We start from the raw sequence: 48,926 nt of genomic DNA on the forward strand, positions 1-48,926 counted from the left end.
AATAATAAAAATGAACTTTCGAATGAAAGTCCATTAAAATAAAAATGTAAGAGTTGCAGTTATTAGAACACTCTAGGAACCTAAAAAATTTTTTGGTTTAATTTTGATTTTTTTCATATGTAATCCTTTTACACTTGTTTGTATTTAAGGTAATCATGTTCACATATAAGAAATGGTTTAAGAAATAAATTGAACACCAAATTTCTTTGCTAACTCGCTTTCATTCGTAAGTCTACTTTATCAGCGAAAATAGTCGATGAATTTATAAAATATTTTTTTAACTTTCATTAAATGAATATTAGTAGTAAAATTAAAACCTAATTTTTTTCTAACATAATAAAGGGTTCTTTAATACAAAAAAATAAAAACCCTTAGTAAAATCTAAGGGTTAATTGATAAATAAGTTTTTAGTTATTCACTAAGTTTTAAACCTATTTACATAGTAAACTTGAGCTGCTGAAACTAATAAGTCACTTGAAGGATGCATAAAGGCAGGAACTTTTATACCATCAAAATCTACTATACCCATTTCTGAGGCGATATTGACAAATTTAGCAAAGTCACTATTATCATAATTTCCAGTTGGTTTTTCATATCCGTAATCTGATTGCTCTAATTGTCAAGCAATATAATTATCTTTATAAAGATCACTTTTATTTGCTAGTTGCTCTTTACTAGGATCTGCTACTTGATTATAAAAAACAATGTTGTTAGCGATCTTAGTAGGTGGTGTATAGTTGACAAAGAAGAAATTTTCAAAACCTGGTTTTGAAAATGATTCTTCATCTTCATCATACATCGCAACTTCTTCAGTTGAATTATTGTTTTGATAAGTACCTAGTAAACCAGTAGGTAAACCACTACTTCCGTTATAGTCTTCAGCATATCAGCCATCATAGATGTCTTGATGTGCTAATCTGGCAACTTCGTTAGCTTCTTGATCTGTTAGATAAGAAGGAATTATGTAACCATCTGTTAAAGTAATGCGACTTTTTAAATTAACAATTCTAATAGGGGTTCGATCATAACCTGATGAATTTCTTAAATCATCGTCATTATCAACTGCAAAGAAAGCATCTAGAGCATCCCCATTATAAATTACACCGACTGAAGTGTTTAGAGTTTGATCGACTAGTGAGTTTAAAATAATACTACTATCATTATTAAATATGATACGTGCAGTATTTTTTAAAGTTGTGTTTAGACCACTTTGCACGTTATTGATGAAGTCATTAACGTATGTTTGATAGGTAGAAAGTCCTAGTTTACCATCAAAATTTTCTTGATTTTGAGTAACCACATCTTCTGAACCATAAGCAATATTATCGCGCATTTCATCGTGAATTTGTACTAGTGAATCTTGGGGGATCAAATCTCTTAAAATGGTAAAAAGATTTCTAAAATCTCTTCCATTTGCTTTTTCTTGTGCAGTTAGGGTTGTTGAATTAGCAATTCTTGTGTCAAAATCAATTTCAAAATTTGCTTTTTCTTGATCGGTCAATTTTGATTTATCAATGTCACGATAATCATAAGCCAAGATTTTATCCTGCGTAAAATAAGGAACCATGAAGTTTCACATATGGAGCGGTTGATCACTTCCATAACGCGCTTCCAAAGTCTTTTTCAAATTTTCTTCTTGGAAGAATTGGTCAAAAAAACTTAGTTGTTGAAAGACTGCGTCGGTATAAGTTGCACGCGCTCAATCAGCATTATAAAAGGCTTTACCTCTAGCTGTATCACCTTCTAAATTAAAGAAAGCATCATAGTTAATTGGTCTTACTAAACCTAGTTCAATAAAGGTAAAAATCTGGTAAGAACTAGTAATACCTGCAGCTATTTTTTGGCTTAATAATTGATCTCTAAAGTCATTAATGTCTGCATAAGTACGATATGTGAAATTTTCAGAAATTTTTGCAATGTTACTTTCTGCCGCATAGTTAGCAAAGTTTAAAAAAACTTTTTTTGGTGGGTGAACTGCTTTAAAACCAATTGCACCAGCAACACCCAAAGCAGTCAAACCGACCGTCGATAATGGAAGGATAATTTTTAAAAGTCAAGTCTTACGATTCAACATTGTTGACTTCCTTTTTATTTTTTCTAACTAGATTTGTAAGCTGTTTGACAGTAATTTTAGAAATTCTAGAAGCACGTTTTTCATTGTCTTGAACTTCTTTTCTGATAGCAATATTTTTCTTGATTTTTAATAAGATATAAACAATATTTCCGATTAAAGTTGCGACTAATAAGAAGGTTCCTAGAGCAAGTGCTCAAGGTCTAAAAGTACCCCCATAAAGCTGAACTCCTAAGGTCTCAACATTTGATGTAATACGAGCCAAAATGAAGTCATCAAAACTAAGCACAACAGTGACAACAGTTGCTAGAAAAATAGGTAATGCCATGTATTTTAAATAGGTATTAAATCAGGTTCTAATTTTTCCATAACCTAGATCTTGACTAGCTTTAAATAGGCTAGGATTGAACTTTTCACTACGTGGAAAAAGCATTAAAATAACAAAAGGTAAGATCACAACTACGTGTGAAATTACTGCTCTAATTAACCCTTCATCTGTTAAAGAAAACGCGCCAAAAAAGCTGGTCATTAAAATCCCTAAACCTAGTGCTGTAATAATGTCGGGATTAACTAAAGCGATATTGGCAAGCCCTTCAACAACGACACGATGTGCTTTTTGTCTTTGTCTTCATAGACCAAAGACAATTAATAAAGAAAGTGGAATAATAATAATAACTGTTAAAAACGCAATAATTGTTGAATTAGCGATTGCATTTAACACTGAATCAGAAAATAATTCTGAATATGCACCTGTGTAAACTGAACCATCACTTGCATAGTTAAAACTTGTAAAGCTTAAAAAACCTCTTTGTGAAGGTGATGAAAAAGAAAAGACAACTGCAAAGAAAATAGGAATATAAGTTAATAAAACTATTAACGAAATAAAGATTAATTTTCAAATATTTTGGATCTTAAACATTTTTAAATCCTTTCAGTTTCATGATTAAACGGGGAATAAAATAGATCAGTAAATAAGCGAGCGTCATCAATGCTAAAGTAATGATAACAACGTTTGAAACTGAAGCAACTTTAAAGATATTTGCAGGCACTGCAAAAGTATCTATCAAGTTACCAACTAACTGAGTTTGGCTAGCATTAGGTAATAATTTATGGCTAATTCCAACGCTGGTTGCGCTTAGTAAAAACACTAGAACAAACCCTGATAAAATGGCCTTAATTGAGTAAGGTAAAACCACTTTTATGAAGGTCATAAATAGGTTGTAACCTAAGTCCTCACTTGAGTTAATAATGTTTTTAGGCATATCACGAAAGACTGTATAAAGGGGAATAATCATGAATGGTAAATAGACATAAATCATTCCGATAATTAGAAAAATTTCATTGTTCAATAATGCTTCATTACCACTGATTGCAGTCGAAACACCACGTAGTGCAAGCACACGCACCAATGTTAAAATAAACATTGGTGAAATGATTAATGATAAGCCTGCAACCCTGAAAATTGAGTTATTGCTGCGTGCGATAAAGTATGAATAAGGTAGTGCCACCATTAAAGATAAAATTGCTGCAACTAAACCTGTTCAAACTGAGCGACCTATAATATTTCACAGATTTTCATTGATTAAGTTGTAGTTATCATTAACGACAACTTCGCCATCTACGACCTCAGAAATAGGTGTAAAAGCTTTTACAAAAATAAAAATTAAAGGGATTACAATAAAGATAATTGCAAAGATTAAAAAGGGTATAACTAGTGATAGACGAATATTTAAATCTAGTTTTTCAATTAAAAACTTCTTAGTTTTTAATAACATAAGTTAAACGCTAGCAGGTGAAAATTCACTGGTTTTGCTAGTTCCTTCTTCAATTGCCATTAAGTGCATATCATCAATATCTCAAGTTAAATAAACATCTTGATCAACATCAAAAAAGTCTGTTGATTCAGTTTGTAAAACACGGTCATTGATCTCTACATCAGTAATATAGTAACTTCCTTTATAAGTTCAGTTAACTACTTTTCCTTTAAATAAACCTTGTTTCTTATTCAAATGAATATCTTCAGGTCTGATTAAAACATCGACTTTGTCGCCTTTATTGAACTCTTTATCAGTATGAATAGTTTTAAAAGTTTTGTCTAAGAAACTAACAAAACCATCACCTTGATAGACACCATCAAAAAAGTTTGATTCACCAATAAAATTAGCAACTCACTTATTAACAGGAAAATCGTAGATTTTTTCAGGATGGTCAAATTGTTCAATTCTTCCATCTCTTACAACGATTACTCTAGAAGATAGTTCTAGCGCTTCACGTTGATCGTGAGTGACAAAAATAAAAGTTAAACCTAGTTCCTCTTGCAGAGAAACTAATAATTTTTGCATTTGTGATCTAATTTTTGCATCTAGAGCTGATAATGGCTCATCTAGTAACAAGATTTTAGGACTAATTGCTAAAGAACGAGCTAGCGCCACACGCTGTTTCATTCCCCCTGAAAGTGCCAAGATATTTGAATCAGCACTATCTTGCAAACCAACTAATGAAAGCATTAGTTGGACTCTTTCATCGATTTCTTTTCTAGTTAAGGCACGGCTCGTTTTACTTTTTGTAAACTGTTCAGTTTTTAAGTTTACATAGTTTTCTCAGTAAGAATATTTAAAATCACTATCATCTAGTCATTTTTGCATTTTCTTACGTTTGCTAGGACTCATTGAAGTTCTTAAATCTTTTTCTTTTTCTTTAAAAACTCGCTTGATTTCTTTTTTTTCTGCTTCAGATGTTGCAGCCTTGATTTGGCTTTGATATTCTGCTTGCAGAGTTTTTTTCTCTTCACTAGTTAAAGCACGACCACTAAGTTGGGCGCGATACTCTGCTTGAGTTTTATCTAGTTTATCCATTTCTAGATCTGCTTTTTGTGATCAAACTTTTTGATTTTGCTTTAACACATCTTTATATTTTTCAACTAATTCTGCAACTGGCTTACGAATTAGTTTAAGACCATATTTAACATTACCTTTCACATCCAAGTGTGGAAATAACGCATAATCTTGAAAAATAGTTGATGTAGGTCTTTTATATGAAGATAGGTCTTTAACATCATGACCTTGGAAAATAATTTCACCACGGGTTGGATATTCAAAACCCCCTAGTAAGGATAGGATTGTACTTTTACCTGACCCAGAAGGACCTAGAATTGTAATAAATTCACCTTCATAGATTTTGGCATTTACAGATTTTAAAACTTTTTTGCTACCAAAGTTTTTCTCTAAATTCTTTAGTTCAATAATTGGTAGCTTTTTAGCTTTTTCGGCAAGAATTTGCTCTTTTTTTTCGAGCTTTTCTTTAATGTTTTTATAAGTTGTTTCGTTTGTAACTTCATCAGGAGACGGATCTTCTGAAAAAAATGCTTGCTGGCTCATTCACCCCTCTTTTTTAATATTGATATATAAAATAAAATGTTGTTTTTTATTAAGATATTTCTTTCAATGCTCGCACTAAAAACTGTCCGTAAAGATAAGTTTTACTTAATTGAAAAATTCTATAAAAAAAATTAACTTTTGCGTAAAAAAAGTTAATTTTTTCATGTTTGGTTGATTTATTTTCACATGTGTTTTAGGAAAATCTTTTGATAAGCCACAAACTGAAAAAATAAGTAGATTTTCAGTTTTATTTTTTAAATTTACTTAGTTCTTAAATAAATTTATTTGAAACGCCAAAAGCATATTTCATAATTTCATTTTGGTCTAATTTATCGTAAGTATCATGCATAATTTTTCCTTCACGCATAACTATTAAGCGATCATATAAACCAATAACTTCAGGTAAGTCTGATGAGATTACAACAACTGCTTTTCCTGATTTTTTAAGCTCATGCATTAATTTATAAATTTCTTTTCTAGCACCTACATCAACACCTCTAGTTGGCTCATCAAAAAAGATAATTTCAGGCTTAGTTAATAAGGCTTTTCCAATAGCAATTTTTTGCTGATTACCACCTGATAAACTATCCACATTATTTAAAGTACTTGACATTCTAACTTTTAATTTATCGGTAATTGATTTATTTTCAATTTTCTCTTTTGCTAAATTAATTAGTGAAGTATATTTATTTGAAAAACTTTTTAGTGAAGCTAAAGTTAAATTAAAGGCAATGCTTTTTTCTAAATGTAAGCCTTCCTCTTTTCTATTTTCTGACAAATAATAAACACCGTTATCAATTGCATTTTTAGGATGATTAAAATAAATATTTTTGTTTTTATATTCAATTGATCCATAGTCAAAAGAATAATAACCTGCAATTGTTTTTGCTAGTTCACTTCTTCCTGATCCGACTAAACCGCTGATAACTAATATTTCATTTGCTTTGATTTCAAATGAAATATTTGAGACAAATTTATTTCCTAAATTATTTACTTTCATCAAAGTAAATAATTCATCATTTTTAAATTTAAGAGGAAATTGTTGCTCTAATTTTCGACCAACCATTTGTTCAATTATTTTGTCTTCACTAGTGTCTTCTATTTTTGATTCACTAACAAAATTCCCGTCTCTAAAAACAGTAATATAGTCACCTATTTTTTCTAATTCATTCATCCTGTGAGTGATATATAAAATTGCTACACCACTTTCTTTTAATTTATGAATTATTTTAAATAGTTGTTCACTTTCTTCGGGACCAATTGATGAAGTGGGCTCATCTAGAATTAAGACTTTTGATTTTTGAGAAATGCCTTTTGCAATTTCAATCATTTGCTTTTGTGCAATTGAAAGATCTTTAACCAGAGTTTTTGGATTAAGATCCATATCAATTGATTTCAAAATTTCTTTTGTAATTGCATACATCTTTTTGTAATCAATTGTTTTGAAAATAGTTAAGGGTTCACGAGTTAATAAAATATTTTCAGCAATACTAAGATCATCAACTAATTTTAATTCTTGATGAACAATTGTAATTCCTAATTTTTTGAATTTATTAATTGAAAAATCTTCAATTCTATTTCCTTCAAAATAAACGCTCCCACTATCAGGTGCAAACATACCAGAAATAATATTTAAAATAGTTGATTTACCAGCTCCATTTTCACCCATTAAGATATTAACTTTTGAACGAAAAGCCCTGATTTCACCGTTGTTTAAGGCTTTTACACCTGAAAAAGTTTTGACTATATTTTTAGCTTCTAAAATTATTTCATCCACTAAAAGTTAACTCCACATTCGATGATAGCATTTGCATAAGGACTTGTTTCAGACGTTCTAATTATTAACATTGTTTTAGTTAATAATTCTTTTAACTCATCATGATTAGAAACAAATGTAATTTCTCTATTTGCATTATCTAAAATAGTTTTATAAATAACTGGATTTATTTCTTCAGTTTCAGGAGCTACATAAATTCTTTGATATTCTAACTCTTCTAAAACTTTTTTAAATACATCACTAAAAGATGGAACTCCTGGATAAAAAGATAAATCAATGATTTCTATATTTTTCTTTTTATAAGGAAGTGGCATTCCTGCATCCACAACTGCAATTAAATCAAAGTGACCCAATTTAGCAATTGATGCTACCAATTTTGGATTTAATATTCTATTTCTGTCTTTAAACATTTTTAAACCTTTCTTCAACTTCTTCTAGAGTTGGAATCGATTCACTTGAACCATTTTTTGTGACACTTATACTTGCAACTTTATTAGCAAAAATAATTGCTTCCTCGAGACTTTTATACTCACTTATTTTTTTAATAAAACCAGCAATAAAACTGTCTCCTGCAGCAGTTGTATCAACTACTTTTATACCTTTAATTACACCTATATTTTTTAATTCATCTTTCTCTAAATAGAAGACACCTTTTTCTCCATAGGTTACAACTATTATAGTATTTTTAAACTTATGTTTTAATTCAATTAATTTATTTTTTAATGTCTTGATCGTTGTGTTTAGAACAGAAAATAATAAATTAAATTCTGTTTCATTAGGAATTAAGTAGTCACATAAATTAATTATTTCATCACTTAATTTAATTGCAGGTGCAGGATTTAAGATGGTAATTTTGTTATGGTTTTTTGCAAGTTTTAAAACATCAAAAACAAAATTAAGATCAATTTCTAATTGCAATAAAATAATGTCTGAATTTAAAATTTGCTTTTCATATTTAATTGCTTTTTCATTTGCAAAATTTGCGTTTGCTCCCGAATTTAAAATAATATAGTTATTTCCTTTTTCATTAACAGGAATAAATGCTCTACCTGTGAAACTGTTTTTTACAATTTCAATTTCATCTAAATTCAAATTGTTTTTAATTAGATTCGGTAGCAAAATATCTTGATCTTTTTCGCCTATTTTGGCAATGAATTTACTATTAACTTTTAGCTTATTTAAAGCAATAGCTTGGTTTAAACCTTTACCACCTAAACTCTCGCTATATGATTTTGAATTAATGGTTTCTCCTATTTTGGGAAACCTTTCTAAATTTATGAAATGATCTCAATTTATAGAACCAATTGTGAGAACTTTTAAAGGATTTTTTTTATAAGTATTCATCAACATTTTCCTTACTTACAATAACTGTATCTGCTGCTTTAATTTCATCAATGGTTTCGCCATTTAAAAGTGAAACCATTGAATTGAAGGCGATTTCACCCATCAGTTTTGGTTGTTGAGCAACGGTTGCCACCATCTTGTCTTCCTTGATAGCGTTTAAAGCATCCGCATCACCATCAAAACCTAAGACATAATAATTATTTCCGATAACTCTTTCAAATGGTTTTTTAGTTGAAACAGTTTTATTTGAAGTAGTAATTGCATTAATAGCTCCAAGTGCCATTTGGTCATTATCTGCAAAAATTAAACTAAAGTTATTACCTTGTGAAGGTAAAGTATTTTGCGTTACTTGCTGAGCAGTCGCACGATTAAAATCACCACGTTGTTCAACTGCATATGGACCACCTAGACCTTCTAAAAAGCCTTTAGAACGATCATTTGCAGCTTGAGCACCTGCAACACCTTGAAGGTGAAAAACACCTTCATTGTAGCTAAAATTATAATTAGATATAAATCACTGTGCTAGTGATTTTGAAGCTGCCACGTTATCTGAAGCAATTGTTTGTTTAACTGCACCAGCAGTTGCATTATTAACACCACGGTCGACAGCAATAATAGGAATATTATTGCGATAAGCAGCAGCTAGAGAACTATTTCAGGCAGTTTCTGAATTAACAACATTAATGATAATACCTTTTACACCTTGAGAAATAGCGTTATTGACATTTTCAATTTCTTTTTGTTGATCATCTTGAGAATCAAGAATTTGCACTTTATATTTTTTATTATTAACAGCAACGCTATTAACACCGTTTGCTACTGCTGCAAAATAAGGGTTATTACGAGTTGATAAAATTAAAGCAATTGTTTCTAACTTTTCACTGTGACTAGATACGCCTGCTGCAATTCCTGCACCGATACCAGTAGCAGCACCAACTGCTACTAACAAAGTAAGCCCACTAGTTTTCAGAAATTTTTTAGTTATAAGTAATTTAAACATTTTGATTCCTTTCTAAACCCTTGACAGTTTCATAACAACTCTTTTGGCTTTAGTTCTAAAGTCAAAATTTTTGTCTAGTAAAACTGCTACTAAGATAATTATTCCTCTGAAAACTAGTTGCAAGTTTGAATCTACATTTAAGAAAACTAAAGCATTATTTAAAACACTGATTAATAATCAACCAATAATAGTTTTAGTAATAGTTCCTTTACCACCTGTTAAACTTGTACCACCAAGCACAACTGCAGCAATTGCTGATAATTCAAAACCATTACCTGTTTGTGGTTCAACTGATTGTACATTACCAATATAAGCCACACTAGCTAAACCTACTAAAATTCCACCAATTACAAATGCTGAAGTAACAATTCATTTAGTTTTAATACCACTTGCTTTAGCAGAGTTTTTATTAGATCCTGTTGCATAAATATATCTTCCAAATCTTGTGAACTTTAAAATAAATATTAAGAATATAGTTATGAAGATGAAGATAAATAAGGCTGAAGGTAAAACTCCGATTGTCCCTGTATTCAAGAAACTAATAGTATCATTATTTGAAATTGAAACAGGATACCACCTAACACAACATTTAGTAAACCACGGAAAACTAGTAAGCCAACTAAAGTTACAATAAAGGATTGTAACTTTCCATAGGAACTTAAAAACCCATTAAATAAACCAATGCTAATTGCTAGTAAAAAACCTATAACTATAGAGCCACCTAAATTAATACCAACTACTTGATTTAAGTATAGAATTAATCCTGCTGAAAAGCCGATTGCACTACCAACTGATAAATCTATGCCACCAGTTAGAATGATAAATGTCATTCCAATTGCTAAAAGTCCCACTGCAATATTTTGATTTAAAATATTATTTAATCAGTTTTGTGAGCTGAAAAATAAAGGATGAATTGCACCAACTATAATAGCAAAAATGATGATTACAAAAATTAATTTGTTATTTAAAATTCAGGTTTTAATTTTCTTATCAAAATTAATTAAATTATTTATGCTAAATAAATTTGCAAAATAACTACTAATTCTTTTCTTAAAAATTAAGACTTCATTTTTAATGTTGTAAACAGTATTTAATTTTTTAATTTGTTTCTCTTTTTTATTTTGTAATTCTAAAATTTTCATTTTTTTATTTTCATCAGAGACAACATTTTTACTAATCGAATTAATATAATTAATTTCTTTTTGATAGTCATTATTTATTTGATTTTCTTTAGAAGTTAATTCAGTGGCTAACTTATTAAAACTAGTTTTTAATTTGTTAAGTTGATTTTGATTTTGTTTTTTAATTTGATGAATTTGTTTTTTTAGATCATTAGATTTTTTAAAATTATGATCTTCTAATTCCTTTTTAAGAACTTCAACTTTTAATCTTTGTTTTTTAGTAAATTCTAGAAGTTGTTCATCAAATAATTTGCTTTTAGAGATATATAAATTTTTATAATAAGTTTTGGTTTCTTTTATCTTATGTAAAAATTCTTGTTTACGTTTTTTGAATTCCTCATTAGAAATTTTTTGATTTAAATAAGCAACATCCGATTTGTTTATTTGCTTATTTAATTTATTAATTTTATTTTGAGCTTTACTAACAATGTTTTCTTTTTTATTATTCACTTTCATTGCTAACTTATGAACTTTGTCTTGCTCTTCTAAAACTAAATTTTCATATTTTAATTTGTTTAATTCAAATTCTTTTTCAAGATTATTAATACGATCTTGATCAATATTTTCGAATTTTTTAATGAACTGATTTTCCATAAAAAAATTATACATGTTACATAAATTAGACTTAAATAATGAACCTAAAAATACCTAAAATAGGGGATAATTGTCATTATTTAATAAATTTGTGAAAATCTTTTCACAATTTCAAAAAATTAAAATAAATGCTTTAACATTTTATTTTTTAGGTTAATATTAGCAGTTATATATGTTCAAAATTATACAAATAAAATTGATATAAAATACCCGAAAATAATTTCGGGTAAGGATTTAAAAATAATATTATTCATATTCTAATTCTTCACCGTTATGGTTATAAGCTAGGTTATCATAATATTCCTGAGTTACTCTATCATTTTTTACATAAGTTGATCTAGGTTCCATAGGTGTATATCTTAAATAGGTTACAAAATATTCATCGAATAAATATCCGTATTTGTGGTAATCCAAATTATGGTTGAATCTTCATTCTTCGTATCTAGCTTCAGAAAGCAAGAATTTTATTGCGTATAAAATATTCCATAATAATTTAATTATTAATCAAACTATTTTCAAAGCATATTTAAATACCAAAAATATAAAAGTAAAATAAACAACTATAACTTTTAAAACTACACCAAGCATAACACTCTTTTTATTTATTTAACAGAACATAATCTTGACTTGCTTTATCTACTAATAAATTAGATCTAACAATCAATTTTTTTTAACACTTTTCATGAAAGTAAAAGGTATCATCGATTTATCAGATTTAGTAAGTGTATTAATATAAGCAACTTTGAAAACACCAATAATTTTTTATGAATTGTAATATTTAACTCAACGTTTATAATGATATTATAATTCAAGGAAAAAACTGAAAAATCAACTTAATAGTTATTTTCTTTAGTTATAATTAAATTAATATGAGCAATAAAGATTCAAAAATAGTAGTTAACAGACCGTGTGCAGAAGTGAAAAAGTTAACAAAGACACATGATATGAAAGAAACAGTTAATTCAGTTGAAATTCACCCATTCACAAATAAAGCCAGATACAAATATGAAGCAGAAGGTGACCCATTACCCCCTATATTACCTCCACCGCTAGGTCCTACTGATGATGAAGATTTTAACAAAGAATGAGTGCTGAAGCAAATAAGATTAGCTGCAAGTGAATTAAGATCTGAAATGAAAGATGGTAATGAACAGATTCGTTCTGAAATGAATCAAAAATTTGATGAAGCAAAGTCTGAAAACCTACAAATAGAAAAAAGAATAGAGAAAAAGTTTGATGCTAAATTGAAAAAAGCAACAAACGAAATTCGTTCTGAAATGAAAGAAGGTTTTTCAAGAGCAGAAAAACAAAATAAAGAAACTAATGAAAAGCTTGAAGAAATTTTAGATTTTCTAAAAAAGAAGGATAAATAAAAAACTACGAATCTTATTTAAATGTATTAACTTTCAACCAAATCAAAATCTACATTTTTGCAGAAATGCAGTAAAAATTTTAAAACATTGTATAATTTACACAGCATAGGTTATTCTAAACAAAACTTATTTCTTAACTATATGCAAAAAAATTGATCCCCCTCATTAGTTTTAAAACTATCACCTAGTACGCCCCATTGCTGTGATAGAAGTTGCTAAAGGCATGAGATATGAGAAAGAGTTAAATTTAATTAACTGTCTAACTAGCGTGTCCTCAAGTGTTGGATTGGGCTGTCATGCAAGTGGCAGATAAAAGAGCCTTTTTTGGCTCTTTTTTATTAAAACTCAAATTAACTACTTATTTTTATTAAAAATAAACACCAATTAATAATGATCGGTGTCTATTTGAATAAGTTTTAGATAATTAATTTTTCTTCTTTTTAGGTTCTAGAACAGATATTCTATCTTCCAATTCAAAAACCATCTTTTCTAGATCTCAATATCTATCAGCAAGCATTTTCATAGTATCTTCAAAAGTTTTTTGAATATCATCCTGTGTATCAACCATATTGTTATAAGTCTTAGTTAATTTAAGAAAAGTTGCTTTTAGCCTTGTACTATAACCACCTTGTCTTTTAAGGTCTTCTATTAATTTATTTGCTAACTTTTCCAATTGTTTAATACCTAAAGTAGTTTTTCCTAATTTTCTTGATCTTTCCATATTATGCAAATAATACAGTAAAAAAACGAGTTTTTCAATAATTTTCAAGAAGAACAACTATAAAATCGGCTTATTTAGATTTACATAAGTGTGAGAATTCAACTATTTCACTAAAAATAATTCTAGATCTTTTACTCTTGTTATCAGCACAGAAATATAATCAAGTGAATCATTAACATTAGCAAAAACTTCTCTTACTATGTCCATTCTTTCTCTTGAACGAGTGTCTAAAAATTGGCGATATTCATCAATTCTATCTAAAAAAACATTAATATTTTCTGCAACAAAGAATATATCACCTTGAATTTTCTCAACTTCTCGAGCGATAATTCTTAATTGAATTTCATGTCTTTTTAATCTGTTTGCTAGTTTAACTGGTTTCTTTCTTCTTTTAAATCTCATAGTGCTTAAAATGTTACAACAAAATTTACAAATTTTACTGATTTCATTTGAAGATGAAATCAGTAATAAAAATGGAATCAATTTTGATTCCATTAATTTAGATTAATTTAATTTGATTAGCTAGTTCACAGACTTCGTGAAAAATATCTATAGTTTTTTGATAGTGCGCATCAGTTTCTTCGATAGATGTTGTGATTGGAATTTCATTTACTAGTTTAGTTATTTGATCCATTTTAGTTTTGATTGATGAAGGGTAAGTGATCTTACCTTCATATGTCTCAAAAAATTTGTTTAGATTATCTAAAATATAACCATACGAACCAAGTAAGGCTGATTTTAAAGATTGGCTCATACCATCAGGATGTTTTTCTATTTTTAATTTAGCAACTTCAAAACCATAATCTTGAACAGCAAATCCCATGTAGCCTAAAATGTAAGTGTTTATGTCTTTATCAAAATTTACTTCTAAAGTTCATCTTTTAATTTGTTCATCAGCTTTAGGATTAGTGCAAGCCGCTGCAATTGCTGATATTGCCAAAGTTTCAATAGTGGCGAAAGATAAATTTAAATATAGTTTCTTTTTCATAAATTCTTTTAACTTCTATAAGCAATTATGCTTAAGATTTTAGCGAATTCAAAGACATCATAAAAGCATTAATTTCAATATTTTATTTAAAAAATATTTATAAAAAATTGTTTTATTTAAAAATGGAATCAAAATTGATTCCATTAATTTAAATTAATTTAATCTGATTAGCTAGTTCACGCACTTCTTGAAACATAGCATAAGTATTTTTATAATAAGATTCAACTTCCTTGACTACATTAGTTAAGGGAATATCATTTACTACTTTTGTTATTTCTTTAATCTTATTTTTAATAGATACAGGATAAGTAATTTTACCTTCGTATTCCTCAAAGAAATTATTGATGTTTTTTAAAATTGAATTATATGATTTAAGTAGTGATGACTTGACTGATTGAGTCATTCCATCTTTATTTTCCCCAACTTGAATTGCTAAAACATCTACATTGTAATTTACTCCTGCTCAGCCTAGATAACCCGTTACATCTGTATTAATGTCATTTTTAAAGTTAGTTTCTAGAGTTCAACGTTCAATTTGTTTGTCAGCAGTTTGATTATTACAAGCAACTGCAATTACTCCTATTGACAATGTCGAAATAACTGTTATTGATAATTTTAAATATAATCGCTTCATTTTTATTTCTTTCTAAAAGGGACTCTGTTGCCTCAGTTGAAATTGAATAATTCTACTTCTCGATCTCCATCTTTTTGTGTTCTAATGAATAACCTTGGTAAAGCAAACCAACCATCCACAACTTTCCATTCCATTCCTTCATAATAGTCTTCTGATCATTCTACCTGTAGTTTGATCATAGTTTCTAGGTTATTAGACATTTGGCTTTTAAAATCATTTAAACCATGATCATGCATATTTTCAACTCATGAATAGCTATTTCCTGCTGGAATATTTTTTATCTTTAATTGTAATATTTAATTAAATGTTTATAATGATATTATAATCAATTTTATTCTTAAAATAAAACATTCATCAATTTTCAAATAAAAATTTTTTAAATTCATTTTTAGTGCTTATTTAAACAGATTATTTCAAATTTTGCATTATGAATTGTAATAAGATTTGAAAAAATTGAAAATATAAAATTTGTAATAAGGGAGCCAATCTTCTTAAGATAAAAAATAGATACAAAAACAAAAAAATCGCTAAACTAGCGACTTAAATGTTATTTTCTTCTGTTTTTACTTTTAGCTTTTTTACGTTTTGAAGTATCTAGAATTTCAGCTTGATTTTTTTGAACTTCTTCAATTTGTAAATCAGCAATTTCTTGAAGTTGAGTGGTTTGAGATACCTCTGGAAAAACAGGATTTTCCATTTCTTCAATTGGGTCTAAAAATTTTGTTGCTTTTTTATTTTTTCTTGTTCATGAAGAAATCTTTGCATCGAATTTATAAGCAACAACTAATAAGACAAATGAAATAAGTAAAACAACTACGAAAGGTACAATTAAAATTCATTGTTGTTCTGTTTGTGCATATTGATAAGTCAAAATAATAATTGATAGTAATAAGTAGGCAGAAAAAGAAATTACAATTCCTTGAATCTTAATCAAGCGATATCAAAACATGACAAAGTTAGCAACCATTACAACAACTGAGACAGCAGTTAATAAACCAAAATTGATACCTAAATAACTATCTTCTGGAAAAGGATCATTTGCTCTTGAAGCAGCTAAAATAACTAATCCTGAAATACCTATAATAACTGTAGAAATTACGATAATTGCATTCATTATAAATGAATGATTTTTGTAAAAAGCAATTTTATTTTTACTCATAATTTTCTACTTTCTTCTTAAATATTTCAATCAGTTCATCAACTTTATAAGTAGTTGAAGTTTGCTCTCCATATGCTCTAATTGTTAGTGTTTGATTTTCAATTTCTGAATCACCAATTACGACTTGATATTTAGCTTTAGACATTTGTCAATGTCTAATTTTTTTAGCAACACTTTCATTTCTACTATCTAATTTTACATCATAATTTAAATTAAATAATTTTTCATAAATAGCCTTTGCATATTCTTGATGTTTTTCTCCAAGAGGAATTATAACTGCTTGAATAGGAGCTAATCAAAAGGGTAAATTACCTTTACTTTGTTCTAATAAAATTGAAATAAATCTTTCATAAGTTCCAATTAAACCACGATGAATTAAGACAGGATGAATTTTAGTTTCATCATTTGAAATATAAGTTAAATTAAATTTTTGTGGAAGAGAAAAATCAAGTTGTAAAGTTGAAACTGTAATTTCATGATTTAAAACTGTTTTAACTTGGAAGTCAATTTTAGGTCCATAAAAAGCTGCTTCTCCGTATTTGATTTCATATTTTAAACCTGCTTCATCAAGCACTGCTTTTAATGCTTTTTCGGATTCGACTCACATCTGTTCATCATCAATAAATTTAGATTTATCTTTATCACGAAGAGAAAGAGAAATGTAATCTAAATCTAATTTTAGAATTTTTTGAATCTCTAAAATTAATTTTAATTGATGCATCATTTCTTCATGAATTTTGTCACGAGCAACAAAAATATGACCTTCAGTTAACTCCATTGCACGCACTCTTTCAAGTCCTGTTAAGGCACCAGATTTTTCATATCTATAAAGTCTAGATTGCTCATTTAAACGAAGAGGTAAATCACGATATGAACGTCTTGTTGCAGAATAAATTAAGGTATGATGTGGACATGTCATAGGTCGTGGAATTAAGCGTTCATTTTCAACAATTAAAGGAGTAAACATGTCTGCACGATAATGGTCTAAATGACCTGAAGTTTTATATAAACTTTCTTCTCCAAAAGGAGGTGTATAAACTTCATGATAACCGTATTTACGATCTAATTTTAAAACTAAAGATTGTAATTTATTTTTAATAATCATTCCGTTAGGAAGTCAAATAGGAAAGCCTTGACCTGACATTGGATGGAACATAAAAATCTCCATATCAGCCCCTATTTTACGGTGATCTCGTTCTTTTCTCTCTTTTAAAATTTCTAAATAATTTGCTAATTCTTCTTCAGTATCTCAGGCTGTTCCATAAATTCTAGTTAGCTGTTTATTATTGCTATCTCCCCTTCAATATGCACCTGCAATTGAAAGCAATTTAAAGTTTTTTACGTCCTTAGTTTGGTCAATATGACCTCCTGCACAAAGGTCGACAAAAATGTCTTTTTGATCTTTATTTTGAAGGGAATAAAAAGTAATATTACGACCGTCTTTTACATACTCATCATATAGCTCTTTTTTATAAGGTTGATGATCAAAAGAATAGTGTTCAATTCCTACTTTTTTCATTGCTAAATTTTGTTTAGCAATGTTTCTCATTTCCTTTTCAATTTTTAAAAGATCACGATCATTAATAGGTTGTGCAAAATCAAAATCATAATAAAAACCTTCATCAATTGTTGGACCAAATCCTAGCTTAGTATTTGGAAATAGTTTTAAAACAGCAGTTGCTAATAAGTGCGATGCTGTATGATTTAATTCTTTATTTAATTTAAATTTTCAATTTAAGTAGTTTGCCATTTTATTTATCTTTCAAGCCAATTTTTATCATTAATTGATTAAGATAAAAACTTGCTCTTTCCTTTGCTTGTTTTGCTCCATTCTCTAAAATACGATCAACATCTTTTAAAGATTCGTGATATTTAGTTTGGATAATTGTTAAAAAGTTTACAACAATTTCTGCAGTCTCATCTTTTAAATTTTTATAGTTTTTATTTTCAAAATGTTTTTCTAATTCTTCAATTGTACGATTAGATAAAACAGCATTAATTGTTAGTAAATTACTTACTCCTGGTTTATCTTTTGAAAAGTAAATTTTATTTTCACTATCAGTTAAAGCAGATAAGATTTTTTTTCTTGCTTCTTCAGGTTTATCTAATAGAAAAATAGTTTCTTTTTTATTTAAAGATGACTTTGACATTTTCTTATCAGGGCTAAGAAGAGACATAATTTTTTGCCCTTCTTTAACTAAAGAAATTTCAGGAATTGTAAATTTAGTTTTATATTTATTATTAATTTTTTTAGCTAAATTTTGCGTAAGTTCTAGGTGTTGTTTTTGATCAATTCCTACTGGCACAAAATCAGGATTATAAAGTAAAATGTCACCTGCCATTAAGACTGGATAAATCAATAAACCAGTTGGAATACTGCTTGTGCCATTAGCAATTTTTACCCCTTGACTTTTATCTTTAAATTGTGTCATTCGAGATAGTTCGCCGATTGTTGTTTGGTTTAAAAGTAATCACTGCATTAAAGCATGTTCAGAAACATCGCTTTGTTTAAAGATTACAACTTTTTCAGGATCAAGTCCACAAGCTAAATATAAGGCAGTGATGTTGCGGATATTGTTTCTTAATTCTTCAGGTTTAACTTCTCCAGTTAAGGCATGTAGATCAGCGACAAAGATATACATTTTTGAATTATCCTGATAATTCAAAAAGTTCTTAATAGCGCCAATATAATTTCCTAAAGTCAAGTTACCAGTAGCAGTAATTCCACTTACTGCAATCTTTTTCTTAATCGCTTCGTTCATAAATTAAATTATATAAGATTTTTACCGTTCTTTCTTAGTGTTTTTAAATTGATGTTTATCAATTTAAAAAGGTATTTTTTGCTTTTAAATTAGTTATTAAAATTAAATAAAGTTAATAAGTATTGAGCCATGATAATAACCATTAATTTGGAATTTTTAAGACTTCTAGGAGTAATATTTAAAAAGTATTAATTTTGTTTAAAGAGGTGTTTAAACAAAATTGAGTACAAAAACTAAAACAAGAAAGAGAACAAAATGAAATTATATTTTAAGAAAAAACTGCTATTAGTTACAACTACAGCAGTTACTGCTATTTCAACAGCTGCAATTGCTTGTACAGCAATTACTCCAAAAGAAAAAACTCCAGATGTTGATAAACCTTCTAAACCTGTAGAAAAACCAAAAGATGTAGGTGATAAACCTAAACAGGTCGATGGTAAAGAAGTTGATAAACCATCTGATACCAAAAAGGTAGATCAACCTAAAGATAAACCTAGCGAAGTCAAAGATACTCAAAAGTCTAAGCAGGGTGATGCTACAACTAAATCTGAAAAACCTAAACAAGGTGATGGTACAACTAAATTTGAAAAGCCTAGAACTAATCCAGATAAACCTGTATCAAGAACTATCTCAATTGACACTAAGAAATTAGAAGAAATTGCTGCTAAATTAAGGGTAGGAAATTATCAAAGTACTTACCCAGGTCAAGGCGATAATCCTAAATTAGGTAATGCTGAACAGTCAATTGAAGGTGTTACAAGAATTTATTCTAGACCCAATCACCGTTTTTCAGTTGCTGATCGTTTAACTAAAAATTTTACTGAAGATTTAGGACAAGCCAAAATCACTAAAATCAAGTTGAGTCTAAATAAGAACAAAAGTTCAATTGATGTTGTTGCGACATTAAAACTTAATGAAGCAATTAAAGAAAATGTTACTTGAACAATGCACAACTTAGCAAGAGTGGCTACTCAAGCAGAACTTACTCAACTTGCAGAAGTGCTTGGTAAGTTGGAAATTAATGCCCAATACGCAATAAGAGATATAAAAGCAAAAAAACATCTTAACCTTGGTGTTTACTCTGTATTTAAAAAATGGGTCGAAGAAAATAATAAAGATAATTACTTAATTTTTCTACATAAATTATTTGATGCAGAAAAAGAAAGAAAAACTCCTAAAGAAGTTCAAGATATTGCTAATCAATATCTTGATAATTATCAAAATAAGATGACTTTCAGTAACTGAAAACCTGATGAAACTGAAGAAAATTTCACTGTGGATGTCACTTTAAGTAATGCTAGTGATCCCACAATAAAAGCTACAACTACTCTGCGTTTTGTTAAGTTTGATGGTAAGGAAAGTTATAAAAAAATTCTAGATTTAGAAAAAGAGTTAAACGCTGAACCATCTTATTCACCTAATCCAGCATGGAATGAATATCAAACAACCTTGTCAGCTTTTTACAAGTTATATAAGGATAATGTTGCTAAAATCAGAAATAGTACTCCACAAGGCACTTATAGTAAATTTAAACCACTTATAGAATTAATGTTTGAGCCCAAATTAATTGAAAAATTAAAAGATTTTGAAGTTCTTAACACTTATATAACTCCATCTAAAGATGGAACAGAATTGCGTTTTGCATTGTTGATAGTTATACCAGAACCTAAAAAAACTGCATTCATTCAGGTTGACTTAAAAGTGGCTAATCTTAAACCAAATCTTGAATCTAACAAAGAAAATTTAGATTTTCTTGCAAGCGATATTAATGATAAAACTTATAAGTGAGCAAGAAAAGAAAAATCACTTGCAGATCTTAAAAAGAATTTTGATAAAATTTACAAAAAAGATAAAAATGGGCTCGTACCATTAGATAGACTATTTGATAATTTAATAATTACAGGTCTTGATAGTAGATCATTCGCTCTAGTTTCAAAACTATCTCATGCTGTCCAAGATTTAACATCAAAAGTGAATGAAACTGAGAATTATTTAGAAGTTACTTTCAAAATTGGTGGCAAAGATAACTCAAAAACAGAGGTTTTTAGCACTCCAGTCACTCTAAAAATTACACTTTAATTCAATAAAAAATTAAAAATTTTCCTTGTTCACAAATAAATGAACAAGGTTTTTAATACAAAAAAACTGGTTTTCACCAGTTTTCTTAATCAAATTTTTTAAAACCAAAAAGAAGAATTTCTACAGATGTAGAAAATTTTAATTTGCTAATTGATTTTTTAGGAAGTTTGAAAAATAAGGTGCTTCCTCTATATGCAAAATTATTATGGTTATTAAATTTAGTTATATCTTTTTCATAAGTGACAAGATCATAAGTTTGTGGAACAACTATATCAGGTACTTTTACAGCAGATTTATAAACTTTAAAGTTTGCATTATTAAAATCTAAACTAGTATAAAAAGAGTTTTCAATAAACTCATCAAAAAGTTGAAATTGGTTTTGATATTTATCAGCAACTAATAAAAGCAAGTCATTATCTTTGAAAAATTCCTCGCTATATTCTTCGAGTAGTTGTTTCTTAACTGTTTCAGAAAAATCTTTTTGATAGTCTTTTTTGTAGCCTTCAATAAAACTATTTAATAGTGTTTCAAATTCAGATTTTTCTTTAATATGTGTTGCTGTAAAGTAACTTTTTGTTTCAGGACCATCTTCAGTTTTAAACCATTTTAAGGCCGAAGTTTCTGTATTCAGGTGCAAGTTTTGTGAAAGTGCTGAATTAATTTTTAAGTTTCTTTTTTCTATAGGAGTTGGTTCTGAATAATTATAAAGTTGTTTTTTGACTTGATAGCCATCACCATTAATATTAAAATCTTTTTTGTTTAACGAATAAACAATTCCGTAATTTTCTACATGTTGATGTTCTTGAAGTGATTTATAATATCGAAAATTTTTATAAGAATATGTAAGGGTTATATCTTTACCTTTAACTTCAAGATTGTTTAAATTAACAATCTCACCAGCTTTTTCTCTAAAGTCTTCTTCATCGACAATAACTCTTGCACTAGCATTATTTCCATAGTCAAAAATTATGATTTTTTCAGCGAAAAAATCATCTGTGAATTTATCTTTCATGAAAGAAATATATTTGTCTAGTTGTTGAATTATATCTATTAAAGGATAGCCTGGAGAACCTGTTTTTGTTCTTTCTTCGTAGTATTTAACAATAGATTTTCTTCAGTTTTGTAAGATTCCAACATCTGATTCGAGTTATAAATAATAACAGGTTTAATTCTATCGAGACTTTTATTATAGATAGCAGGATAACCACTACTTTTGAATTCAAAATATTCCACAGTTTTTGAATCAGGTAATGTATATGTATTAAATTTATCGAAAAGCTCAATATTTACACCAGGTTCATCACCATAAACAACTTTATCACCACAAGCAATCGCAGTACCAGAAACTGCTAATAAAGATACAGTTGACAGCGTAAAGATTATTTTTTTCTTAGTAATTTTCATATAACACCTTTAAAAAATTTTGAATCAAGTCTCATGTTTCTTTGAACAAGTTGGTTAGTTTTAATTAACTAAAAACTACATGAGATAAAAATGAAGCAAGGTTTTTAACACCTATTATGATTATACTTTCTGGTAAAAGTTTTCTCAATTTATAAAAAACTTATGATCTTTCAAAAAGTAGTGCTTTAAAATATCTAGTTAAAACATCAATTGAAAAAAGTTAGCACTCAATGCTAACTTATTTGAAATAAAATTACCCAGTTTTTTATAATGGTTGAGTCTTAATTTTGATTCATGCTCTCGGAAAACCAATTGGTTCTGTTCTAGTTTTTCGATATTTAACTAGGTTAATTGTATGATCGCTTTTATTTTCGATGTGCTCAACTTCAGGTGTTAAACCAAAAAAATTAGCTGTGTTTTTTGCTTCACGAATTTCTTTTTCAACATTTAAACCTTTTAAAAATAAATATTCAGCATTATTTTTTCCAATGTGAATAGTTGCTTCCATCAGTTGTTGCAATGACATCACGGCTCTTGCTGTAATCAGGTCAAAATAATTAGTTTTAGTTGTATAAGATTCAATTCTTTCCTGCACAATTTCAAAGGGAATATCTATTAAACGTTTAACCTTACTCAAAAAAATCGCACGCTTTTTTTGAGGTTCAAAAACAGTTAATTTAATAGTGCTATTGGCAATTAAAACAGGAATAATAGGAAAACCTGCACCAGTACCAATATCTGCTACAAGGATGTTTTCAGAGATTTTATTGCGATAAGCAATTAAAGATTGATAAATACCATGCTCTCAAAGTTCATCACCTTTAAAGCCTGTTAAATTATAGTGAGCATTATCTTGCTCAATCAGTTTTACATATTCATTCAGTTTTGAAAACTGCTCATTTGTTACCAAATACCGACACTGTTCCTTAAATGTCATTTATAACTCCATCTCGTAGTTTTTTATAAATATCTGAAATACTTCTGTTTTCAGTCATTGCCACAATTACTTGTGAAATAAAGTCTGCTAGACTAATAATTGTTAATTTTTTGAATTGCTTAAACATTTTTTCTTGTCTGATTGAGTCAGTAATAATTACTTCATCAACTACTTCTGAATTTTCAAAAATTTCAAAACCTTTTGTAAAAATTCCGTGACTAGCAGCAACAATTATTTTCTTAGCGCCATATTTTTTAAGTGTTTCAGCAGCTTTTATAATAGTTCCGCCAGTATCAATAATGTCATCAACGATGACAACATTTTTACCACGTACATCACCAATTAAACCTAGCACTTCAGTTTTATTAATACCTGTACGGCGCTTATCAACGATTGCGATTTGAATATCGTTACTAATTAATTCAGCAGTTAATCTTGCTCTAACTGTACCACCATAATCAGGTGAAACAATAGTAAAACGTTCATTTCTACTTGCTAACTCAGTTGATAAAACATAGTGAGCTCTTAAGTCATCAACTGGTACATCAAAGAATCCTTGGATGCTAGGATTATGTAAATCCACCGCAACTACTTTTGTCACGCCAGCACTTTCTAAAAGATTAGCCACTAACTTTGCAGTAATAGGTTCTCTCCCTTTTGACTTACGATCTTGTCTTGCATATCCAAAGTAAGTAAAAATAACCGTAATTGATTTTGCAGAAGCTCTTTTTAATGAGTCGACAAAAATTAATAATTCCATCAAACGATCATTAACGCTTAGTGAAGTTGAAACAACAATATAAACATCTAGATTTCTAACGGTGGTTTTTGATTTTATCAAAACTTCACCATCTGCAAATCTGGTGTATTCAGTTTCTGCTAAATTTGTGTTTAGACAACTACATATTTTATTGGCTAAATGTTCAGTTCCTGGTAGGGCAAATAATAAGAAATTTTTATTAGGCATGTTAGTTTCCTTGGGTTTTTGTATAAGTGTCTTCGATCTCGTTTAATTCAGGCATTGCTTCTGCTGCACCATCTCTAGTAGTGGTAATTGCTGCAGCAATATTTGCCTTCTTAACAATCTCTTTAATTGATTCAACTTTGATCTTTTTTAGCTTATCTAAGTTAGGATATTTTTTTAATAATTGAGCAGTCACATTTGCAATAAATGCATCTCCTGCACCAGTTGTATCTACTTGATTAATTTTAATTGATTCAATTAAATGAACACCGTTATCTTTGTCAACTATCATGCATCCATCTTTACCTAAAGTAATAAAAATAAGGATGCTATTTTCAAATGCTAAATTTTTAAATTCATGTTTTTTAGATAAGATATTTGCTTCTTCCTCTGATAGTTTTATAATGTGTGCTTTATTTAAATATGGTAATGCAATTTCTTTAAATTTTTCAGGATCATCATTAAATAAAAAGGCACGATAATTAGGATCATAAATTATTATCTTTTTTTGTTCTGTTGCTTTATCTAAATATTGTTTGTAAACTTTAGCACTCTTTTCTGTTGCAACAGAAGTTGCTGAAGATAAAAATAGGACATCGAAATTTTCGTTAACAAATTCTAAATCTTCATCCGCTCCTCTTTCAAATAAAAATGATCTTTCACCATTATCTGCAAGAGTTTTAATTGCAATAGTTGTTGGTTTTTCAATAGTCTTTAAATATGTTTTTTTAATATTATTTTTGTCAGCAAAATCATTTATTAATTTTCCATATTTATCATTACCGACTGAGCCTATAAAAAAAGTTTCTAGATAATCATATCTACTTAAAGCATGAGCAACATTAAAGGTTGCACCACCAATGCTATTAATTTCACGATCTGATTTTCTAATCTGATCAATTAAGGCTTCACCTGGTAAAAAAATTTTAATCATTATTTGACCTCTATCTTTGGTATTTCAAAAACTAAATTTGTTTTTATATTTTTAGTTTTTATATATAAATCTCCACTTATAAAATATTTACTGCTAAATGAATATTCACCATCATTTATAAATATTTCAATCAATGAATTATCTAAAAAAATTTCTAATTTATCTATACGCAAATTACGTATTTTTCGAGTGTTTGAGAAGTTTTCCCCGTGTAAATAAGACATCTTTGATTTATCAATTTCAAAATCATTATTTTGATATTTAATTTCAAATTTTTCATCTTTTTCATTACATAAAATAATTTCAAAATTATTTTTTATTTCAAATTCTAGGAACATATTTCTGAAAGGTAATTCAGTTTTTATATTTTCGTCTAAAATCAAATTTAATTTTTTCAAATTATCATAATAAGGTTTTGCCACTTTTGAATAAACATAATTATCTTTTAAGGAAAGTACTCTTGGTAAGGATAAATTATGTGCTCACATATGTTCAAAGGTTGCGTACTGTTCAGTATCAGGCATTCCTAATCAAGCAAAAAGCATTTTTGTTTTTTCATTAGGAGCAACAATTTGTGAAGCATAAAAATCAAAACCATAATCTATAATTTGATAGTTATTTACCTCAAAAATATTATTTTCAAAATCATATTTTCCATTTAAAAAGACATTTACATGTGGAGATAAATTAATGTCATGATTTTCTCTAAAATATTTTTTTCCTTGAGTTGAAACTAAAAGTGAAAAATAATTTTCATTTCATCTAATCATGTCTGGACACTCAAACATGTAAACATCTTGAGTGTCAAAATTTCCAATTTTCATTACTGATTTAAACGAAAAATTTTTGTCAGGAAATGATGATTCATAAACACCAATATGACCCTTTAAATTAGTATCCTGAACACCTAAAAACAAATAATATTTTTTTCCATGTTTGAAAACTTTTGGATCTCTAAAATGACGTGTAAATTTAGATTTGTCAGTTTCAAATAACCTATTTCTATTTACTATTTTTGCATCAACTAATTCTCCAACTCATATTGATGAATTATCATCTTCATCTTCAGTTGTTTTTTTAAAATTACCTGTTCAGTAAATGTAAGTTTTTTGATCATCATCAAGTAGGGCACCCCCTGAATATAAGCCATTTCTTTCATCATGTTTTTCAATTTCTAAACCTAGTTTTTTATCTTCAAAACTTAATAAGTTTTCGCTAGTATATAGACCTCATTTTTTGACATGATGAAGTGGTAAATAGGGGCTTCATTGATAAAAAATAAAGTATTTTCCATCTTTGTAAACTAACCCATTTGGGTCGTTTATTAAGCCTGAATGCGCAGATAAATGCACAACATTAAAGTAAGGATCTTTACGGGCAAGTAAATGCTTTTGCTTGATTTCCTCTAGGTTATTAGAATTTCTTTTAAAATAAGAATTTGCTTTTTCTTTCATTCAAGAAGCAAATAAATTCTGATCATGTGGTTTCATATTTATGTTAATTATTATATGTAATTTTTTAAACTGTTAATGATTTTATTAAATTAATATTTAAGAAGTTTAGAATTTATTCCAAAACTGATTTTGAATAGTGTTTTAGGTTTTTTTGGTTTTTTAAATGCTACACATATTTGAACCTAAAATTAGTGTATAATTAAATTAATAAAAAAACTTACGCAGGAGAATTAGTGAAATACGACAAAGATTTTAGGACATCTAAGCAAGCAAGCAAAAAAGTTGAAGAATTGTTCATTGAATACCAAAATATAAAGATTAATTGTTTTCCAAATGATGAACATCTAAAATTTTGTACAATATCATCGAATGAATATAAAGAAGGTGATATAGATAGAACTGGAGGAAAAGTGAAAGTAGAAGATTTAGCAAAAATTTTAATTGCGTTCCAAGCAGAGCAAAGAGAGTTTAATAAACAAGTTGTTGGCTTTATAGGTGAACAAAAGCAATTCAACGAAAAAGTAGAAGCTTTTATGGTGGAGCAACAAAAAACTAATGCCGAACAAAAGCAATTCAATAAAAAAGTTGAAGCTTTCATGGAAGAGCAAAAACAAACTAATGCTGAACAAAAACAATTCAATAAAAAAGTAGAAGCTTTCATGGAAGAACAAAAACAAACTAATGCTGAACAAAAACAATTTAACAATAAAGTTGAAAACTTTATGGAAAATCAGATCAAATTCAACGAGCGCATTGAAAAAGATGTTAAACGCATCGATGAAGATGTTAAAAAGATCCACAAGGTTTTAGACAAAAACAATATTAGATAGTTTAAAGGATTAAAAAATATTCGCTTGCTGGCGAATATTTTTATTGTCTATTTTTTCACTACAAAAGCAAATTGTCTTGCTTGTACATCACGATACATACGTTTATCAATGTTTTTATATTGTGATTCATCAAGCACAACCATTGCCACATCAACACTTTTAACTCGATGGCGAATAGCATTTGCTTCATAAGTAGCAATTAGTTGTCCTGCTTTAACAAAATCACCTTGCGAAACTAAAGGTTTAAAGCCTTCGCCGTTTAAGTTAACTGTGTCAACCCCAAGGTGCATAAAGACTGATATGTTATCATCATTTGTAATTCCATATGCATGACCTGTAGGTAAAACTGTTTCAACCTTACCGCTAATTGGTGCATAAACATTGACTGTACTTGCACTTGGATCAGGAATGAACATAACTCCATCACCTAGCAATCTAGCTGCAAAAGTAGGGTCTGGAAAGTCTTCAATGCTTTTCATTTTACCTGCAATAGGTGAATAAACTTTTAACTCTTCAAACTCTTTTTTTGGTGTATCTGCAGCTAAATTAACTGCCTGATTTGTGCCTGCTAAAACAACTTCTTGTTTTTTAGCACGTTTTTGTTTACGGTTTAATTTTTCTTCAACTGCTTCACCAAAAAACTCTTTGATTGCTCGTTTTCCTCATCTTGTAAGGGTTAAGCCATAGGTTGAAAAGAAAGCAAAGACTGTGGCAATTGCTGAAGCAATTCCGATATTAGCAACTGGTGCTAAATTTTTCAACATAGCATTTTTATCTGCCATGTATGCTAATCAGGCTTGTCCATTATTAGTAAAATCAAATTGGATGAAACCTAATCATGAAGCAGAACCTAGTGAATTAGAAACGGTGTGAGTTGCTCCAATTCAATAACCCCCAGCTGCTGAACCAATCGCTGCTCCAATGAAAGCAAATTTTAAAGGTACGTTTAATCCATATAAAACTGGCTCAGTTATTCCTAGGTTAGCAGAAACAGCACCAGGGACATGTTTAATCGCTTCGGTGCGTTTTTTATGAACTAAGAATCAAACAATCATTGCTAACCCAGCCATTCCTTGCGAAATATTTGAAACGGTTGCAACTGGTGTAATTCATGAAAAACCTTGGTCAGCAATTAATTGGGTCTCTATTGGTAAGAAACCTTGATGAAGTCCTGTTACAACTAAGAATGGGTAGAAGAAGGCAAAAACTAGTCCACCAAAACCTAATCCTGCGATGTTAGTTGAATTAAACAATCACTTGAAGGCTTCTGATAAGCCGATCGCTACATATTTAAACGCAGGTCCTACGATTCAGAATCCAAAGAACATTGTGATTAAAACTGTTCCTAGAGGAATTGCTAGAATTGCAATAAATTCTGGCAAGTATTTTTTTAGAACTTTTTCGATAAAGTAAGCCATCAAGACAACAGCAATAACTGGGAAAACCTGTGCTTGGTAACCTACTAATCTGAATTGGAAGAATTCAGGAAAATCTGGGAATAGAGCATAAGTTGCAATAGTTCCGTCTTCTAATCTTGATCCATTAGCTGGTGCTCCGATGATTGACATTGCTGACAATGTTCCGTTTACATTTCAAGAATTAACTAAGTTAGGCGCAACCATAATCAGTCCAATTGCTAGACCGTAAAATGGATTACCTCCAAATTTTTTCATCGCCGTAAAACCAATAAAGGCAGGTAAGAAGCCAAAGACTGCTCCACCGACCATATCAAAAACTGTTCTAGCATTTGCTGCGTGGTAGTTAGTATTTACATCAGCAATTGCAGAAATAAAGTTTACAAGCGCTAGTGAAATACCACCAACGATAAAAACTGGAATCAGCGGGATAAAAATATCTGCAAAGTAACGTACACCAAAACGAATCATTAAAAAGATGTTTGAGTATCACTTGTTTCTTTTATCTCAGTGAAAACCTTGTTTTTTTACAGGTTTATCATTGTTTGAAGCGGTATTTTTAGGTAGCATTTTTGAAAACTCATCAAAAACTTTGTTAACTGTCCCTGCTCCGAAAATGATCTGAAATTGATCGCCATCTCAATTTGTACCTTTGGCTAAGCCTAAAGATTTGATCTTTTTAACATCAACTTTAGATTTATCTTTAACATAACTTCTTAGCCGAGTAGCACAATGATAACTATCAACAATATTTTCCTTACCACCAAGAGCTTCTAAAGTTTTCTCGGCGGCATCAAAAAATTGGGATTTTTTCATTTTTCTCCTTTTTTAAAGTCACCATTAAATATTATTAGAATAGTTAAAAATTTGGAAAAATAAATTGCACACCTGCAAAATTTTTCACAAATTTCTAAATATTTATTTTTTATTTATTTTTGTGATATTTGTGCTGGTTCAATATAATTAAAAAAAGGTGGTTTATACATGTACGAAAGAAAATACCAAGACTCTAGCAATAGCAATTATGTAAGTGCTAAAGAACTAAATTTATCATTTGATTTTCATGTTCATAAATTTGGTTGACAAAGTTTATGAATTGAGGTCAAAGGACCTCTTCGTGATTTAAGTGATTTAAGTGAAACTAAATATTTTGAGTTCTTCTATGAAGATCTTTATTATTATCTTCACAAAAACAAACACTTACCAAAATGAGAGTTTAGCAAAATTTATTTATCAGGAATTGATAGCTTAAAACTGAATAAAGAAAAATTAGAATCATTTAAAAATAGTTGATTAACAGTTAGCAATTTTGAGACCTATATTGAGGAAAAATAAATGAAGAATGTCAAGTGATTATTAATTGATTCAACTGATCCATTTGTTAATTTAACTTTAGAAGAATTGATTTTAAGAGACCCAGAAATTAAAGACGATGTTGTCTTTTTTTATCAAAATGATCATACAGTTTTTATTGGGAGAAATCAAAACGCTTACCAAGAAGTTAATCTAGATTATGCACATGAAAATGATGTCAAAATTTTTAGAAGAATTTCAGGTGGTGGAGCAGTTTATCAAGATATGGGAAACATTAATTTTTCATATATTACTCATTCAAAAGGTAACTATGAAACCTTCTTAAAACCTGTTGTAGGATTTCTTGAATCATTAGGTTTAGAAGTTGCTTATAAAGGTAGAAATGACTTATCAGTTAATGGTTTTAAGGTTAGTGGAAATGCTCAATATGCAACACCATCAAGAATGGTTCATCATGGTACCATTTTAATAAATATTAATTTAGATGTGATGCAAAAAGTCTTAAGAGTTAATCCCTTAAAATTAAAATCAAAAGGGATTAAATCAATTAGTCAAAGAGTTGCATCAATTAATTCTTTATTGAAAAAACCAATGGAAGTTTCTGAATTTAAAAAGCAATTAGTTAATTGATTTATTGAAAAATATAATGCTCAAAAATTTGAAATTCCTTATGAAAGATATGCTTTAAAATGAGCATCTTTAGCAGCTGAAAAATCTTCTCATCAATGAATATATGGAAAGAGTCCATTGTTTGAAGTAAGTAACGAAGATAAATTTGAAGGTGGGATTATGAAAGTAAATTACACCGTAAAAAATTCTCGTTTTGAGAATTTTAAATTCGAAGGAGACTACTTAAGTCAGACAGATACTGAAGATATTTCTAGTGCTTTAATTGGTGTTGAATATAACCGAAATAAGATTTATGAAACACTAGCAAAATTTAAATATTCAGATTATTTTGGAACAATAACTTTGGAAGAAATAATTGATTTAATTATGGGTAAAAAAGAGGTTTAATGTACGAAATTAAAAAGCTACAATTTGGTGAATGAACAACGCGTTATGCGATCGAAAACAACGGTAAACCGAAGGTTTTGTTCGTTCATGGCTTTGGTGCAAGTTACTCAACAATCATCCAAGTTTTGCAGTTTAAAAGAAGTTATGATTTAATCACTTTAGACCTTCCTTATCACGGTCATTCTCATAACTCAAATCCTGAAATTAATAGGGTAGCAGACATTAATGAATTAATTCCATTTGTAAAAAATTTTATTCAAGAATTAGGCATTAAAATTGACTTAATAATTTGTCATTCTATGGGTGCAATTCCAACTTTAAAAGTATTAAATGATGGTATCGTAGATGAAGCCATATTTTTCGCTCCACATAATTATTTTGCAGATGAAGAGCAAAATATTGATGAAGTAAAAACTTGATTAATACCACAAACTTTAGAGCAAGCAAAAACATCTTTATTAAATTTATCTTACACAAAGATACCACAATATTTAAGTAGTGTTGATCGCTTAGCAATTCAAAGTGTAGCAGCTTCAAAAATAAAATATGAAAAATATTCAAACTTGCTTGAAGAGATGTTTGATAAAAATTTTTTAGAAAATTATTCTCATTTATATTTTAAAAATAATAGTAAAAAAATTACTATCGTCGCTGCGGAAAATGATTTATATGTTCCCCTTATTCAACTACAAAAAATAGGTCAAGAACTAAATATAAAATTAGAAATTATTCATAATGCAGGTCACGCAATTTTCTTTGATCAAATAAAAAGATGTGCTGAAATTATTGAAAATAAAATGTTGCAAATAATAGCAAATAAGGACTGGAGTTAATTCATGTTTGGTGGATTTAGAAAACGTGCTAGAAGAAATTTTATAGCAATAATTATTCTTGCATTTTTTGTAATCGGAGCAATTGTTGCTCTTCATTATCGAGCTGAAATTATTACAAAAATTGCAAACGCAAACGAAACAGTTGGAACATTTATTGCAAATAATCCTCAGATCATAAATTGGTTATTTACGATCATAACTAATATTATTTCTTGAATAATTTTAGCCGCTATTTTTATCAGAACTTTATTCATGTCCTTGACATTTAAAGCAATACCAATTCTCTTAAGAATTTTTGTAATTTTACAATTTGCAGCAATTGCTCTTTATATAATAGTTAGCATTTTACAAGTAGAAGCTGCTTGACTATATTGATTTATGCTTTTCTTTTATATTGGCTTATTTGTTTCAACATTAATAACTTGAATTGTCGCAATTAAGATTGACAAAAAACCAGTTTAATTAAAACACCGACAAGGTGTTTTTTATTTACCTTTTTTGAAAGATAACAAATAAAATTTTTATGCTTTTTGTAGAAAAAGCTAAAAACTTTCAGTTTAAAAAATATAAATATCATTTAGCACTCTCGGGTGTTTTGTGCTAAAATGAATTTATGAGTAAAAAAAACGACTATTATGAAATTCTCGGCGTTTCTAGAGATGCAGATGATAAGACAATCAAAACTGCTTATAGAAAGCTAGCAAAAGAGTATCATCCCGATGTAAATAAATCAGCTGATGCTGAACAAAAAATGAAAGACATCAATGAAGCATATGAAGTTTTAAGTGATTCAAGCAAGCGTGCTGCCTATGATAAATACGGACATGATGGAGCAAATAATCCATTTGGAAGTGGTTTCCAAGCAGGTGGCTTTGAAGATTTTGGCGGAAGTATGAGCGACATCTTTGAATCTTTTTTCGGAGGGCGTTCACCTTTTGGTGGTAGAGAATCAGGGTATTCTCGTGCAGGTTATGGACCTAGAAAATCCAAGGGTGAATCATACAGAATTAGATTATCAATTTCATTTTTAGACGCAGTTTTAGGAACTGAAATTGAGCAAACTATTGACCATTATGAAAACTGTAATGTCTGTTCAGGAAAAGGTTACGAAAAACCTGAAGATGTAAGAACCTGTTCAACCTGTAAAGGAAAAGGTTATGAAAACCACCAAACAAAAACTATGTTTGGTACTTTCCAACAGCAAAGCATTTGTCATACTTGTGGTGGTGAAGGTCATGAAATTTTGAAAAAATGTTCAAAATGTCATGGTAAACAAACTATCAAAACTAAGAAAAATATTAAGATCAAAATTCCCGCAGGAATTACAAGTGGTCAGGATTTAGTAGTTACAGGTTATGGTGGACCAGGCTTTAATGGTGGAGATAATGGTGACTTATATTTAACAGTTTATGTTGAAGAGCATAAATATTACAGAAGAGTTAATAACGATATCTACATCAACTTACCTGTTTCAATTAGAGATATTATTCTCGAAAACACAATCAGTGTACCTACTCCACATGGTAATGAAAAAATTAAGATGAAGTCATCTTATACCAATGATTTAGTAGTAAGTATTAAGGGAAAAGGTGTAAGAACCCAACGTGGTAACGGTGACTTAAAAATAGTCTTGAAATTTACAGTTGCTTCTTACGATAAGAAAACTACTAAAAAACTTAAAGACATTCTTGAATCTGCAAAAGATGATATCAATGAAGAATTCATGAAAAACTTTGACTAAAAACTAATAAAAAATGGTGCTCGCAAAGCACCATTTTCATTTAATTTATTTAGCAACTATCTTTTTATTAAAAATAGTTTTTAAGGAAAAAGTAGGTTTTTCTTGATTTCAAGCTCAGAATTTCTTGTTTTCATTCTCAATTAAGACAACTATTAAAGGTGCAACTAAAGTGAAAACAAAAAAAACAAATTTAATAATAGCGTTAACTTGGTCACTACCATCAGTTGCAAACATATTAACAATCGCTTCTAAAGTAAAGTAACCAACTGATAAGAAAACAAAGATTGAACCAATAATTGCTGTAGGAATAAAAAATTTATTTTTCTTAACTTCAACCTTATTTGTTCAGCGATTTCTCAAAGCACCAACAAGTGCTCATGCTAATCAAAAGAAAATAACTAGTGAACTAAAGCCTGTAATTAAGTCAGCAATATCATATAAATTAGCTGCCAATTGTCCATAGTCTGCACCACTTGAACTGGTTAAAGCATATAAACCAATTGGTACACAAACTGCAAAATATGATAATACAATAGTTATAAAGAAAGCAAATGCTGAATTTCGTGTTGATTTAAATTTAAATAAGTCATGGAATCATTTTAAAAAGTAAAATTCTTTTTCTTCTAAAGAGACTCTATAAATTCTAGGTAGTGACATAACTTGGTTATTAATCAGACCTAAAATTGACATTGAAACTAAAACATTCATAGTAATAACTACTCAGTTAGGCACGGCACCTTCATAAATTCCGCCGATAGTTCCACTGCTTGTTCCAATACCAAAAGCAATAGTTAAGAATAAGTAAGTTGCAGTTACAATTACAATTGCAATTACCATTAATCAACCTAAAGAATTTTTATTATTTAAATTTGAACGTAGTGAAGTTGTTGTGTAAAAACCATCATAAACAAAAATAATTGAAGGCATTGCCGCTAGTAAACCAAGTCAGCGTGAATAAGAAGATAAACTTCCACTAGGTAATGAGCCACGATTTGCTAGTGGTATCTGATTAGAAAAAGCCGCATTACCACTTGCTACATAAGCAATAATTGGAGCAACTACTAAAGGTATGTACTTTAAGAAAGTAAAAAATCATGCTAATGTCTCTCCTGCTCTAAGTGAATAAAAGTTCATGAATGAAAGTCATGAGAAAATTCCTAGAGCAATTAGGGCTACAAATCAACCATTTAGTTGAAACCCACCTGCATCTTGCAAGGTTTGCACGACAAATAAAGGTAGAGTTAAAAACTGTAAAGGAAGTGAAATTAAAAGCATGTAACTAGAAGTATAACGACTGAAAAAACGGTAGTTAAACTTCTTAATTCACGCTAAAAAACCTTTATCATCACGGCTGACTGAAGAAACTTCAATTAAAGCCAAGGCTAGAAAAATAACACCTACTGCAGCGATGATTCAAGAAGCAATAATAAAGCCTAAATCACCCTGTGCATAACGTGCAATATTTCTATTTTTAAAAAATATCCCAGCACCAATAGTTGAACCAATAATGATTATTAGGGCTGACATATAACTAATTTGTTTAATTTTTTGCATAATGTGATTTTAGAGTAAAAAGTCACTTTTACGCAAAAAAAGTTGTCTTTTTTAACCTTTTTGTTTTTTTAAGGCTTATCATCTAAAAAAATAATTGCCTATTCAGCAATTAAAAAAAGCAGAAAATATTTTCTGCTTAATTTATTTTAGGAGTGATACAGATACCAACACTTGTAGGTCCAGTATGAGCCATAACTGTTAATGATCCTCATAAGTTTGAAGCGTAAGTTATCTTATTATTTTCAGCTTGTTTAATTGCTTCACTATAGATTTCTCCATCAAAATAGTGCATGATGTGAAAGTCATATAGGTCAACATTATTTCAGCCTCCAATTTGCTTTTCAATAATTGAAAACATCTTTGTAACCATGTTACTTGAAGTAAATTTAAAGCCTTTAAATGAATTTTTTTCTTTAAATTCTAAAATAGGTTTGATCTTAATCAGTTTTAAAACGGCAGGTGGGATTTTTTGTAATCTTCCACCTTTAGCAATGTAATCAAGACTTTCAAGACCAACTAAAGTAAAGGTTTGGTCGCTCAATTTTTTAACCTTTTTAAGAATTTCAGCAAGAGCCATTCCTGATTCATAAAGTCTTTGTGCTTCTTTGGCAATTGCAATAATTGCACCACAACTGAAGTTATGATCAAAAACTGTAACGTTTTTGTAGTTTTTTGCAACCTGAGAAGCTGCGTTAAAGGTACCACTTAAATTTGAAGGAATAGGTAGAACTAAAACTTCATCATATTTTTGTGCTTTGTCTTTGATTGTTTCCTCAATCTTAGTAAGGTTAGGCAATGAAGTTCTAATAATTTTTGCATCTTCAAAAGCGTTTCTAGTTTCTTTGTTGTGAACTTTGATAATGTCTTCGTGAAGAATACCATCTAGTTCGTAGTTAAGTTTTAACATTCCATAGTCAAATTGATTTGCTTCCTCATCCGTAAGAGTTGAGAATGAATCAAGAATAATTCCAAGTTTTTTCATAATCTTAATTATAAACTATTTTTTATTTTTTCCTTTTTTCTAATTTTCTAACCAATAAGTTAATCCTGTCTTCTTAACAATGTTTTCTTCAAGGTTTGCAGGAACATTTTCGATTATCATATTGGTGTGATTTAAGTTGTTTAAATAGTTTAAATAACTTAAATATAAGTAGTTTTTTTCATTGCTAATATTCATACCAATTTCTTTAGCAATTACTAGAAAATTGGGTTTTACATTCATTACAAAATCAAATATTCTTTCGTTAATAGAATGTAATTTAACTCCTAAACGAACGTTAAAGTTATTACTTTTTAAAAACTTTTCGACTGGATCAATCATATCAATATCAATTATATTAATAATATAAGCAACTTGCGTATTTTTTAAATTATGACCAATTGATAAAAAAGTTTCATCACGAATATCTATAAAAATACGGCGTGTTTCTTTGTAATTTTCTTCAACAAAACTGACAAAAAAATCATTGATTAAATTTTTATAATAAATACTTTTTGTAATGTTTTCTACTTCAGATTTTTCAACATTTTTGATCTTATATTTTGCATAAGTATTTGATAAAACTTTATTAGTTCCATACTCACGAATTCTTTTAAGATCATAATCAAAACTAGATAACTCGCGCATGATATTTACGACATTACTTTTGAAAATTTCATACTCTGTAAAATCAATAGTATCAATTTCAAATCAATATGTTTCTTTGTCAACTTTACTTTCAGTTAAAGCATATCTCATTCTTAATTCAAGGTTTTCTAAATCATCTACAAACTTAACATTTTTCATTTCAACAACAGCAAGATGACTGTAAAAATTTTTTAAAAATCAGCCATTATTTTCTGATTTAATTGCTTGCAAAATTCCATGAATATGTTTCTTAACTAACTTCAAATTTTGATCATTAACCATGATAAAAACAAGGTCATTTTTTAAAAGTATGTAAGTCTTTTTACGATGGTAGAGTGAATTTAATTTTTTAATCAAATATTTTAAGTTATCTCTTTTACCAGCCTTAATTTCTAGTCCAATAAAACTTTTAAAAGTACCTCTAATATTTAAAATTTGATTTCATTCTAAAATCTCATCACGATAATCTGTCTGTTGAGAAACTAAATCTTTTGATCATTTAAAGTTAGCAATAATCTTATTATCTTCTGCTTGTCTGAAAATAATTCTGATACTATTTTTTTTATTAAAAGAGAACCAATTAAGCACTTTTAGGGGCTTTTCAGATGTTTGGCGATTGTCAATAAAAATTTGCTGAGTAGTTTTTTGATTCTCATTTCAGTTATTTAAAATGTCTTTTATTTTAGTTTTAATTTCATCATTAAAATTTGCTCTAGCAAAAAAAGCTTCATAAGCTATTCAGTATCCTTTTGAAAATTTATCCTTTTCATTTCCGTTTTCAAATGAACCAAAATTAAAAGGATCAAAAGTCATTTTTGAAACACGTTTATTATGAAGATCAAAAACTAGGTTACTTACACCATAAATTTTTGAGTTATAAATTCACTCTACATTTAAAAAAGTTAGTAATATGAAAAGTGCTACAAAACATAAAACAACGATCAAAATAATAAAGGATTGAAGCATTATTTTTGCCTCGGAATTAATCTAATTGCTTCGTGATTTTTCTTAATAACTTTTAGCCCTTCTTTTTGAAAGACAACAACAATATCATCTTTATTTTTAATGTCAACAATTTCACCTTCACCAAAACTTCTGTGGGTAACATGATCACCAATTACTCAAATTTTTTCTTTTAAATTATGATCTAATTCTTGACCTAAAGAATCTAAATTCATAATATGTTTTTCAAGATCAATATTCATTTCTTTAATAAATCTTGAAGGTATCTTTTGCTTGTGAGTTGTTAAATCAACACCTCTTGCGTTTGAGATATATAAGCGCTCTTTTGCTCTTGTAATTGCAACATAAGCAAGTCTTCTTTCCTCTTCAATTTTGTCTTCATCTTCATTACCATTTTCATCTTGTGTTCTTGAATAAAAAGGGAACGTAGTATCTGACATAGACATTAAAAATACGTTTTCAAATTCCAGTCCTTTTGAATTATGAACTGTCATTAATGAAACATAATTATTACCTTTATTAACTTCTTCATTTTCACTAAATAAGGTTACATATTCAAACCAATCTTTTAGTGTTGCATCAGGATTTTCGTTTTGTCATTTATCTGCAGCACTATAAAGTTCGTTAATAATTTGAATTGCATCATCTTCATCTTGAGTGTGTTTTTCAAGGTGATTATAAAAGTCAATATTGATTAAAAAGTTTTCTAAAATATAAGAAATTTTTGCTTTGCTTCCTTCGTTAGCAAAGATTTTTTTGAACTTAGCAATTTCCTTTAAAAAGGCTAATAAGGATTTTCTTTCCTTCGCAGAAATTTTTAATTTGCTATAGTTTTGTAAAAGATACTTATAAATTCCATTAGTTTTTTCTAAATCACTTGCATCGATAATCTTTTTCAGTGAATCAGGAGTTACTCTTTGCACAGGTAAATTAATAACATTTTCAAAAGCAATGTTACTTGTATCATATAAAACTCTTAAAAATCACATAACTTGTTTTACGATCGGTTGCTCGTAGAATTTAACACCACCATACACAATATGGTTGATGTTTTCTAAAACAAGTTGTTGTTCAAGTGCTCTAATTAAATAGTTAGAGCGATAAAGAATAGCAATGTTTTTTAATTGAATTTTTTGCTTTTTAAGTTCATTTATTTTTGAAACTATTCAGCGAGCTTCAGCTTCAGAACTAAAAGCGTGATTAAATTCAATTTCATGGCCACCTGCTTTACTTGTAAATAAGTTTTTGTCAAAACGTAACTTATTTTTTGAAATTAAGCTATTAGCTGCTTCCAAAATTTTCTCGTTAGAACGATAATTCTCAGTTAGCATGATAGTTGTTAAATTAGGGTAATCTTGATCAAAGTTTAAAAACAACTTAACATCAGCACCTCGCCATGAATAAATGGTTTGATCAGAATCACCCACTACTGTAACATTAGATTTTTTACTAATGATTTCTAAGATACCGTATTGAATAATATTGATATCTTGAAATTCATCAACTAATACATATTTAAATTTATCTTGTCATTCTTCAGCAATTTGCGGGTAAAAGACTAATAAGCGGTGAGTTAAAATTAGTAGATCTTCTAAATCTAAAATATTATGATTTTTTAAATAAGCATTATAAGCAGCAATTATTTTTTGAATTGCCACTTCTTCTTCAGGAGTTAAACGAATTCCACTAAGTAGTTGTGAATCAAAAAAATCATTTAATTTGTCATGAGAAATTGCTCTAATAGCAAACTTATAACTGATTAAGGTTTCATCGATATTCAGCCTTTTGTAGATTCTTTTCATGATTTCAAGTGTTTCGATATCATCTAGAATTGTGAAATCATTTTTAATTTTAATTAAATGACTGTCTTTTCTTAGAATCTTTGTACACAAAGTATAAAAAGTTTCCACGTAAACTTTTTTAACTAATTTACCAAGGTGTCGTTGCAAACGACGTCGCATGGCGATTGCTGCTTTATTTGTAAAAGTAATTGCTAAAATACTTTCTGGAGCAACATCCATTCTTGTAATTAGATATGAAATCTTACGAGTTAAAACTTTTGTTTTACCTGTTCCAGCACCTGCAATAATTCTTAGCGAATTAGAGTTATGCAGCACAGCAATTTTTTGTTGTGGATTTAAATCATCAATTAAAGAATCAATTTTCTTTTCCTCGTTATTAGACATTTTCATTTCCTTCCCAAATAATTTTTTTGTGTTGATGAAAAATTATTTTTAATTCTTTCGAACTAACTTCAATGACCTTTTTGTTAGTGTAAAGTGTGCTTTTGTGAATGCGATCAACGATTGAAATTTTCGATATTGAAAACATTGATGTCATAATATTTATAAATGAAAAAATAATTATGACACCTGCAAAACCTGATGGTAATGCATATAAAACTTGTTCTCAATAAGTTTGTTCGACTTTATTTTTGACCTTGTTAGCAAGGTCTGGAGATACTGCTGCCATCAAAACGATGAACGTAAATATAATAGCTCCACTTAGCATTGCTTGTCGTTTTACTAATTTTTTATAAGTGATTGAATCACCTTCAAAAGTTCTAAAACTTAAGTTCCAAATTCACAAAGATAATGTTCTATTTTTAAAGATTAAAGGAACTATATAAAAGTAAATAAATAATTCAATAATTGAAGTTGCTAAAAAAATATAATAGCTATTAAATTCAATTAAATCATTTTCAATCTTAATTATAAAACTTAGCAGTCAAATTACTAATGCATTAAAACCAACGTCAATTACAAAAACACCTAATCTTAAAAAATAGTTTGCTTTTTTATACATTTATTATTGTAACTTTTCAAAAATATCTTTTCAATCTTTTTTACTTGTTCTTTTTTTCATCAGTGCAATTTCTAATAAATTATTTTTTAAATATTTATTATTTTGAAATTCTAAAAATTTTTGTTTTGCAAAAAATTTGTCAATTTCAATTTCAATTTTTTCTGAAATACTTTGTTTGCTTGCGGCAATTTTTTTCAAGTATGATGACTTCAAAATTTCAGAAACTAATGCAGGTAAAAAGACAACAAAAAAGTAATGTTTAGCATATTCAATTTCTGATGTAAATTGACTTTTTACTTTTTCATTTTCTTCAATTAATTTTCACTCTTTTATAAAGTTATTTAAGCTAAATGTTTTTTCAGAATGAACAAGGTATTTTCTAAAATTTAAATTTAAATATAAATATGTTTTTGCATTAATTAAAAGGTTGTATAAAAGTGAAATTGAATACTTTGAATTAGACAATAAAACCTGTGAAGAATCTATTGATTTAAATAGTTCTTTTTTAAAAACTTTATTAAAAATAATTGGATAGGAAAGTGCGATAAATGCAGGGGTTTCGTCAGTTTTATAAACTTTATTTGGTGCTATTCTTTGCCTTGGATATCAGTCAATTTTACGATCTCAAAAAGGCTGAAATTCAATTACATCCGCATCATTTTTATTAAGCACATCAACCAGTTTGTTTAAGTCAGTTTCTCCAGTAACAGTTGATACACTTACAAAAGAAACATACTCGCCTTTTGCGTACCTAATGGCATCAAAATAATTTCTTCCTGTGCCATTTCTTTTCTTATGAAAAACGAGTTGTATCTGATCAGAATAGACCTTCTTAATTTCATAAATTTTTTGATAATCTTCAGGGTATAAATCATCAATCATAAAAATAAATTCAACATCTTTATTTATTGATTTTTTTAAGTTATCAAAAATATTTAAATGGTAATTTTTATAAAAGGAAACAATAATAGATAATTTCATAATTACATTTTTAAAGTGTTTGGAGTTCTTGGAAAAGGAAGAACATCACGAATATTTTCCATGCCTGTTATATACATAACTAAACGTTCTAATCCTAAACCAAATCCTGCACTTGATTTATAACCATACTTTCTAAGGTCAACATATCATTGAAGAGATTCTAAACTGATATTTAATTCCTTGATTCTTTGAAGAAGTTTTTCATAACGATCTTCACGTTGTGATCCACCAATAATTTCACCTATTCCAGGCACTAATAAATCAAAGGCTGCAACTGTTTCATTATCATCATTTTGATACATATAAAATGCTTTAAATGATTTAGGATAATTGATTATTCCAACTGGTCCTTTAAAATATTCTTCTGCTAAATATCTTTCGTGTTCAGTTGATAAATCTGTTCCAAATTTGATGTCATTATTTTCAAATTGTTTGTCTGCTTTTTGCAAAATTTTAATTGCTTTTTTATATTCAATAACTTGCAATTTATTTGCAATTAAATGGTTTAATCTTTCAACTAAATTTACATTATTTACTTTCTGAAGAAATTCTAATTCAGCTTGATTTTTACTTAAAACTCTTTTAACAATAAACCTTAACATGTCGTCTGCTAATTTAATATTGTCATCTAAATTATTAAAACTCACCTCAGGTTCTATCATTCAAAATTCAGCAGCATGTTTTGTCGTGTTTGATTTCTCAGCTCTAAAAGTAGGAGCAAATGTGTAAGACTTTTTCATTCCTAGAGCATATGCTTCAGCATGTAGTTGACCAGAAACTGATAAATAAGGTGTTGAATTTGAACCAAAAAATTCTTCTTCTCTACCATCATCTAGTTTTCACATTTCACCAGCACCTTCGCCATCTGTACCAGTAATAATAGGTGATGCAACCAAGGTAAAACCTTCACCTTGAAAAAATTCATGAATTGCAAATGAGATAGTTGATCGTACTAATGTTACTGCCCTTAAAGTGTTAGTTCTATGCCGAATATGAGGAATACTTCTTAGAAATTCCAAAGAAGTTTCCTTCTTTTGAATTGGATAATCTTCATCAGATTTGGCAACTAGTTTAATTTGCTCAACTTCTAATTCACCAACTTGTTTAGCACTAGGTGTATATTTAAAATCTCCAATAACTTCAAGAGCTGACCCCAAGCTTCAACTTTCAACTTCTTCTAAGTTAATTGATTCTGAGTTTTTTACTACTAACTGCAGACTTTCCACGGTTGACCCATCGTTTAACTCGATAAATCTAACCTTGTTATTTCCACGGTTATTAGCAATTCAACCTTTTAATAAAAATTTTCGACCATCATTTTCAGCCGCTAGCATTAAGATATTTTTAATCATCTGTTTCACTTTCACTATTGTTTATTTTTTAATTATATCAAAAATAACCTATTTAAAATAGGCTAATTATTTTAAGTAGTTTTAGTTCTTAATTTCTGCAAAAGGATTACGTTTTCTCTCGACACGATCACGTGCTTTGCTAATGCCATCACGATATTGCTGCTTATATTGCATTTCAGCAATAAAAGTCGAACGAGTACGACTTTGTGATGAATATTCAGTCACCATATTAAGGGGGTAAGTTATGTAAGCTTTTTTTCTTGCTCTAGTTAAAGCAACATAAGCAAGACGCCTTTCTTCTTCTAGGTGTTTAATATCATAGGTGGGATTTTTAAAACCGTTTGAATAGTTTGGAATAGGAAATGAATGCTGAGCAAAGTTAACTATGAAAACATAGTCAAATTCAAGCCCTTTTGCACCATGCACTGTCATCATTTTAACTTTTTGCTTGTTTTGTTCGATTTCACTAACTGGTTCAAAAGAAACACTTAAATCATCTAGGTATTCTTGTAATGTCTTATCAGGATTTTGTTCTTGAAAAAGGTTGATGCTATCGAAAAATTCTCTAATATTTTCATCAACTGTTTCGGAGTAAAAGTTTTTTCGTTCAGCAACTGAAGTTAGATAACCTATTTCGTTTAAATATTCTTTAAGAATAAAAGATCAAGGTACTGCTTTATCTTGAAAAGCATGAGATGCTTTGCGAATAGCTTCGAACAAATTTTTAATGCTGTTTTTTGCATTGGCTCTTCAACTAAGTTCATCTAGATCATTAAGCAAAGTATCAAAAATACTTTGTTCTTTATCGCTTGCTAGTTTTTCTAGTTCAGCAATTGAAACAGCACCAATACCACGTGGTGGCGTGTTTAAAATTTCTGTTCAAAGAAAATCATTCTTAGTGTTTTCGTTGTTTAAAATTTTTGTTAATAGAATGATTTCCTTGATTTCTTTTCTCTCATAAAAACCTACTCCACTAAGAACTTGGTAGTCAACTTTTTTAGTTCGTAGGGCATCTTCAAAAGGTCTAGAACTGCGATGTTGGCGATAAAAAACAACTATTTCGCTAGGATCAACACCTTGTTTTAATAAATCCTGAATTTCATCAGCAACAAAATTACTTTCTAAAAATGGATTGTTAAATCCTTTTGTGATTAAAGATTCACCTTGTTCATTATTTGTAAAAAGGCTTTTTTCAAAACGGTTTAAGTTTTTAGAAATTAAAGCGTTTGAATGTTCAAGAATAACTTTGGTTGAACGATAGTTTTGATTCATAACTATCGTTTTCATATTGGGAAAATCTTTTTCAAGATTTAAGATGATATCCATTTTTGCACCCCTTCAGGTGTAAATAGTTTGGTCTGGATCGCCAACAATTGTTAGTAAAGAAAATCTTGAAAGATACTTGACAATTCGATATTGAATTTCATCAGTATCTTGAAATTCATCAACTAAAATTGCCTTATATCTTTTTGCTCATTTAATTCTAATCGCTTCATAATCTCTCAAAATCTGATAAGTATAAAAAAGCATTAAGTCATAATCTAATAAGGCAAACTCTTTCAATTTTTTCTTAAATGCTTGATAAATTTCTTCCCTGGTTCTGACATAACCACTAGTTAATTGAATTAATTGTTTGTCTAAAAATTCTTCTTCACGGCGTTTTTTAATATGTGCTTTGACTGAAGCAAATTCAATTACATCTCCAACATTTAATTCCTTCATAACTTTTTTTAGTAATGAATTAAAATCACTTTCACTTAAGATATCAAAGTTTTTGCTAATTCCTAAAACTTCAATTTCTTGTTTAAGAAAAATTAAGCATCATTTATGATAAGTGGAAATTGACATGTCACTTTTATTTTGCAACATGTCTTCAATTCTTTCTTTCATTTCTCTAGCAGCTTTTTTAGTAAAAGTCATTGCTAAAATTTCAGATTCTCTGAAATTTAATTCATCTAAAAGATAAACTATTTTTGTTGTTAAGGTTCTAGTTTTTCCTGAACCTGCACCTGATATTAAACGCAAAGGACCATTGTTATATAAGACTGCTTCAAGTTGTTTTTCATTAAGTGATTTTAAATATTGTTTCATATATTTAATTATAAACTCTTTTTTTAATCTTCTTGTTTTTTGTTTGGAAATGTTTATTGATGAATTAATTTTCAAATAATACTTTTTTAAAAATCAAATTTTTAGTTTGTATTTAATGATTGATTTTAATTAGCAATAAATTAATTTTGATGAAGATAAAAATTAAAAAAATTAATTCAAAAATATAATACATGTACCAGTTTTTGCATTAATAATTTAATCATTAAAAAATTGATTATGCTCTAATTTCATACAATCAAAATTGAATCATTTAGTTAACTAAAAACATAATCATCTTATCTATAAATGAAACTAAAATTGACGAAAAAAATATTTTATTTTACAGATCTTTTTTAAATTTGAATTACTTAAAACATTAATTTAATTAATAAATTTAAATCTGTTTTTTTCTAAAAATAGATTTAAAAATTTTTTGATTTTTGAATCTGAATTCAAAAAATAAGACACGTATTTATTTTGAAAAACAAAAACTAGGTTTTAAAAACCTAGCTTAAATTGATATCTTATTATTTTTTCTTGATGGCTTTTTAATTAGTTCAAAAGATGTAATTTGTTCTGACTTAATTTTCTTAAATAATTTTTTTCTAATTAATTTATATACTTCTAAAATTGGGAAAATACTAATTCCAAAAAAGAAAGAAATAAGGACTAAATTAGTGTTTTCAAAAAAGTCTTTTGGCATGTGAAATAGTTGTGCTAAATTAGAAACACCTACAGCAATTAATAGCATTATAAAACTAAATAAAACAGATGATAAGACTATATATGAATCTCTCAGTTTCACCTTAAACAAACTATCTTCACTAATTAAATTTAAACTGTTGAAAACTGCTGCAATACCTACAACTAAGAATCCAACTGCTGAACCATAATAATTCATTAAGTGGCCCATAACTGCATTTGGTGATAATGAATTATCAACATTATTTAATGTTACTAAATAAAGATATTGCACTGGATCATTTTCTGCTAATGATTTAATATATTCAATTCCTAGTGCATATCCTAGAAGTGCTAAAAAAGAAATTATTAATGATTGTCAAATTAAATCTATTCCCATTCTTCTTGCAAAAATTGATTCAAATTTAGAATAAGGTCGCACATCCATAACATAATTTTTGGATTCTTGAAGACCTAGAGCAACTGCAGGAAAGCCATGCGTTAACAAGTTAATTCAAAGTAATTGTGCTGCACTAAACACTGCAAAATCGGCACCTTTAAGATATTCTCCATAAACTAAAGTAAAAATAATCATTCCTAAAAATGCAACAATTAATTCAACTAATGATGTTGTAATTAAGTTCTGAATTACTCGTTTAATTTTTAAATAAATTTTGCGACCATTATCAACTGCTTTGACAATTGTTGCAAAATTATCGTCAACAATAATCATGTCTGCTGCATCTTTTGAAACTTCCGTTCCTGTAATTCCCATGGCAGTTCCAACATCAGCAGCTTTTAATGCAGGAGCATCATTAACTCCATCACCTGTCATTGCAACAACTTGATCAAGTTCTTGTCAAGCTTTAACAATTCTAATTTTATCACTAGGATTAACACGCGCATAAACACTAATTTTAATTAACTTTTCTTTTAATTCTTGATCACTTAATTTTGCTAATTGTTCACCACTTAAAGCAATATCACCATCTTGAAAAATTTTTAATTCTTTAGCAATTGCAACTGCAGTATCAACATGATCACCTGTGATCATGATTGTTTTAATACCTGCATTAATTGTTTCTTGAATAGCAATTTTTGCTTCTTCTCGTGGTGGATCGATCATTGCAACTAGTCCTAAAAATTGCAAGTCATTTTCTATAAATTCGTGATTAAAATTATTTGCTAAATCTTTCTCTGAAATAACTTTTTGAGCAATTGCAAGTGTGCGATATGCTTTGTCATTGTATGACTTAATAGTACTTTTAATTTCATTAACTTTAGCACTATTTAAATTGCTACAACAATTTAATAAAACATCAGGAGCACCTTTTGTAATTGCATAAATTTGACCATCAATTTTATTTATAACAGTCATTAATTTACGGTCACTATCAAAAGGTAAACTTGCTAATCTAGGACTCTTATTTAGCAAATCATCTTTTTCAATTTTATACTTATGCGCAAAACCTAAAATGCTTGTTTCGGTTGGATCTCCAATTAAATTTTCTGATCCATCTTTTAAAATTTCATAACTAGCATCTGTACATAAAACAGACTTTTTAATTAAGTCATTTTCTGCTTCACGTTTTAAGGTAGATGTTGATTTATTTTCAAGTGTAAATAAATTAACTAAGGTCATTTTATTTTGAGTTAAAGTACCAGTTTTATCACTACAAATAATTGCTAAATTACCTAGCGTTTCAACTATATTTAATTCTTTAATAATGGCGTTTTTATGAGCCATGTTTTTCATGCCTAAAGTTTGAATAATAGTTGTAAAAGTTATTAAACCTTCAGGTATAGCAGCAACTGCTAATGAAATTCCACCTACCAAAGCAGTTGATCAAGAACTGCTAACATTTTCAACGCCTAGTAAAAGAATTGCAATAATAAAATAAGCAACAAATAAAGTTAAACCACTTATAAAAAAGATTTTACCTAACTTATCTAATTTAATTTCAAGAGGTGATTTTAATTTTTTCTCTTGATTAACCATTTGTGAAATTTTTCCAATTTCACTGTTATCGCCGATAGCATCAACGATTGCTTTTCCAGTTCCGTTGATAACACTTGTAGCACTAAAAACTCTGTTTAATTGTTCACCTAAAATTTCACTTTTGATTTTAACTGGATCAGCATTTTTTTCGATCGCTAAAGATTCACCTGTTAAGATTGATTCATTAATTCTAAGTTGTGATGCTTCAACAATTTGAGCATCAGCAGCAATTTTTTCGCCACTTTCAAAAACTATTAAGTCGCCAATTACTAATTCTTCACTATCAATCAGTTGCAATTTAGAATCACGGATAACTCTAACTTGACTCTGGCTAAGTTTGGATAAACTTTTAACAGCCTTATTAGCTTTGAGCGTTTGAAATGTTCCAATTAAGGCATTAACAATGATTACAAAAATAATGATAAAGGTTTCAAAAAAACCTACATGCACAGATGTTTGGTCAAAACCATTTTTTACTCCATTATCAATTGTTAAACCTAAACTAATGATTGCAGCAGCAAACAATAAAATTGTCATTAAGTCAAATAAATTTTTCAGAAAAATTTGAAAAGCATTTTTTTGTTTTTTCTCAGCCAATTTATTTGAACCATATTTATTACGAGACTCAATAACTTCTTGAGAAGTTAGCCCCGTGTTTAAAAAGTCGTTCTTCATATTTTAAAATTTTACGGTATAAAAGCGATTTTGAAAATATTTATTGAAGAGATGTTTTTTAAGTTTTTTAAAAAGTTTTTGAGATAAGAAAATAAGAATTGCTTTATAAAAATCCAGACAAATATTATAATTCGGAAAAATATAAATTATTTTTGATGTATTCATTGATATTATTAAAAGTATGAACGAAGTTAGCAAATTAGTGAAAGAAATAAATACAAGCGAAATTGAATACAAAAAAATTGGTGACTTAATTGATAGTGTAGGTTCTGCAAGATATAGAGTGAAAACAACC

Annotated in this window: 43 protein-coding genes; 8 read left to right on the forward strand and 35 right to left on the reverse strand. The window is 28.5% G+C overall.

All coding sequences use genetic code 4. The features are described from left to right. Positions 1 to 418: 418 nt before the first annotated feature. The 11 genes from CJJ23_RS03315 to CJJ23_RS03365 all read right to left on the reverse strand — a co-directional run bounded on the left by CJJ23_RS03315 (position 419) and on the right by CJJ23_RS03365 (position 11,932). Positions 419 to 2,074: a hypothetical protein gene (locus CJJ23_RS03315; RefSeq protein ID WP_095334944.1), complete on the reverse strand. Its 1,656-nt coding sequence runs from the start codon at positions 2,072 to 2,074 to the stop codon at positions 419 to 421. Continuing rightward, entirely contained in the window at positions 2,061 to 2,990 is a 930-nt protein-coding gene (locus CJJ23_RS03320) for an ABC transporter permease (protein ID WP_180738022.1), read from the reverse strand. The genes CJJ23_RS03315 and CJJ23_RS03320 overlap by 14 nt, the downstream gene beginning before the upstream one ends. Next, positions 2,983 to 3,846, reverse strand: a complete 864-nt coding sequence (locus CJJ23_RS03325; protein ID WP_095334945.1) for an ABC transporter permease — start codon at positions 3,844 to 3,846, stop codon at positions 2,983 to 2,985. Before CJJ23_RS03325 ends, CJJ23_RS03320 begins: the two co-directional genes overlap by 8 nt. 3 nt (positions 3,847 to 3,849) lie before the next feature. Further along, positions 3,850 to 5,448, reverse strand: coding sequence for an ABC transporter ATP-binding protein (locus CJJ23_RS03330; protein ID WP_095334946.1), 1,599 nt, complete (start codon positions 5,446 to 5,448; stop codon positions 3,850 to 3,852). 271 nt (positions 5,449 to 5,719) lie between these two features. Beyond that, positions 5,720 to 7,225 carry a sugar ABC transporter ATP-binding protein gene (locus CJJ23_RS03335; protein ID WP_095334947.1) on the reverse strand — a complete coding sequence of 502 codons (1,506 nt, stop codon included), beginning with the start codon at positions 7,223 to 7,225 and terminating at the stop codon, positions 5,720 to 5,722. After that, on the reverse strand, positions 7,225 to 7,635 hold the full coding sequence (gene rbsD / locus CJJ23_RS03340) for a D-ribose pyranase (protein WP_084232522.1): 411 nt from the start codon (positions 7,633 to 7,635) through the stop codon (positions 7,225 to 7,227). The genes CJJ23_RS03335 and rbsD overlap by 1 nt, the downstream gene beginning before the upstream one ends. Continuing rightward, positions 7,628 to 8,569: a ribokinase gene (locus CJJ23_RS03345; RefSeq protein ID WP_180738023.1), complete on the reverse strand. Its 942-nt coding sequence runs from the start codon at positions 8,567 to 8,569 to the stop codon at positions 7,628 to 7,630. Before CJJ23_RS03345 ends, rbsD begins: the two co-directional genes overlap by 8 nt. Beyond that, the gene (locus CJJ23_RS03350) at positions 8,556 to 9,569 is read right to left on the reverse strand and encodes a substrate-binding domain-containing protein (protein ID WP_095334949.1); all 1,014 of its coding nucleotides are present in this window, start codon (positions 9,567 to 9,569) and stop codon (positions 8,556 to 8,558) included. Before CJJ23_RS03350 ends, CJJ23_RS03345 begins: the two co-directional genes overlap by 14 nt. A gap of 12 nt (positions 9,570 to 9,581) precedes the next feature. Then, entirely contained in the window at positions 9,582 to 10,103 is a 522-nt protein-coding gene (locus CJJ23_RS05295; RefSeq protein WP_095334950.1) for an ABC transporter permease, read from the reverse strand. Then, on the reverse strand, positions 10,046 to 11,359 hold the full coding sequence (locus tag CJJ23_RS05300; RefSeq protein WP_095334951.1) for an ABC transporter permease: 1,314 nt from the start codon (positions 11,357 to 11,359) through the stop codon (positions 10,046 to 10,048). The genes CJJ23_RS05295 and CJJ23_RS05300 overlap by 58 nt, the downstream gene beginning before the upstream one ends. Before the next feature lie 231 nt (positions 11,360 to 11,590). After that, complete coding sequence (locus CJJ23_RS03365) at positions 11,591 to 11,932, reverse strand: hypothetical protein (RefSeq protein ID WP_095334952.1); 342 nt, start codon at positions 11,930 to 11,932, stop codon at positions 11,591 to 11,593. Between the two features lie 281 nt (positions 11,933 to 12,213). On the opposite strand from CJJ23_RS03365, the gene CJJ23_RS03370 reads away from it, so the two are divergent. Further along, a complete protein-coding gene (locus CJJ23_RS03370; protein WP_143823632.1) occupies positions 12,214 to 12,717 on the forward strand; it encodes a hypothetical protein in 504 nt (167 codons plus the stop codon). Between the two features lie 424 nt (positions 12,718 to 13,141). On the opposite strand, the gene CJJ23_RS03375 is transcribed toward CJJ23_RS03370, so the two are convergent. From CJJ23_RS03375 to trpS, 8 genes are all read right to left on the reverse strand, one after another. After that, positions 13,142 to 13,438 carry a hypothetical protein gene (locus CJJ23_RS03375; RefSeq protein ID WP_095334954.1) on the reverse strand — a complete coding sequence of 99 codons (297 nt, stop codon included), beginning with the start codon at positions 13,436 to 13,438 and terminating at the stop codon, positions 13,142 to 13,144. A 102-nt stretch (positions 13,439 to 13,540) separates the two neighbouring features. Continuing rightward, positions 13,541 to 13,840, reverse strand: a complete 300-nt coding sequence (locus CJJ23_RS03380; protein WP_095334955.1) for a hypothetical protein — start codon at positions 13,838 to 13,840, stop codon at positions 13,541 to 13,543. Positions 13,841 to 13,937: 97 nt separating this feature from the next. Further along, positions 13,938 to 14,426, reverse strand: a complete 489-nt coding sequence (locus CJJ23_RS03385; protein WP_095334956.1) for a hypothetical protein — start codon at positions 14,424 to 14,426, stop codon at positions 13,938 to 13,940. A 148-nt stretch (positions 14,427 to 14,574) separates the two neighbouring features. Beyond that, complete coding sequence (locus CJJ23_RS03390; protein WP_095334957.1) at positions 14,575 to 15,060, reverse strand: hypothetical protein; 486 nt, start codon at positions 15,058 to 15,060, stop codon at positions 14,575 to 14,577. Between the two features lie 2 nt (positions 15,061 to 15,062). Then, positions 15,063 to 15,296 carry a hypothetical protein gene (locus CJJ23_RS03395; protein WP_095334958.1) on the reverse strand — a complete coding sequence of 78 codons (234 nt, stop codon included), beginning with the start codon at positions 15,294 to 15,296 and terminating at the stop codon, positions 15,063 to 15,065. 311 nt (positions 15,297 to 15,607) lie between these two features. Continuing rightward, entirely contained in the window at positions 15,608 to 16,219 is a 612-nt protein-coding gene (locus tag CJJ23_RS03400) for a hypothetical protein (protein ID WP_095334959.1), read from the reverse strand. Next, the gene (gene thrS / locus CJJ23_RS03405; RefSeq protein WP_095334960.1) at positions 16,212 to 17,969 is read right to left on the reverse strand and encodes a threonine--tRNA ligase; all 1,758 of its coding nucleotides are present in this window, start codon (positions 17,967 to 17,969) and stop codon (positions 16,212 to 16,214) included. Before thrS ends, CJJ23_RS03400 begins: the two co-directional genes overlap by 8 nt. Before the next feature lies 1 nt (position 17,970). Beyond that, positions 17,971 to 18,981, reverse strand: coding sequence for a tryptophan--tRNA ligase (gene trpS / locus CJJ23_RS03410; RefSeq protein WP_095334961.1), 1,011 nt, complete (start codon positions 18,979 to 18,981; stop codon positions 17,971 to 17,973). Between the two features lie 255 nt (positions 18,982 to 19,236). Between trpS and CJJ23_RS03415 the strand changes: the two genes are divergently transcribed. Continuing rightward, a complete protein-coding gene (locus CJJ23_RS03415; protein ID WP_095334962.1) occupies positions 19,237 to 21,060 on the forward strand; it encodes a hypothetical protein in 1,824 nt (607 codons plus the stop codon). Positions 21,061 to 21,145: 85 nt separating this feature from the next. Here the strand turns inward: CJJ23_RS03415 and CJJ23_RS03420 are convergent, their stop codons facing one another. The 6 genes from CJJ23_RS03420 to CJJ23_RS03445 form a co-directional block, all read right to left on the reverse strand. Beyond that, entirely contained in the window at positions 21,146 to 22,072 is a 927-nt protein-coding gene (locus CJJ23_RS03420) for a hypothetical protein (RefSeq protein WP_095334963.1), read from the reverse strand. 38 nt (positions 22,073 to 22,110) lie between these two features. Then, the gene (locus CJJ23_RS03425; RefSeq protein WP_095334964.1) at positions 22,111 to 22,464 is read right to left on the reverse strand and encodes a hypothetical protein; all 354 of its coding nucleotides are present in this window, start codon (positions 22,462 to 22,464) and stop codon (positions 22,111 to 22,113) included. A 265-nt stretch (positions 22,465 to 22,729) separates the two neighbouring features. After that, complete coding sequence (gene rsmG, locus CJJ23_RS03430) at positions 22,730 to 23,401, reverse strand: 16S rRNA (guanine(527)-N(7))-methyltransferase RsmG (protein WP_095334965.1); 672 nt, start codon at positions 23,399 to 23,401, stop codon at positions 22,730 to 22,732. After that, positions 23,391 to 24,368, reverse strand: a complete 978-nt coding sequence (locus CJJ23_RS03435; RefSeq protein ID WP_095334966.1) for a ribose-phosphate pyrophosphokinase — start codon at positions 24,366 to 24,368, stop codon at positions 23,391 to 23,393. The genes rsmG and CJJ23_RS03435 overlap by 11 nt, the downstream gene beginning before the upstream one ends. Position 24,369: 1 nt before the next feature. Then, entirely contained in the window at positions 24,370 to 25,299 is a 930-nt protein-coding gene (locus tag CJJ23_RS03440) for a carbohydrate kinase family protein (protein WP_095334967.1), read from the reverse strand. Further along, positions 25,299 to 26,789 (reverse strand): glycoside hydrolase family 32 protein, encoded by a 1,491-nt coding sequence (locus CJJ23_RS03445; protein WP_095334968.1) that lies wholly within the window; start codon positions 26,787 to 26,789, stop codon positions 25,299 to 25,301. Before CJJ23_RS03445 ends, CJJ23_RS03440 begins: the two co-directional genes overlap by 1 nt. Positions 26,790 to 26,986: 197 nt before the next feature. Between CJJ23_RS03445 and CJJ23_RS03450 the strand changes: the two genes are divergently transcribed. After that, positions 26,987 to 27,583 carry a hypothetical protein gene (locus tag CJJ23_RS03450; protein ID WP_095334969.1) on the forward strand — a complete coding sequence of 199 codons (597 nt, stop codon included), beginning with the start codon at positions 26,987 to 26,989 and terminating at the stop codon, positions 27,581 to 27,583. A gap of 47 nt (positions 27,584 to 27,630) precedes the next feature. Here CJJ23_RS03450 and CJJ23_RS03455 read toward each other — a convergent pair whose 3' ends face one another. Next, positions 27,631 to 29,814, reverse strand: coding sequence for a glucose PTS transporter subunit IIA (locus CJJ23_RS03455; RefSeq protein ID WP_095334970.1), 2,184 nt, complete (start codon positions 29,812 to 29,814; stop codon positions 27,631 to 27,633). 168 nt (positions 29,815 to 29,982) lie between these two features. Here CJJ23_RS03455 and CJJ23_RS03460 point away from each other — a divergent pair, with 168 nt between their 5' ends. The 5 genes from CJJ23_RS03460 (at position 29,983) to dnaJ (ending at position 33,903) form a co-directional block, all read left to right on the forward strand. Further along, a complete protein-coding gene (locus CJJ23_RS03460; protein WP_095334971.1) occupies positions 29,983 to 30,333 on the forward strand; it encodes a hypothetical protein in 351 nt (116 codons plus the stop codon). Then, positions 30,334 to 31,329, forward strand: coding sequence for a lipoate--protein ligase (locus tag CJJ23_RS03465; RefSeq protein ID WP_095334972.1), 996 nt, complete (start codon positions 30,334 to 30,336; stop codon positions 31,327 to 31,329). It abuts the gene before it with no gap. Beyond that, positions 31,329 to 32,162: an alpha/beta fold hydrolase gene (locus CJJ23_RS03470; protein ID WP_095334973.1), complete on the forward strand. Its 834-nt coding sequence runs from the start codon at positions 31,329 to 31,331 to the stop codon at positions 32,160 to 32,162. The genes CJJ23_RS03465 and CJJ23_RS03470 overlap by 1 nt, the downstream gene beginning before the upstream one ends. A gap of 3 nt (positions 32,163 to 32,165) precedes the next feature. After that, positions 32,166 to 32,624, forward strand: a complete 459-nt coding sequence (locus CJJ23_RS03475) for a hypothetical protein (protein ID WP_095334974.1) — start codon at positions 32,166 to 32,168, stop codon at positions 32,622 to 32,624. A gap of 151 nt (positions 32,625 to 32,775) precedes the next feature. Next, the gene (dnaJ, locus tag CJJ23_RS03480; RefSeq protein WP_095334975.1) at positions 32,776 to 33,903 is read left to right on the forward strand and encodes a molecular chaperone DnaJ; all 1,128 of its coding nucleotides are present in this window, start codon (positions 32,776 to 32,778) and stop codon (positions 33,901 to 33,903) included. A gap of 45 nt (positions 33,904 to 33,948) precedes the next feature. Here dnaJ and CJJ23_RS03485 read toward each other — a convergent pair whose 3' ends face one another. From CJJ23_RS03485 to CJJ23_RS03525, 9 genes are all read right to left on the reverse strand, one after another. Then, positions 33,949 to 35,430, reverse strand: a complete 1,482-nt coding sequence (locus CJJ23_RS03485) for an amino acid permease (protein WP_180738024.1) — start codon at positions 35,428 to 35,430, stop codon at positions 33,949 to 33,951. Between the two features lie 163 nt (positions 35,431 to 35,593). Then, the gene (locus tag CJJ23_RS03490; protein ID WP_095334977.1) at positions 35,594 to 36,439 is read right to left on the reverse strand and encodes a DegV family protein; all 846 of its coding nucleotides are present in this window, start codon (positions 36,437 to 36,439) and stop codon (positions 35,594 to 35,596) included. Between the two features lie 39 nt (positions 36,440 to 36,478). Then, positions 36,479 to 38,050, reverse strand: a complete 1,572-nt coding sequence (locus CJJ23_RS03495; RefSeq protein WP_095334978.1) for an MHO_4530 family protein — start codon at positions 38,048 to 38,050, stop codon at positions 36,479 to 36,481. After that, on the reverse strand, positions 38,050 to 40,233 hold the full coding sequence (locus CJJ23_RS03500; RefSeq protein WP_180738025.1) for an ATP-dependent helicase: 2,184 nt from the start codon (positions 40,231 to 40,233) through the stop codon (positions 38,050 to 38,052). Before CJJ23_RS03500 ends, CJJ23_RS03495 begins: the two co-directional genes overlap by 1 nt. After that, a complete protein-coding gene (locus CJJ23_RS03505; RefSeq protein WP_095334980.1) occupies positions 40,226 to 40,852 on the reverse strand; it encodes an RDD family protein in 627 nt (208 codons plus the stop codon). The genes CJJ23_RS03500 and CJJ23_RS03505 overlap by 8 nt, the downstream gene beginning before the upstream one ends. A 3-nt stretch (positions 40,853 to 40,855) precedes the next feature. Next, entirely contained in the window at positions 40,856 to 41,833 is a 978-nt protein-coding gene (locus CJJ23_RS03510) for a glycosyltransferase (RefSeq protein WP_095334981.1), read from the reverse strand. Positions 41,834 to 41,835: 2 nt separating this feature from the next. Further along, positions 41,836 to 43,185 (reverse strand): asparagine--tRNA ligase, encoded by a 1,350-nt coding sequence (gene asnS, locus CJJ23_RS03515; RefSeq protein WP_095334982.1) that lies wholly within the window; start codon positions 43,183 to 43,185, stop codon positions 41,836 to 41,838. 81 nt (positions 43,186 to 43,266) lie between these two features. Then, entirely contained in the window at positions 43,267 to 45,276 is a 2,010-nt protein-coding gene (locus CJJ23_RS03520) for an ATP-dependent helicase (RefSeq protein WP_095334983.1), read from the reverse strand. Between the two features lie 511 nt (positions 45,277 to 45,787). Further along, positions 45,788 to 48,631: a cation-translocating P-type ATPase gene (locus CJJ23_RS03525; RefSeq protein ID WP_095334984.1), complete on the reverse strand. Its 2,844-nt coding sequence runs from the start codon at positions 48,629 to 48,631 to the stop codon at positions 45,788 to 45,790. Positions 48,632 to 48,926: the final 295 nt, after the last annotated feature.

This window comes from Mycoplasmopsis agassizii, from assembly GCF_002276225.1.
Lineage (GTDB): Bacteria > Bacillota_I > Bacilli_A > Mycoplasmatales > Metamycoplasmataceae > Mycoplasmopsis_B > Mycoplasmopsis_B agassizii_A.